Here is a 54,942-nt window from a genome sequence, read left to right as displayed (position 1 = left end):
TGGCTGGCAGCTTCTGTTGTGGCCGTGCTGGTGGTCGGCGGCACTGGTGGCGGGCGCTGGTGCACATCCGGGTGATGGCGCGTGGTCAGTCATGCCGTCGATCTGGCACCTGTTTCTGTTTCTGGTCGGCGCTATCGCCATGCGGGGTGCGGGCTGCACCTATAACGACCTTGTCGATCAGGATATTGACGATCAGGTGGATCGCACCCGGTCGCGTCCGCTGCCTGCCGGGCAAGTGACCCGCGGTCAGGCCAAGGCTTTTCTCGTCCTGCAAGCGCTGGTCGGGCTTGTGGTGGTGCTGCAATTCAACTGGTTTTCGATTGCGCTCGGCATTTTCTCGCTTTTGATCGTCGCGGCCTATCCGTTCATGAAGCGCATTACCGACTGGCCACAATTCGTGCTGGGTCTCGCCTTTTCATGGGGTGCGTTGATGGGCTGGGCTGCGGTGGAAGGATCACTCTCCTTGCCGCCGGTGCTGCTCTATATCGGCGCGATCCTGTGGACCATCGGCTATGACACGATCTACGCGCATCAGGACAAGGAAGACGATGCGCTGGTCGGCGTTCGCTCGACGGCGCGCCTGTTCGGCAAACACACCAAGACTGCGCTGATGATCCTTTATGGCGGCGCTATCGGCTTCTTTGCTGCCGCCTTTGCCGTGGCGCAGGTACCGATGCCCGCACTGGCCGGATTGCTGGCCGCTGGCGTGCATCTTTATCGCCAGATCATCGTGCTCGATATCGACAATCCCGACCAGTGCCTGAAACTGTTCAAGTCGAACAATATTGTCGGCTGGCTGATCTTCCTCGGCCTCGTTTTCGGCAGTCTCTGGGTGGCGATCAAGCCGATTGTGTAATTGAAGGGCGGGTGTAGACGCGCGACCCTCATCCTGAGCTTGTCGAAGGACCGATCCTTCGAGGCTTCGCTGCGCTCCGCACCTCAGGATGAGGGCGGAGGCGTGTAGCGGTTTTCTTTTCCCTTACGGATAAAGCCGGTCCTTGTTCCAGTCACCTTCCGGCTTGGGCCGGGTGAACAAGACGCGGTCGTGCAGGCGGAACGCACGGTCGTGCCAGAACTCGATCGAGACCGGACGAATGCGGAAACCCGACCAGTAGGGCGGGCGTGGAATGTCGCCGATTGCATATTTCGCGGTATATTCCGCGACGGATTTTTCCAGCGCAAAACGGCTTTCCAGCGGGCGCGACTGTTTTGAGGCCCAGGCACCGATGCGACTGCCGCGCGGGCGGGATGCGTAATAGGCGTCGGCTTCGGCGTCGCTGACCTTTTCGACGGGGCCGCGCACGCGCACCTGACGGCGCAGCGTTTTCCAGTGAAAGCACATTGCAGCCTTTTCAGCCGAGAGGATTTCCTGCCCCTTCTTGCTCTCATAATTGGTGTAGAAGACAAAGCCCTGCTCGTCGAAATCCTTCAGCAGCACCATGCGCACATTGGGCAGTCCGTCGGGATCGACGGTCGCAAGCGCCACGGCGTTGGGATCGTTCGGTTCGGTCTTGCCTGCATCGGCCAGCCACTCCGCAAAGAGCTTGAAAGGCTGGGAGGACAGGGTGAAGTCGTCGCTTGAGCTGGTCATTTCCACTATTCTCGAATGATTGTGGTGATAGGCATGGTCGGAACGGGAATCCCGACCTGAAAGCTGGCGCGAGCTTCGTCCATAAAACGCGTCTTGTCCACCTCCAGCGAGGATGGAGGTCGCGATGATTGCTTATGCCGCACCGCAAAAATGAAGGCGCACATTTCTGCCAGCCGGCTGCCGAAACCCACAGAGTTGCTGTTGTGCATTGGTATGGATTTGTTTACCTTGCCACCTCATCGCTTGTTAACCCACTGCCGCCATAATCGCTGCATCCATAGCGTGTAAAATTGAGGAAGTAGCGTTTGGCCGCTGGAACTGCCTGCCATCAGAAACATATTGGCTTTGCCGTTGATTATGCTGCGGCCTTGCGCAATGTCGTGCTCGGCATGACCATGTTTTCGCTCGCCGGTTGTGCGATGGGCGGCGTCAGCATCGACAAGGCCGTTCCTGATTCGACGACCATTACCGGTTCGGTCAAGCAGCCGACCGAGACGGATTCCGGCAAGCTCTCCGATCAGTCTGCGGTTCAGAACGTGGTTTCGGCGCTGAATTTCACGCAATGGGGCAAGAAGCCGGTTCCATGGGCCAATCCGAATACCGGCAGCCAGGGCACGATCACGACGATTGCCGAAAGCAACAAGAACGACCAGCTCTGCCGCGAATTCGAAACCTCGCGTGAGGCTTTTGACGGTGTTTCCATCTATCGAGGCGAAACCTGCATGCAGCGCGGCGGCCAGTGGACAGTGACGTCCTTCGCGCCAATCTGACAATAAGCGCGGCCTATAGTCTGTACAGACTGGAACTTTTCTTCCCTCATGCGCATATTAGGCTCAATGAGTCTTACCACTGACTTCACAGTCATTTTCCTGAATGAGGAACTATATGCGCGATCCCTATAGCGTGCTGGGCGTCGCCAAAACGGCGAAGCCCGAAGAAATAAAATCGGCCTTTCGCAAGCTGGCCAAAAAGCACCATCCGGATCAGAACCAGGATGATCCGAAGGCGCAGGAGCGCTTTGCGGAAATTAATCAGGCCTATGAAATTGTCGGCGACAAGGACAAACGGGGCCAGTTCGACCGCGGCGAGATCGACGCGGAAGGCAAGCCGCTGTTTCAGGGTTTCCAGGGCGGGCAGGGCTTCGGCGGCGCGCATGGCGACCCGTTTGCCGGTTTTCGTCAGGGCGGCGGCAACAGCCATTTCGAATTTCGTTCCGGCCCCGGCGGCCATCAGGGCGCAGGCTTTGGCGGCGCGGAAGATATTCTGAATGACCTGTTCGGCAGCGCCTTCGGCGGTGGCGGGCGTCCGCGTGGCCGCGCCGCTGGCAATGCCAAGGGTGAAGACCTGACCGCATCTATCGACGTGACCTTGTCGCAGGCGGCAGGTGCCGAGAAGGTCGAGGCAATTTTCCCGAATGGCAAGCACCTCAACATCAAGCTGCCGAAATATGTCGAGGATGGCCAGACCATCCGCCTGAAAGGGCAGGGCGAACCGCTGATGGGTGGAACGGCCGGCGATGCGCTGGTGACGATCCGCTTCAAGCCGCATCCGCGTTTCCGCCTCGAAGGGCGTGATGTGCATGTGGATCTGCCGGTCAATCTCAGCGATGCCGCACTGGGCGGCAAGGAAGAGGTCGAGACGCTGGACGGGCGTATCGCGGTGAAAATTCCGGCCTGGTCGAGTTCGGACCGGGTGTTGCGCCTGAAGGAAAAGGGCCTGCCGCTGAAAGCTGGCGGGCGCGGCGACCTTTATGTGCATATCCGCATCATGCTGCCGGATGGCGGCGACGCTGAACTGGAAGAGTTCCTGAAGAAGCACCGGGAAGGCTGATTCATGCCTTCCCGGAGCAGGTAGCTGCTGGGAGCGAATAGACCTGAACAACCAGGGTTGTTGCGATTCTGATCGATTGAATTGCTTTTTAATCGATCAGAACTGTTTTTCTGTGGTCACGCAGGCCAAAATGCGGGCCGGGTGTTGTAGCTTTGCGGCAGTAAGGTGACAATGCCCGGCTTTTTCGCTGCAATTGCTTGAAGGTGATGCAAGCCTGTGCGATAGGGCAACAAGTTTATTATTTTTCAATGAGGACCCTTAATGACCGCACAGTCAGGTTTGTTGCAGGGCAAGCGTGGATTGATTCTGGGCGTGGCCAACAACCGCTCCATCGCCTGGGGCATTGCCAAGGCCGCCCGCGATGCCGGCGCAGAGCTCGCATTCACCTATCAGGGCGATGCATTGAAGAAGCGCGTCGAGCCGCTGGCTGAAGAGCTTGGCGCTTTCGTTGCCGGTCATTGCGACGTGGCAGATGCCGCGAGCATCGACGCTGTTTTTGATGCGCTTGAGAAGAAGTGGGGCAAGATCGACTTTCTGGTGCACGCCATCGGTTTCTCCGACAAGGACGAACTGACTGGCCGTTACCTCGATACGTCGGAAGCCAACTTCACCAACACGATGCTGATTTCGGTTTATTCGCTGACGGCGGTTGCCCGCCGCGCGGAAAAGCTGATGGCCGATGGCGGCTCGATCCTGACGCTGACCTATTACGGCGCCGAGAAGGTCATGCCGAATTACAACGTCATGGGCGTTGCCAAGGCTGCACTCGAAGCAAGCGTGAAATATCTCGCCGTCGATCTCGGTCCGCAGAACATCCGCGTCAACGCGATTTCGGCTGGCCCGATCAAGACGCTGGCCGCTTCGGGCATTGGCGACTTCCGCTATATTCTCAAGTGGAACGAATATAATGCGCCGCTGCGCCGCACCGTGACGATCGAAGAAGTGGGCGATGTCGGCCTTTACTTCCTCTCCGACCTGTCGCGTTCGGTGACGGGTGAAGTGCACCATGCCGATAGCGGCTACCACGTCATCGGCATGAAAGCCGTCGACGCGCCGGACATTTCAGTCGTCAAGGACTGATACGACCCTTCTGAAATCCCGAAAAGTTGACACGCTTTTCGGGATTTTTCTTTGTCTTTCCCACGCCGGGAAAGTTATCCCTGTTTTAGAGAAGAACAGTCGGCACGGTTTCGACAATCGTTTTCGACTGGCAACGCTTTAGAGGTAAGGCTTTGGCCCGGGAGATCATCTACTTTTCGCGTCATGGCGAAACGGACTGGAATGTTTCGCAGCGCATTCAGGGGCAGCTCGATATCGACATCAATGCCCATGGACGCACGCAGGCTGACCGCAACGGCGATATGCTGAAAGCGCTGATCGGCGACGGTGCGGGCTTCGATTTCGTGGCAAGTCCGCTGCGCCGCACGCGCGAGACGATGGAACGCATCCGCTTGCGCATGGGCCTTGATCCTTATGATTTCCGCACCGACCCGCAGCTGATGGAAGTGAATTTCGGCGACTGGCAGGGCTTCATGATGGAAGACATCGCCAAGGACCGGAACGATCTCATCGAAGCGCGCGCCCGCGACAAATGGAATTTCGTGCCGCCGGGTACCACTGCCGAAAGCTATATGGGCCTTTCGCAGCGCATTGGCCGCTGGGTGGAAGCCGTGGAATGGCCGACCGTCTGCGTGACCCATGGCGGCTGCATCCGCACGCTATTCTATCTCTACGGCGATGTGGACGGCCATGAAGCGGCCAATCTCTCGATCCCGCAGGACAAGATTCTGAAGTTCGAAAACGGCAAGCTCGAATGGGTGTAACAAGCCGCTGATGGCGGCTATGATCGGCGGCAGAATTGCGCTCATATAGCGAAGGGTTGCTTTATGCCGTTCAAACACTTTGCCGTCATTGCAGATATTCATGGCAACAGCGATGCGCTGGCGGCGGTGCTTGCCGATATTGACGCACAGGGCATCGAAACCATCATCAATCTCGGCGATCATCTGAGCGGACCGCTCGCCGCACGCGAAACAGCCGACATGCTGATCGCCCGTGATATGATTTCCATTCGCGGTAATCATGATCGCTGGCTGGTCGAACAACCCATCGACGAGATGAGCCGTTCAGACCGTGCGGCGCGGGAGCAGATCGACGAGACGCATCTGGAATGGCTGCGCGCCTTGCCCGCAACGCGCACGCTGGCCGATGGTCGCATTTTCGCCTGCCACGCCACGCCGACGAGCGACACATGCTATTGGGTCGAGACTGTAACGGAAAACGGCGATGTCGTTTTGCAATCACGGGCGGCGATTGAAGCAGAAGCAGAGGACATTTCCGCGTCGCTGCTGCTGTGCGGGCACACGCATATGCCGCGCATTTTGCGCCTGAGCGATGGCAGCCTGCTGGTCAATCCCGGCAGTGTCGGTTGCCCAGGTTATGACGATGATCAGCCGCGCCCGCATGTCGTGCAAACCGGCAATCCGAATGCGTCCTATGCCGTGATAGAGGAAGGCCCGTCCGGCTGGCTGGTGACGATGCGCAGCATTCCTTACGACACATCGCGCATGATGGCACTTGCCGAGAAGGCGGGGCGTCCGGATTGGGCGCGTGTGGTGCGCAGCGGCTGGTTTAACCCATGAAAAGAGCGGCTTTTCAGCCGCTCTTCAAACCTGCCAATTGCCTATAGCAAGCGCTTACGGCGCTTCCTGAATGTCGGTGATGAAGCGGGTATTGTCCACCATATCGTAAATGATGAGGACCTTCATGCCCTTGTTTATGGCGCTGTAATCGAACTCGCCGGGCAATTTGTAGGTCTTGCCATCATCGAGCGAAAGCGTTTCGCTGTCCTTGTTGATGGACGTGATCTTGCCTTCGGCATCGTCCGCCATCGCGACTGTTGAAAACAGGGAGGCGAGAATGAGGATCAATCCGACCAGATACTGCATGGTTTTCCGCTCCTTTTGCCCGCTTTTTCGCCCATTTGCATTGCCGTGTACCGGTGAAGGCATCGCCTGAGCGAATCGACACGACGTCGTCATTTGTTCATTAGCGGCTTGCGCTTTGTTGCCCTCAATGTAGCGTACCGAATGTGTCAAAAAAAATACCGGATCGGGATGAACCGAAGGAAATTTCAGGTCGATGATGGCCATGATTTGACCGATCCGGAAAAGCTCAATAAAACGCCCGGTAAAGTAGCTGGTATCCTGCCCGTCAGGGTTTGCCTCCGGGGCAACCCAGGGTCATTTTAGTCAGGCGTCGCGCATGTCTCATAATAGTTTCGGTCATCTGTTCCGCGTAACCACCTGGGGCGAAAGCCACGGTCTCGCGCTGGGTTGCGTCGTGGATGGTTGCCCGCCCGGCATCACCTTTACCGAAGCCGAAATTCAATCCTATCTCGACAAGCGCAAGCCGGGTCAGTCCAAATATACCACCCAGCGCCGCGAGCCGGATCAGGTGCGCGTGCTGTCGGGCGTTCTTCTGGGCGAAGACGGCGTGACCATGACTTCCACCGGCACGCCGATTTCGATGATGATCGAAAACACGGATCAGCGTTCCAAGGATTATGGCGAGATTGCCCGCCAGTATCGTCCGGGCCATGCCGATTACACCTATGACGTCAAATACGGCATTCGCGATTATCGCGGCGGCGGCCGTTCGTCGGCGCGCGAAACAGCGGCCCGCGTGGCGGCTGGCGCCATTGCGCGGAAGATCGTGCCGGGGCTGGAAGTCAAAGGTGCGCTGGTGGCCATGGGTATTCATGGCATCGACCGTCGCCGCTGGAACTGGTCGGAAGTCGACAACAATCCTTTCTTCTCGCCGGATGCGGGTTCGGTCGAACTGTTTGCGGATTATCTCGATGGCATTCGCAAGAGCGGGTCGTCGGTCGGCGCGGTCATCGAGATCGTGGCCGAGGGCGTGCCCGCCGGTATCGGCGCGCCGATCTATGGCAAGCTCGATCAGGATATCGCCAGCCTGCTGATGTCGATCAACGCCGTGAAGGGCGTGGAAATCGGCAATGGCTTTGAAGCTGCGCGCCTGACCGGTGAGGAAAATGCCGACGAAATGCGGATGGGCAATGATGGCACGCCGCTGTTCCTGTCCAATCATGCTGGCGGTATTCTGGGCGGCATCGCCACCGGTGCGCCGGTAGTGGCGCGTTTTGCGGTCAAGCCGACCTCTTCGATTTTGACGCCGCGCCGCTCCATCGACAAGGATGGCAAGGAAGTGGACGTGATGACCAAGGGACGTCACGACCCATGCGTCGGCATCCGCGCCGTGCCGATTGGCGAAGCCATGGTCGCTTGCGCCATCGCGGATCATTATCTGCGTCACCGCGGCCAAACGGGCCGCGTCTGAAAAAGTGGCCAAACGGGACGGATTTAACAGGGGTGTATGTCGATGAGCTATAATCAGAAGCAGGTTGTGGATGCATTGCGCGCATTTGAGCGCGGCGAGATTGTCGTCGTCATGGACGATGACGGCCGCGAGAACGAAGGCGATCTGATCGTTGCTGCCGTGCATTGCACGCCGGAAAAGATGGCCTTCATCGTGCGCCACACATCGGGCATCGTCTGCACGCCCATGCCCCGCGACGAAGCCAGGCGTCTCAATCTCGCGCCGATGGTCGCCGAGAACGAATCTGCCCACACCACCGCTTTCACAGTCACGGTCGATTATCGCCATGGCACGACCACCGGCATTTCCGCAGAAGACCGCACGCTGACGGCGCGCAATCTGGCCAATCCGAATGCTGGTCCGGACGATTTCGTGCGCCCCGGCCATATTTTCCCGCTCATCGCGCGCGAAGGCGGCGTGCTGATGCGTTCGGGCCATACGGAAGCCGCCGTTGATCTCTGCAAGCTTGCCAACCTGCCGCCGATTGGCGTGATCTGCGAACTGGTCAATGATGACGGCTCGGTCATGCGCGGCCCCGATGTGAATGCCTTTGCCGAAAAGCACACGCTGCACCGCGTGACGGTGGCCGATCTCATCGCCTATCGCCAGCGCAAGGAAACGCTGGTCAAGCGCGTCGGCGATGCGCCGGTAAAGACCTGCGCAGGCAATGCCCATGCCTATACTTACGAACTGCCGTGGGAACCGATGCAGCATGTGGCCGTGGTGTTCGGTGACATTCGCGACGGCGAGGAAGTGCCCGTGCGCCTGCATCGTGAAGACGTGCTGAACGATGTTTTCGGCAAGGGCGGCAGCAATCTGGATGCGATCATGGAGCGCATGGGCAAGGAAGGCCGCGGCGTTCTGGTCTATCTGCGTGAAGGCTCAGTCGGTGTTCGTGCTGATCATCACGATGCACGCGCCCGCGATAATTTGCAGGCCGAGCATGAAAGCCATGCGGAAGCCCGCGCCCGCGAAGAGGAATGGCGTCAGATCGGCCTTGGCGCGCAGATCCTCAAGGATCTGGGCATCACCTCCATCGTGCTGCTGGCATCGCGCGAGCGTCACTATGTCGGCCTGGAAGGTTTCGGCATCGGTATTGCCCGGACTGAGATTATCTGAACCGAAATCATCTGAAGACCGCAGGCGGGATATGCACAGGACCGTCATGGTCATGTGCCCCGCTGCTGCTATAATGCGCGCATGACAACACGGCTTTACTGGCACCCGATTTATCTGGAACATTTGACGCCATCCGGGCACCCCGAGCGCCCGGATCGCATTCGCGCGCTGATGAGCGAGCTGGAAGGGCCGGACTTTTACCGGCTTGACCGTGTCGAGGCATCGAAGGCCAGCGAAGATACGATCCTCCTCGCCCATCCCGAAGAACATCTCGATGCCGTGCGCGCCAAGATCCCGGAGCCGGTCGAGGATGAGGAAGCGCCGCAGCCCGTCGTGAAACTCGACGGCGACACCTATGTCAGCCCGAAAAGCATGGAAGCAGCGCTCACCGCCATCGGCGCGACGATGGGTGCGGTGGACGACGTGTTTTCGGGCGCTGCCAGCAATGGTTTCGTCGCCGCGCGCCCGCCGGGCCATCATGCCGAGCGTGAGCGTGCCATGGGCTTCTGCCTGTTTAATTCCATTGCCATTGCGGCGCGTCATGCCCAGCGCCATCACGGTGCGGAACGCGTGGCCATCATCGACTGGGATGTGCATCACGGCAACGGAACACAGGATATTTTTCAGGATGATCCGAGCGTTCTGTTCTGCTCCACGCATCAGTTTCCGCTCTATCCGGGCACGGGCGCGAAGGATGAAATCGGCGTTGGCAATATCGTCAACGCGCCGCTTTCGCCCAATACGGGCAGCCGCGAATTTCGCGAAGCATTTAATAGTCGTGTATTGCCTGCTTTGGACAACTTCCGGCCAGATTTGATCCTTATTTCGGCTGGCTTCGATGCCCATTTTCGCGATCCGCTGGCCGAGATCAATCTCGACGAAACGGATTTCGACTGGGCAACCGGCAAACTCATGGAACGGGCGGAACGCTATTGCGATCACCGGCTCGTGAGTGTGCTGGAAGGTGGATATGATCTAGAGGGCTTGTCGCAGTCCGCATCTACGCATATTACGCGGCTGTTGAAAGGATGAATCATGGTAACCGAACCGTCCAACGCCGATATTGCGGTCATGAGCTTCGAGGATGCGCTCAAGCAGCTTGAAAAGATCGTCGACGATCTGGAGCGGGGCGACGTGCCGCTGGAAGAATCCATTCGCATCTATGAGCGCGGCGAAGCGCTGAAGAAGCATTGCGACACGCTGCTGAAGTCGGCTGAAGACAAGGTCGAGAAAATCCGCATCGGTCGCGACGGCCAGCCTGTCGGCACCGAGCCGCTCGACGCGGAATAATCAGAACCAAGCGCGCAGCTGGGCGACATAGGGCGCAAGCACGCCGCTCAGCAAATAGGGGCCAAGGCCCCAGCAGAGCGTCCATCCGGCAGCGCCAATCATATTTGCAGCCAGAAAATGCAGCGGGTTCATCTTCATGGAACCCGCAATAATGCCGTTGAGCTGCCGCAGCAGCACGACGAAACGCGCCGTTGCGACCACATAAAACCCCTTGCTGTCGAACATTTTCTCGAACTGGTCGAGCCTTTCCGGCGTCAGCTTCACCAGATGGCCATAGCGCAAGATCACCTTGCGTCCGCCGAAGCGCCCGATCAGATAGCCGGTACAATCGCCCAGCACTGCGCCGATAAACACCGCGAGCAGCACGGCTTCGATGTTCAGTGTGCCATGCAGTGCCAGAAGCGAGCTTGCAATCAGCGCACTCTCGCCGGGCAGAGGCGCGCCGAACGACTCGAAATAGACGATGACAAAGAGCGCCAATGCGCCATATGCCGTGATGTAGGGTTCGAGAAAGCTCATAAGCTCAACAACATATGTATCGGGTCGCCCGCTCTAATCTTTTACTCTAGAGCCCATCCCGAAAACCGTTTCACACTTTTCGGGATGCGCTCTAAAACAAAAATGGCTCCGGCGTAAACCGGAGCCGGCAATTTACTAAACAATATATATTAGCCGATGCTTCGTTTGCCGGTGATGGCGTGATAGGCCCAAAGCACGATGACTGCGCCGACAATGGCGATGATGAGGCTGATCGGATCGAACGCGCCGGTGACGCCTCGCCCAAAAAGTGAAGACGAAAGCACGCCGCCGACGATTGCGCCGACAATGCCCAATGCGATGTCAAAAAAGACGCCCTGACCGCTTTTATTGACGATTTTGCTGCCGATAAAGCCAGCAATCAGGCCGAGAATGATCCAGCTTATTATAGACATCTTATATCTCCTGAAGCGCGGATAAACATTTGTTTCGCGCTCACGGAAAATTTTCATATTTAGTGCGCAGAGGCAAGTTAATATGCTTGTCAAAACGAGAAATCGTTTTAACTTTAACTTACCGCGTGCACGTCAGCTGCATGGGATAACAGGGAGTATTGCGCCATGGGTAGTTACGACGATAACTCAAACGGTTCGCCGATCCCCGGCGGCAGTCTTGCCAAGCCAATCATGATTGCACTTGGCGCGTTGCTGGTCGGCAAGATGCTTGGCGGCAGCAAGGAAGAACCCGCACCGACGCAGGCGCAGCCGGTGCCTGACCAGTCGCAGGCTGGTGGCGGTTTGGGCGGACTTCTCGGCGGCCTGCTTGGCGGCGGTGCTGCTGGCAATGCTTCGCCTTCAGCGGCCAATGAGGCCGGCGGTGGATTGCTTGGCGGCATTCTCGGTGGTCTTGGTGGCCTGCTTGGTGGCGCCGCTGCGGGCAACGCTTCGGCTGCACCTTCCGCACCGGGCCCGCTCAGTGGCGGCCTCGGCGGCCTTCTGGAGCAGCTCAATCAGGCAGGTCTGGGTGACAAGGTGGAATCCTGGGTTGGCCAGGGCCAGAACCATTCCATCGAGCCGGGCCAGCTTGGCGACGCCATCGGTCAGAAGACGCTCAGCGAAATCGCACAGCATGCAGGCATCGACCAGCAGGAACTGCTGAACCAGCTTTCGCAAGTCTTGCCGGGTCTGGTGGACAAGCTGACCGCGAACGGTCAGGTGCCGGACACGAACGCGCTTTCCAAGCTGTTGCAGGGTCGCTAAAGCATTTCCAGCAAAAGTGCGTAGCGGTTTTGCGTGGGATAATGCGGCTCTGAGAAAGCGGTTCGCTTTTCGCTAGAAAAGCGTGGAGCTAGCGCCATATTGATGAGTGCGGACCGCACCGGCCTGCCGGTGCGGTTTTGTTTTGTGCTATCCGGCACCTCCCGAAGCACTGCGACGGTTTAATAAAGGAGTATGTCTCATGAGCTTTTTCCCCTGTCCCGATCCGGTACTTGGCGACAAGACGACAGTGGATGCGATTGAGACGCTGGTGATCCCGCGCACGAGCGATATTGGTGGTCTGGAAGTGCGGCGCGCGCTGCCGACTGTGCGCCGCAGACTGGTTGGACCGTTCATTTTCTTTGACCGGATGGGTCCGGCAGTCTTGCGCGACGGCGATGCGCTGGATGTGCGCCCGCATCCGCATATAGGTCTTTCGACGGTGACCTATCTGTTTGACGGTCACATCCGTCACCGCGACAGCCTCGGCACGGAGATGGTGGTGCGGCCCGGCGATGTGAACCTCATGACGGCGGGACGCGGCATCGTGCATTCGGAGCGTTCGCCGGAAGAGGAGCGCAACGGGCCGTTGTCGATTTCCGGTGTGCAGACCTGGCTGGCTCTGCCTGATGCGCTGGAAGAAATTGATCCGCATTTCTATCACACCAACGCGCCCGATCTGCCGTTGATGAGTGATCCCGAATTCGACGGCCGCCTGATTATCGGGGCGATGCATGGGTTGAAATCGCCGGTCATCCAGCACGCGGACACGCTATATGCCGATATCCGCATCAAGCCGCATGGCCGTTTTCCCATTCCGCCGACAGCGGAAGAACGCGCGATCTATACGCTGAGCGGCAATGTCGGCATTGGCGGCGAAGTGTTTCCGCCGGACAGGCTTTTGGCCTTCCGTCCCGGTGACGATATTGTCGTGCAGGCGGGGCCTGAAGGCGCGCATATCATGCTTTTCGGCGGCGCGGCGCTCGGGTCGAAACGTTATATCTGGTGGAACTTCGTCTCATCGTCAAAGGAACGCATCGAGCAGGCCAAGGAAGAATGGCGCACGGGCCGGTTCGATATCGTGCCGGGCGATGAACAGGATTTCATTCCCTTGCCTGAATAACGACGCGCTTTCGCTTTGCACAATTTGGCTTCATATCGTGTTAGATTGGCGCAGTTCAGCCGGCTCTGCTTGATCTGGCCACGATGCTGCTATACCGACGACCAATCCAGATAATCCCAAAGACAGGTTGTTTCGATGTCCCGACCCACGACCCCATTGCTCGATAAGGTGCCGACCCCGGATCGCCTGCGCGCTTTGCCGGAGCAGGACCTGCCGCAACTGGCGGAAGAACTGCGCGCCGAGCTGATCGACGCCGTGTCCACCACGGGCGGGCATCTGGGCGCGGGGCTGGGCGTGGTCGAGCTGACAGTTGCGCTGCATCATGTCTTCGACACGCCGCATGACCGTATCATCTGGGATGTCGGCCATCAGGCCTATCCGCACAAGATTCTGACCGGTCGACGCGACCGCATTCGCACGCTGCGGCAGGAAGGCGGCTTGTCCGGTTTCACCAAGCGTTCCGAAAGCGAATATGATCCGTTTGGCGCGGCGCATTCATCGACGTCGATTTCCGCCGGTCTCGGCATGGCCGTTGCAAGCGATCTTTCGGGCGAAAAGCGCAATGTCATTGCCGTCATCGGCGATGGTTCCATGTCGGCTGGCATGGCCTATGAAGCGATGAACAATGCCGGTGCGCTGGATGCGCGGCTGATCGTGATCCTCAACGATAACGACATGTCGATTGCGCCGCCGACCGGGGCGATGAGCGCCTATCTGGCGCGCCTCGTTTCGGGCCGCACCTATCGCAGCGTTCGCGAAGCCGCCAAGCAGGTGGCGCAGAAGCTGCCGAAATTCCTCCAGGACAAGGCGCGCAAGTCGGAAGAATATGCGCGTGCCTTCTTCACCGGCGGTACGCTGTTCGAGGAGCTGGGTTTCTATTATGTCGGCCCCATTGACGGGCATAATCTCGACCATCTTCTGCCTGTGCTGAAAAATGTGCGCGATACGCAAAAAGGCCCGGTGCTGATCCATGTGGTGACGCAGAAGGGCAAGGGCTATGCGCCTGCGGAAGCTGCCACCGATAAATATCATGGCGTCAACAAGTTCGATGTCATCACCGGCAAGCAGGCGAAGCCGCCTGCCAATGCGCCGAGCTATACCAAGATTTTCGGCACCAGCCTGATCGAGGAGGCGCGTCACGACGACAAGATCGTGGCGATCACCGCCGCCATGCCGACCGGCACCGGGCTTGACCTCTTCGGCGAAGTGTTCCCGCAGCGCACCTTCGATGTGGGCATTGCCGAACAGCACGCGGTCACCTTTGCGGCGGGTCTCGCCAGTGAGGGTTTCAAGCCGTTCTGCGCCATTTATTCGACCTTCCTGCAACGCGGCTACGATCAGGTCGTGCATGATGTGTCGATCCAGAACCTGCCAGTGCGTTTCCCCATCGACCGCGCCGGTCTGGTGGGTGCCGACGGCGCCACTCATGCAGGCTCCTTCGATACGGGCTTCCTTGCCGCGCTGCCGGGCTTTGTCGTCATGGCCGCGTCCGACGAGGCTGAATTGCGTCATATGGTGCGCACTGCCGCCGCATATGATGAAAGCCCGATTTCCTTCCGCTATCCGCGTGGCGATGGCGTCGGCGTCGAATTGCCGGAACGCGGCTCGGTGCTTGAAATCGGCAAGGGCCGCATCGTGCGCGAGGGTACCAAGGTGGCGCTACTGTCCTTCGGTACACGCTTGCAGGAATGCCTTGCCGCTGCCGATGAGCTGGGCGCTGCCGGTCTTTCGACGACGGTTGCCGATGCGCGCTTTGCCAAGCCGCTCGATCACGATCTGATCCGCCGTCTTGCCCGTGAACACGAAGTGCTGGTGACGGTCGAGGAGGGCGCGGTGGGCGGCTTTGCCTCGCATGTGCTGCAATTCCTCGCCACCGACGGTCTGTTGGATCGCGGCCTGAAGGTTCGTGCGCTGACGCTGCCTGATCTCTATCAGGATCACGGCAAGCCGGATGCGATGTATGCCAGCGCCGGTCTCGACCGCGCCGGTATCGTGCACACGGTTTTTTCCGCGCTCGGTCGGGAAGCCATCGCGACACCGTTCCGTGCCTGATTTCAGGGCGTGATCTCATGAGCGTACCATCTGCCGATAGTCGCCCGCGCCTTGACCAACTGCTGGTCGAACGCGGATTGTTCGCCACGCGCTCGCGTGCTCGCGATGCGATCCAGCGCGGCACCGTCAAGGTGGATGGTAAAGCCGTCACCAAGCCGGGTCAGACGGTGGCGCAGAATGCTGCAATCGCGGTGGACGATCCCGCCAGTGCCTATGTTTCGCGCGCGGCGCTGAAGCTGATCGCGGCGCTCGATCATTTCGACCTCGATGTCAAAGGGCGCACGGCGCTCGATATCGGCGCATCCACCGGCGGCTTTACGCAGGTGTTGCTGGAACGCGGCGCAAGCCATGTCATCGCCATCGATGTCGGGCACGACCAGTTGCATGAGAGCCTGCGCGCTGACGCCCGCGTCACCAACAAGGAGGGCGTCAACGCCCGCGCGCTGCAATTGGCCCATCTCGACGGGCGCGACATTGATTGCGTCGTCTCGGATGTCAGTTTCATCTCGCTGAAGCTCGCTTTGCCCCCGGCATTGGCCTTTGCGCAAAAAGATGCTATCTGCGCGCTTCTCGTGAAGCCGCAATTCGAGGCAGGACGTGAAGCCATCGGCAAGGGCGGCATTTTGCGTGATCCTACGGACGGCGAACGCATAGCAGAAGAACTCAAACTCTGGCTTGAGACGCAGCCTGGCTGGCGCGCGCTCGGCCTTTGCCCGTCGCCCATCGAAGGTGGTGATGGCAATCGTGAATATCTCTTGGCAGGAAAGAAGGACCAATGACGACGCAAATTAATATCCGCTCGATAGGTGCGGGCGGCGATGGCGTCGCCAATCTTCCCGACGGTCAGATCTATGTGCCTTTCACGCTGCCGGGCGAAGTGGCCAATGTGGCGCGCGACAAGAACCGCGCGACGCTGATCGCATTGCTGGAAACCTCGCCGGAACGGCAGGATCCGGCCTGCGAGCATTTCGAGGCCTGCGGCGGTTGTGCGCTGCAACACTGGCAGGATGAACCCTACCGTCTGTGGAAGCGCGAACTGGTTGTCTCAGCCCTGAAGGGTAGGGGCATCGATGTTGAGGTTGAACCGCTGGTGGCCTGCGCGCCGCATACGCGCCGCCGCGCCGTCTTTGCCGCGCGCAAGACGGAGAAGGGCGTTCTGCTCGGCTTCAATCGCCATCTCAGCCATGAAATCATCGACATTGTCGAATGCCCGGTCACCGTGCCGGAAATCATCTCGCGCCTCGACGATCTGCGCGATGTTGGTGCATTGCTGGCGCCGGGTTCCAAGCCGTTCAAACTGGCGGCGACACTGACGGAATCCGGCCTTGATCTCGCGGCAAGCGGTTGCGGTGTGCTGGATGACGACCAGCGCCGTGCCTTGACCGCGCTTGTCATCAAGAAGGGTTTTGCACGCCTTTCGCATGAGGGCGAAATCATCGTCGAGCCGAAAAAGCCGCTGATCCATTTCGGCAAGGTTCCGGTTCCGGTGCCGCCCGGCTGCTTCCTGCAAGCAACCGCCGAGGCTGAAGAGGCGATGACGGCGCTGGTGCTGAACCATGTCGGCAAGGCAAAGCGCGTCGCCGATCTTTTCTGCGGTGTCGGCACTTTCGCGCTCCGAATGGCGGAGAAAAGTGCGGTCCATGCGGTGGAAAATGATGCGGCTGCTCTGGCGGCCCTCGACCGCGGTGTACGCCATGTGCAGGGCCTGAAGCCGGTGAGCGTCGAACGGCGCGACCTGTTCCGCCGCCCGCTGATGCCGAAGGAATTGCTGCCATACAACGCCGTTGTTTTCGATCCGCCGCGTGCGGGCGCCGAAGAACAGGCGCAGGAACTGGCGAAGTCCAAAGTGGAAAAGGTAGTTGCCGTGTCGTGCAACCCCGTCACGCTTGCGCGCGATCTCGCCATTCTGGTGAAGGGCGGCTATCGCATCCAACGCGTCACGCCTATCGACCAGTTTTTGTGGTCTCCGCATGTGGAAGCGGTTGTGACGCTGGTGAAGAAATAGGTGGCAATCCTATCTGCTGGTATTTGACCAGTAACGGATTGACCGCCGATCGATTCCCTCAAGAATGTAATCAGTAATTTTTAGGGGGCTTCTTTATGCGACCTCTATTCTGCGACTTTCAAAATACACCGAATTTGCGTTAATTCTACGGTCTTCCCGTGGAATGCAAATCTATGCGTATTCCTTTCCCGCGAATTTTTGAGAACTGAATATTGCGATGATGAGTGTTTCCTTTTTTCTCTTCTTTGTGGGTCTGGTTGCGACCTGGTTTAGAAGGCGGACCATCGCACTCGTATTCTGGGGCAGTGGTATCGTCTGTATTTTGGCTTTGTTCAGCCTGCATGCCACGGATTCAATCAATATTGCATTGTGATACGGAAAAAATGACCAGTAAATACTTGATCTGGCTCAATACTATCGGGCTGTCAGCCGTCTGTTTCACACTCTTGTTCGCGTTTGATAATCAGATCGTCCGAGGGAATATTCCATGCCCGCTTTGCATCTTGCAGCGCGCGGGTATCATCGCGGCCGGGTTCGGTCTCGTGCTGAATCTTAAGACTGGCATGCGCCCCAGCCATTATGGCTTGATTGTCCTGGGCGCTGTAATCAGTGGATCTGTCGCAGCCCGGCATGTTCTCTTGCATATTGTTCCCGGAACGGGCGCTTATGGTAACGCCTTCCTCGATCTGCATTTTTATACTTGGGTCTTCATCATATCTGCGCTCATGATCACCGGCGCGGCGATCATGCTGCTGTTTGATCGTCAATTCGGTGAGGTGCAGCCAGCTCTCACAATGAAAACTGCAGTTTATCTGCCAATCGCATTGTTCATGGTTCTAACGGTCGCGAATGGCGTTTCCACCTTGCTGCAATGTGGCGGTGGTATCTGCCCAGCAGATCCGACAGGGTATCTGCTATTGTCGTGATGTTATCCGCACGAACAAAATGCCGGGCAGAGCGCCCGGCATTTTCATTTCTATCGGCAGGGTCAGTTGGCCAGTCCGTCGAAATTCGTCAGAATGACGCTCCAGCCTTTGATGTGGCCGTCGCGTGCTTCGGGGCTGCGGAATTTGACCTGCTTCAGCGTGATGTCCGTGGTGTTTGGGTCCACTTCCTTCAGGTCGATCGTTACCACGCTGTCATCCAGCGAATGGGGCGAATTCCAGGTGAATGCCAGACGCGAATGCGGATCGATTTCCAGATAGGTGCCCGAATGCGGCACGTCGCGATCGACCATATGCATCAAAATGGAAAAGCGGCCGCCTTTCACCGCATCCGTGCTGACATCGGACGGACCGGTGCTATCGCTTGATGCGCGCATGAATTTCGCCAGCGTCACTGGCGAGAGCCATGCGTTGAAAACCTTCTCCCGTGGAGCGGCAATCCTGCGATTAACTGTCAGTTCAAGCTCACTCATTTTCCTGTTCCTTTGAAACGAGTACATCCTCCAGCGCCGTCAGGCGCAGTTCCCAGACAGACTTCAGTTCCGCGAACCAGTTTTCCACTTCCCGTACCGGTTCCAGTTCGGCGGCAATGAAATGCTCGCGGCCCAAAGTCTTGCGGGTGACCAACCCCGCCTCCTCAAGCACCTTGATGTGCTTGGAGACAGAGTTGAGCGACATGTCGAAATGAGCGGCGAGTGCAGTCACTCTTGAAGCGCCCTCCTGTACGAGCAGCGTCAAGATATGCCGTCGCGTAGCGTCTCCGACGGCTTTGAGAATATGTGACAGAGCATCATCGTTCATTATTCACCCGTAAGGTTGAATATACGTCATTCATGGGAATAGTCAACCATATGGTTGAACGTTTTTCAATGTGGCATGGCCAGCCGCTTATCGCAAGGGCAGCGGTGGAGAGACAGCGGCGTGCAAACAACAAAAAACCACCTGTACGGCGGTACAGATGGTTCAGTGCGTAACGAATAAGAAAGCTGCTCTCGCGAGGGCAGGGCTTACATCTTCTCGATGATTTCCGGGTTGCCTTCGCGCGGCTTGCCATTGGCGGCGAGGATGGCGGGCACGATATCTTCCGCTTTGTCGATCACCAGCGGCTGCACCTGATGAGCGGTATGAAGAAAGCCTTCCGCGCGCATATGGTCGAGCAGCGACAGCATGGGCTGCCAGAACTGATTGATATTGGCGAAGACCATCGGCTTGCGATGCTTGCCGAGCTGCGCCCAGGTCATCATCTCCACGATTTCCTCGACCGTGCCGATGCCGCCGGGCAGGGTGACGAACGCATCCGATTTCTGGAACATCAGATGCTTGCGCTCGTGCATATCGCCAACGACGACCAGCTCCGTCAACTGTTCCGCCTTTTCGAGGCTGGCTTCCTTGTCGAGCAGGAAGGTCGGGATGATGCCGGTGACTTCGCCGCCAGCTTCCATCACGCCTTGCGACACCGCGCCCATGATGCCTCTCGTGCCGCCGCCATAGACAAGGCGCAGGCCATGCTCGGCGATGGAGCGGCCAAGGGCAAGGCCAGCTTCGCGATAGATGGGGTTCTGGCCCATGGAAGAGCCGCAATAAACGCAAATGGATCGAATCTCAGACATAGTGCTTTTTTGGGCTTTTGATGCGTGAGCGTCAAGTCGGGCGTCACGCCGCAGGGCCGTAAAATCCGTTCATGTCCTGTACATTCAGGGCCAGTATTCTAGGTCTTATTTTGCAAATCAAATTGGAGTGAATTTGAAAATGTTGTCTTCAGTAAAACTGTCCGTTGCGCTTTTTGCGCTGTCCCTGACCGCTTCGGCGGCGTCGGCTGCTGAAATCACCATCAAGCTACCGGAGGATACGGCGGTAACGACCAATTCCGTCCTCTATAAATGCGGCGAAAAGGACGTGTCCGTAACCTATTACAATGCCGGTGACATTTCGCTTGCAGAGCTTGAACTGGACGATGAAACTGTCATCGCTTCCAATGTGTTGTCCGGTTCCGGCGCAAAATATGCGGGCGGCGTTTATGTCTGGTGGACAAAGGGCCAGGAGGCCAGTCTTTACAACCTCATGGACGACCCGGAACAGGAAAAGCCCACAAGCTGTGCAGAACAATAAGCAAGCTAAGAAAAAACCTCGTACCTTTTGCTAATTCAGTGCAGATTTGTTGTGGGGGGAAGCCAAAAGCTATAAACCCATTCTAATGAGCATTTCCAGCAAAAGTGCGAAGCGGTTTTGCGTTGGGTAATGCGACAGAGGAAGAGTTTGCATTTCCAGCAAAAGTGCGAAGCCGTTTTGCGTTCGGAAATGCGCAGAAAAAATAGATAGCGCGGTTTCAACGTCTTCGTTTTAACTGGAAACGCGCTAATCTCTGGCGTGGGTCTCGGAACGAAATGCAGAAGAATAGCTTTGGATTGCTCGGCGCTGGCCTGCTGGCCGTGATTGTCGGGCTTGGCCTTTACTGGAATGCAAAGAAGGCAGAGCCGGAAACACCAAAGGCTGGTGTTTCCGCGCCCGCTGCTTCCGGCGGCGAACAGCAGGCTGCACAGCCGCAAGCACCTCAGACAGAGGCACCAAAGCCCGCGCAATCTGCCGAGGCTGCGCCGAAGGCCGACAAGCCGACGGCCCCTGCCGATCAGGCCGCCGCTGAGCCGGAACAGCAGCACCAGACGCCGATCTTCGACGTGCTGCGCGTAGAGCCGGATGGTTCCGTGGTGATTGCCGGCAAGGCCATGCCGAATGCGGATGTGGAAGTCGTGGCTGGTGCGAGTGTCGTGGGCAAAGCCAAGGCAGGCGCCAATGGCGATTTCGTCGTGGTGCTGGACCAGCCGTTGAAGCCGGGCGATCATCAGCTTGTGCTGCGCGCCTCGGGGCAGGACAAGGTTGCCACATCGGCCCAGACGGCCATCGTCTCCGTGCCGGATTCAAAAGGCGGGCAGGTTCTGGCGCTGGTTGAAGAACCGGGCGAAGCAAGCCGTCTGATCACCAGGCCGGAAACTGCACCGGCGCAGCCGACGGACAGTGCGACGGGTGCTGCAACAGCGCCGACTGAAGGTGAGGCCTCGCAGGCCAAGCCTGCCGAAGAACTGCCGATTGCCATCGAAGCGGTCGAAATCGAAGGTGACGCCATCTTCGTGGCCGGCAATGCCAAGGGTGGAAACCGCGTGATCGTCCATGCCAATGATATTCTGATCGGCTCCAGCACTGTTACGCCGGAAGGCCGTTTCCTCGTGCAGAGCAAACAGCCGCTTGCTGTGGCCGATTACATCATTCGCGCCGATCTTCTCGACAATGCAAACCGTGTCATCGCCACGGCGCGCGTGCCGTTCCGTCGCGAGGCTGGCGCCAATATTTCGGCAGTCGCTCCCACAAGCAGCGGTACGGCAGAGGCAGGCGCCGAGGACAAGGCCGCGCTGCAAAAGGTTGACGGTTCGGTGATCATCCGCCGGGGCGACAATCTGTGGACGATCTCCAAGCGCGCCTATGGCAAGGGCACCCGCTACACGACCATCTATCTTGCCAATCGTGAGCAGATTAAAAACCCTGACCTTATCTGGCCGGGACAGGTGTTCCACATGCCGAAGGAGCCGCTGGGCGACGAGGAAGTGCAGCGCCAGACGCAGTAACCGCAGAACTGATCAGGTTCCGCTCTACCACTACAGTTGCATTCTTCGTGATGCCGGTCTGCAACGCGCAATTTCCTGTGCTCCGGTGCTCGAAAATCACTCGTTTCGCCACGGCCTGACGAATTTGCAATTGTGGTGCTACTCAATAATCACGATAGCTTGTTTTTACTTTCGCGGCGTTTTTTGGAAAAGACGCCGCGAAATCTTGTGCTTTAAGGTATAATCGTATATCGTCGATATACGATGAAGATTTCCATGAATGATCAGGCCGCAGCCGATCTTGGCTCGATGGCGAAAGGCGACGAGGATGCCGCGCGGATTTATGCTGCGCTGGGCCATCCCGTGCGTATCGCCATTTTACGGCAGCTGATCCTTGAGGACGCCTGCTGCTGCAAGGATATTGTCGGCAGGCTTGATCTCGCCCAATCCACCGTTTCCCAGCATTTGAAGGTTCTCGTGACCGCAAGGCTGATCGACTATCGACCCGAACGCCAGTCTTCGCGCTACAGCGTCAACTGGCAGCAAATCAATGCCATTCGCACCCACCTTGCCGCATTCGCCGGTGGTTGTTGCACGTTATGATCTGACCCGAAAGAACGCCTGATGAGTTCCTCCAAAACGGTTTCTGCCGAATCCGGCGAAACATTCAAGACACTGCGCAATCTCTGGCCCTATATGTGGCCGGAGGACAGGCCGGACCTGCGCATGCGCGTGGTGTGGGCGACGTTCTATCTGGTTATTTCGAAGATCGTTCTCATTCTCGTTCCCTATTTCTTCAAATGGGCGACGAATGCGCTGAACGGACAGTTGCATGCGCCGGGCTATGTGCCGCTTTTCCTGACCGGTGCGGTCATGCTCGTGGTGGCCTATAACGGATCGAGGATCGTGCAGGCCGGTCTCAACCAGCTGCGCGACGCCTTGTTCGCCAGTGTCGGCCAATATGCGGTGCGTCAGCTCGCCTATCGCACATTCGTGCATATGCACCAGCTTTCGCTGCGCTTTCATCTTGAGCGGCGCACGGGCGGTCTTTCACGCGTGATCGAGCGCGGCACGAAGGGCATCGAAACCATCGTCCGCTTCACTATTCTCAACACGCTGCCGACCATTCTGGAATTTGCGATGACGGCGGTGATCTTCGCGGTCTCCTACGGCATTTCCTATCTGGTGGTCGTGGCGGCGACGGTCTGGTTCTATACGTGGTTCACCATCAAGGCGAGCGACTGGCGCATCAACATCCGTCGCGAGATGAACGATTCCGATACGGATGCCAATACCAAGGCCATCGACTCCCTGCTGAACTTCGAAACGGTGAAGTATTTCGGCAATGAGACGATGGAAGCCAAGCGCTTCGATGCTTCCATGGCGCGTTATGAAAAAGCTGCGACCCAGACCTGGACCTCGCTCGGCTGGCTGAACTTCGGTCAGGCAGTGATCTTCGGCGTGGGCATGGCGATTGTCATGGTGATGTCGGCACTGGAAGTGCGCGCCGGAACGCAATCCATCGGCGACTTCGTGTTCATCAATGCGCTGTTGATGCAGCTTTCCATTCCGCTCAACTTCATTGGTTTCATCTATCGCGAAATCCGTCAGGGTCTGACCGATATCGAACAGATGTTCGACCTGCTCGATGTGAAGCAGGAAGTGAGCGACAAGCCGGGCGCCAAGCCGCTGCAGGTTGACAAGGGCGCGATCCGCTTTGATGACGTGCACTTTGCCTATGATTCCAACCGTCCGATCCTCAAGGGCATCAGCTTCGAGGTTCCGGCAGGCAAGACGGTGGCGATTGTCGGGCCTTCGGGCGCAGGCAAGTCCACGATCTCGCGGCTGCTGTTCCGCTTTTACGATATCCAGTCGGGTTCGGTGACCATCGACGGGCAGGATGTGCGCGACGTGACGCAGGAAAGCCTGCGCAAGGTCATCGGCATGGTCCCGCAGGATACGGTGCTGTTCAACGACACCATCGCCTATAATATCCGCTATGGCCGCACGGATGCGACCGAGGAAGAGGTGGAGAAGGCGGCTGAAATGGCGCAGATCTCCCGTTTCATCCAGCATCTGCCGGATGGCTACAAGGCCATGGTCGGCGAGCGCGGGCTGAAACTTTCGGGCGGTGAAAAGCAGCGCGTTGCGATCGCACGCACGATCCTGAAAGCGCCGCCGATCCTGATCCTTGACGAAGCGACCTCGGCGCTGGATACGGCGACGGAGCAGGAAATCCAGTCAGCGCTGGATATTGTCAGCCGTGGCCGCACGACACTGGTTATCGCGCACCGTCTTTCGACGGTCATTGGTGCGGATGAAATCATCGTGCTCAAGGACGGTTTGATCGCCGAGCGCGGCACGCATCGCCAGCTTCTGAAGCACAAGGGCCTGTATGCCTCGATGTGGGATCGTCAGCGCGAGGCCGACGAGGCCGAAGAGCGCCTGCGTCAGGTTCGCGAGAGCGACGATATGGGCGTGGTCGTGCGCGGTACGCCTGCGGCGGAGTGATCACGCCACCTGACAGTCGTGCATAAATTGCGAAATGCATTTTGAGATTCCGGGAGTCATGCGCTACATACGGCTAAAGCATCTTGCGGCCAAATGGGAACATTTGGCGTCGCATAAATGCGGCCCGAGCAACGATTTAGAGCGCCGGTCTGGTGAAGCCAGATCGGATGCGCTCTAAATACGAGGAACAAGCGATGAGCCTGACTGACACTATCCGCAACACTTTTGTGCCGATTCACCGGGAAGGCTATCCGTTCATAGCGGGCTTCTTCGTGGTTTCGCTGATCCTTGGCTGGTTGTGGAACCCGCTGTTCTGGATCGGTATGGTGCTCACAGTCTGGTGCATCTATTTCTACCGCGATCCCGAACGCGTGACGCCGATGGACGACGAGCTCGTCATCAGCCCGGCTGACGGCAAGGTCTCTTTCGTCGGTCCGGCTATTCCGCCTGCGGAGCTTGATCTGGGCCTCGAGCCGCTGATGCGCGTTTCCGTGTTCATGAATGTCTTTTCCGTGCACATCAACCGTTCGCCGGTTCGTGGTCAGATCGTCAAGGTCGAGCATCGCCCGGGCAAGTTCCTCAATGCGGAACTGGACAAAGCCAGCACCGAAAATGAACGCAACAGTGTTCTGATCGAGAGCCCGCATGGCAAGGTCGGCGTGGTGCAGATCGCCGGTCTGGTGGCGCGCCGCATCGTGTGCTGGTCGAGCCAGGATGACGATCTGTCGGTTGGCGAGCGTTTCGGCCTTATTCGCTTCGGTTCCCGCGTTGACGTTTATCTGCCTGCCGATGCGACGGTTCGCGTTGCCGTGGGCCAGACGGCTGTTGCCGGTGAAACGGTGCTTGCCGATTACGGCAGCAACCGCAGCGAACCCGTTGTCCGGATTGCATAGACCATGGGAACACCCTTTCCGCCTTTTGAGCCCAATGGCCGCGTGGATTCATCCCGCGGCCCAAAGCTGTCGCAGATACCACTGCGTATCGTTATTCCGAACCTCATCACGGTTCTGGCCATCTGTGCCGGTCTGACCGGCATTCGTCTTGCCTTTGAAAACCGCTTTGAACTGGCCGTCGCCATGGTGCTGGTCGCCGCATTTCTAGACGGCATCGACGGACGTGTCGCGCGCATGATGAAAGGCTCGTCGAAATTCGGCGAGCAGATGGATTCACTCGCCGATATCGTCAATTTCGGCGTTGCGCCCGCGCTGGTGCTCTACGCATTCATGCTGGATCAGGCGCGTTCCTTCGGCTGGATTGCCGGTCTTCTCTATGCGATTGCCTGCTGCCTTCGTCTGGCGCGCTTCAATGTGATGCTGGAAGACCCGAACCGGCCTGCCTGGCAGAGCAATTATTTCATCGGCGTGCCTGCGCCCGCTGGCGCCATGCTGGTGCTGCTGCCGGTTTATCTCGGTTTCCTCGGCCTGACGCCTTCGCGCGGGCTGGCCTTCGGCGTTGCCATTTATACAGTGGCTATCGCGTTCCTGCTGGTCAGCCGCCTGCCGGTCTATAATGGCAAATCGGCGGGCAGCCTCGTGCGCCGCGATATCGTCATGCCGCTGATCCTCTGCGTGGTCGTCTACGTGGCGTTCCTGATGAGCTTCACATGGCAGACGCTCAGCCTGACGGCTCTGGTCTATCTGGCTTTCCTGCCGTTCAGCCTTGCTGCTTGGAACCGCCGCGAGGCTGCGGATCGTAAAGCGGCAGAAGAACCGGCGGCCGATAGCGAAGAAGAAAAGCCGTCTGCGTCAGAAGACAACTGACGGCATTTTTGTCAGAATGAACTCAACGCGCTCCTCGACCGAAGCTTTCGGCAGGAGCGCGATTTCATATCCGAACCGGCGATAGGTTGTTTCCATCGCTGTGAATGTTCGCACAGCCTCATCGAAATCCTGTTTGCGCTCGGCATCCTGCCCGAAAATCTCCGGCCATGGCGGGGCGAGAAACACTGTTTTGTTATAACGAATCTGCTGCGCAGCCGCTTCCATATGCGAAGGCACGGGCAAGCTGCAGAGCGAAAGATAACCGATCACATCCGGCACGCCGCGATCGAAGAAGACCGGCCCAGAGTGGCGCTGTGCCAAGCGATGTGACCGCATTTCCCACGACAACATGAGCTCGGCAAAGAGCGCGCGGTCGTCCCAGGGCAGAGCCGTGCCACCGATGGCAACCTGATCCTGAATGATGGCGCGCCCGGCTTCCACGGTACGCGCAAAACCTCGCTGTTCGAGCGCATCGATCAGCGTGCTCTTGCCCGATCCGGGGCCGCCGCTGATGACGAGGTAACGTGCTTGGTTGTCAGCCATTCTGTTCTCCAGACAATGAATTGCGTTGCGGCGTGCGAAAGCGCATGCCGGTGACGATGGATTTCTTTGGGAGGGGAGAGGGGAAAAGCCCGCTAAAAAAGCCGAAGACAAGGCGGCGAGGGGGCAAGTATTTATAAAATAACGCTGGCCTTGCGATTGACAAGGCCAGCCTAAGAGCCTGTTCCAAAAGTCGCCCTGTGTGGCTGCAAATGGCAATTTTCTACATTCCGGTGCTCACGTACTAATAGTACGCTCCGCTCCGGTACTCGAAAATCACCATTTTCGCACACACATGCCGCTTTTTGATTCAGGCTCTAAGAGCATTACGACGGCATAGGATAATCGAGGAAGCGGTCCTGACGGACGTCGAACAGCTTGCCTGTGACGTCGAGCGCCGGATCGGCAAGCTTGACGATCTTTTCGGCCACTTCCTGCGGTGTCGGCAGAGTGTCCGGGTCTTCGCCGGGCATGGCCTGCGCGCGCATGGCGGTGCGGGTTGCGCCGGGATTGACCGAATTGATGTTGAGGGCCATCTGCTTGGTCTCTTCAGCCCAGCTGCGGGCCATGACCTCGACAGCCGCCTTGGAGGCAGCATAGGGACCCCAGAAGGCGCGGCAGCTATGCGCAACGCCGGATGAAAGCAGAATGGCGCGTCCGGCATCGGAAAGACGCAGCAGCGGGTCTGTCGAGCGGATCAGACGCCAGACGCTCGTCACGTTGACATTCATGACTTTTTCGAAGGTCTTTGCTTCAACATGGCCGATCGGCGAGATGGTGCCCAGCACGCCCGCATTGGCGACCATGATATCCAGCTTGCCCCAGCGCTCGTGGATCGAGCCGCCAAGGCGGTCGATGGCTTCCATATCGGTGATGTCGAGCGGCACCAAAGTCGCGCTGCCGCCGAGCTTGCGAATATCGTCGTCCAGCTCTTCAAGACCGCCGACAGTACGCGCAACGGCGATCACATGCGCGCCGCGTTTTGCCAGTTCCAGTGAAAGAAAATACCCAATGCCGCGCGATGCGCCCGTTACCAAGGCCAGCCGGCCCGTAAGGTCGATTGTCATTCCGTCCCCAATGACTTTTTATGTGAAGGATTGGAGCGGCCCGCAGGCCGCCCAGTTCGCGAATTTGCGTTAGCCGTTGCTGGCCAGCAGCGACAGCGTGTGGATGTTGCTTTCGCCTTCCTGATCGAGAAGGCGGGTCGGGTAATCGCCCGTGAAATAGTGATCCGTGAAGGCAGGCGCGTTCGGGTCACGCGGCTTGCCGCCGACTGCCTTGTAGAGACCGTCGATAGACAGGAAGGCCAGCGAATCCGCGCCGATGTAACGGCACATGGATTCCAGATCTTCATGCTGGTTGGCGAGAAGCTTGTCGGCATGCGGCGTGTCGATACCGTAGAAATCCGGATGATAGATCATCGGGCTTGCCACGCGCATATGCACTTCCTTTGCGCCGGCATCGCGCATCATCTGCACGATCTTGACCGAAGTGGTACCGCGCACGATGGAATCATCCACCAGCACAACACGCTTGCCTTCAATCATGGCGCGATTGGCCGAATGCTTCAGCTTCACACCCAAGGCGCGAATCTGCTGGGTCGGCTCGATGAAGGTGCGCCCGACATAATGGTTGCGGATGATGCCATATTCGAATGGAATGCCGCTTGCCTGCGCAAAGCCAAGCGCCGCAGGCGTGCCGCCATCGGGCACCGGCACGATGACATCGGCTTCGACACCGGCTTCACCAGCCAGTTCGATGCCCATATTCTTGCGTGCGACATAGACGCTGCGTCCGCCGACAACCGAATCCGGACGGGCGAAATAGACATATTCGAACAGGCACAGACGTTCCGGCTGCGGGTTTTCCGCCTTGATGGACTGGGTCGTGATCGAGCCGTCCTGCTGGATTTCGCAGACGATTACTTCGCCATTTTCGACATCGCGAATGTATTTCGCGCCGATGATTTCGAGGGCACAGGTTTCCGAGCAGAAAATCGGCTTGCCATCCAGTTCGCCCATGACGAGCGGACGAATGCCGATCCGATCGCGTGCGGCGATCAGCTTGGTGCGGGTCAGGGCCAGCATGGCGTAGCCGCCTTCGACCTGACGGATCGCATCCACAAAACGGTCGGAAGACGAGGCGAAACGCGAACGGGCGATCAAATGCAAAACGACTTCCGTATCGGAAGTCGCCTGAAAGATCGCGCCAGAGGCGATGAGCTGTTTGCGCAGCGAAATGCCGTTGGTGAAATTGCCGTTATGGGCAATGGCAATGCCGCCGACTTCCAGTTCAGCGAAAAGCGGCTGCACATTGCGCAGGATCGTTTCGCCGGTCGTGGAGTAGCGCACATGGCCCATGGCGCGGTCGCCGGGCAGGCGGTTCAGCGTGGCGGCGTCGGTGAAATGATCCCCGACGAGGCCCATATGGCGTTCGGAGTGGAAGCGGCGATTGTGATAGGACACAATACCGGCGGCTTCCTGCCCGCGATGCTGGAGGGCGTGCAGACCGAGCGCTGTCAGCGCTGCGGCGTCCTCATGACCCAAAATGCCGAATACACCACACTCTTCATGCAGGGTGTCGTCATCCAGCATAAAGGAAGTCTCATCATGCGATTGTTGGAACATTGTCCGCAAGGCCTTTCGATTGCGGGTTGTTAAAAACAACATTTACATGAAAGGACGCCGTTTTGAAAGCGATCCCTTGAACCCGCGTCAGTTAAGCTGATCATATAGGCCTTCATTGGGGCCAAAAACAGATGAAACCGGCACAAGCCGGTTTCAATTTTTTAAATCAGGTGCTGATTATTGCTGTGCTGGCGCGTCATCCGGAACAGGCGCTTCTTCCTGTTCGCCAGTGGCTGGTGCGTTGCGCTGCGGCTTGAACTTGTCGACCATCGATTCCGGGTCGGCAGGCAGAAGATTGCGCAGCTGTTCGCCGAAGGAATCGAGCATCGGCTTCGATTTCGCATTGGTGATCCAGGCAGGCTGGTTATCCGGCACCGCCCAGTTGAAGAACAGCATGGCGACGACCATCAGCAGAACACCGCGTGCCGCGCCGAACAGGAAGCCCAGCGTGCGGTCGAGCGCGCCGATGCGGCTGTCGATGATGAAGTCCGCGATCTTCATGGTGATCAGCGAAACGACGATCAGCACCACGAGGAAAACCGCAGCCATGGCGGCGATCATCGCAAGGGTTTCGTTGTTGATATAGGGCTTTATATAGGGCAGCACCGGCTTATAGAATAGGAAAGCGGCAGCTGCGGCCGCAGCCCAGGATACGAGCGACAGTACTTCGCGGGAAAAACCGCGCACCATCGCCAGAACCGCTGATACCAGCGTTATCCCGAGTAGAATTCCATCAAGCATGGTTATGGGCATTCTGGCCTGTCCTTAGTTTTTCGCGCAAGCGTTCCGGTGCGCAGGGCAGTCAAAGACGCGGAAGCTTACCACTGGAAGGTTGACAGAATCTTCCAGCTTCACATTCCCGATTTCTACTTCTTTCCGGCACCCGCCGCGGCAATGCGTGCAACGAGGTCGGGCAGGGCGGCTGTTTCCATAAGACGGAAGCTGCGATCTTTCCAGAGTTCGCCGCTGCCGCTTGGTACTTCCGCCTGCCGGAAGCCGAGTTTCTCTGCTTCCTTCAATCTCTGTACTGCATGCGTCACCGCACGAACAGCACCGGAAAGGCTGATTTCGCCGAAATAAACACAATCTGGCGGAAGGGCAATACCGGCCATCGAGGAAACAAGCGCCGAGGCAACCGCAATATCGGCCGCCGGTTCGCTGATCCGATAGCCGCCCGCAACATTCAGATAGACGTCATGCTGGCCAAAACGCACCCCGCAATGCGATTCCAGCACGGCGAGGATCATTGCGAGACGCCCGCCATCCCAGCCCACGACAGCACGGCGCGGCGTGCCGAGAGAGGAGGGGGCGACAAGGGCCTGAATTTCCACCAAAACCGGGCGCGTGCCTTCCATGCCAGCGAAAACCGCAGCTCCCGGTGCTTTTTCGTTGCGTTCGCCGAGAAAAAGCTCGGACGGATTGGACACTTCGCGCAAGCCGCCATCGGACATTTCAAAAACGCCGATTTCATCGGTGGGGCCGAAGCGGTTCTTCACCGTGCGCAGGATGCGGTAATGATGCCCGCCTTCGCCTTCGAAATAGAGAACGCCATCGACCATGTGCTCGACCACGCGCGGACCGGCAATCTGGCCGTCCTTGGTGACATGGCCGACCAGCACCACCGCAGCGCCTGTCTGCTTGGCGTAACGGATCATCGCCTGCGCGGAGGAACGCACCTGCGTGACCGTGCCGGGCGCCGAATCCGCCATATCGGTCCACAAGGTCTGGATCGAATCGATAATCACCAGATCGGGGCGTTTGCCGTCGGAAATGGTGGCGATGATGTCTTCGACATTGGTTTCGGCGGCAAGCTCCACCGCCGATGTGGCGACGCCGAGACGCTGCGCGCGCAGGCGGATCTGCGCGACGGCTTCTTCGCCCGAAACATAGACGATGCGGTGGCCGCGATTGGCAAGGGCTGCCGCCGCCTGCGTCAGAAGCGTGGATTTGCCGATGCCGGGATCGCCACCGATCAGCAGTGCCGAACCACGCACGAAACCGCCGCCGGTCACCCGATCGAGTTCGCTGATGCCGGAAATAATGCGCGGGGCATCTTCAATGTCGCCAGAAAGCGAGGTCAGCGCGACGGCGCGACCCTTGCGCTTCGACAACATGGCGCCCGGACCGGAACCGATGCCGCTATTGGTGCCTTCCTCGACGAGCGTGTTCCACTCGCCACAGGAATCGCACTTGCCCGCCCAGCGCGTATGCACTGTGCCGCAATTCTGGCAGATGAACTGAATGCGCGCCTTGGCCATCAGAGACGCGCCTTTTTCGAAGAAAGACTATTCATACTGCTCCGGGAGATAGGAACCCTCGGCCAGATCTGCAAATCGCGTGAATTCGGACTGGAAGGCGAGCTTGACCGTTCCGGTCGGTCCGTGACGCTGCTTGGCGATGATGACATCGGCAGTGCCGCGCACTTTTTCGAAATGCTGCTTCCATTCTTCGTATTTCGGGTCGAATTCGTCGCGCGGTTCAAGGTTCTTGACGTAATATTCCTCACGGAACACGAACAGCACCACGTCGGCGTCCTGCTCGATCGAGCCCGATTCACGAAGATCGGAGAGCTGCGGGCGCTTGTCGTCGCGGCTTTCCACCTGACGCGAGAGCTGTGAAAGCGCAATGATCGGAACGTTCAGTTCCTTGCCGAGCGCCTTCAGGCCGGTGGTGATCTCGGTGATTTCCTGCACGCGGTTCTGTGCCGAGGCCTTCGACGAGCCGGTCATCAGCTGAACGTAGTCGATCACCAGAACATCAAGGCCGCGCTGACGCTTGAGACGACGGGCGCGGGCGGCCAGCTGCGCGATGGAAATACCACCGGTCTGGTCAATATAGAGCGGGATTTTCTGCATCACCTGCGAGCAGGCGACCAGCTTTTCGAAGTCGGTTTCGGTGATATCACCACGGCGGATTTTCGAGGACGACACTTCCGTCTGCTCGGAAATGATACGGGTTGCGAGCTGTTCCGCCGACATTTCGAGCGAGAAGAAGCCGACGACGCCGCCATTCTTGGCTTTTACCGTTCCATCGGCCTGCTGGTCCGGCTCATAGGAATTGGCGATGTTGAAGGCAATATTGGTGGCGAGCGAGGTTTTACCCATGCCTGGACGTCCGGCGAGGATGATCAAGTCGGAAGGCTGCAAGCCACCCATCTTGCCGTCCAGCGTATGAATGCCGGTCGAAACGCCCGACAGGTGGCCATCGCGCATGAAAGCAGCATTGGCCATGTCCACAGCGGTGGTCACGGCATCCTTGAACGGCAGGAAGCCGCCATCGTAACGGCCGGTTTCGGCCAGTTCGAACAGGCGGCGTTCGGCGTCCTCGATCTGCTCCTGCGGTGCGTTGTCGACCGCTGCGTCATAGGCGACATTGACCATGTCCTCGCCGATCCCGATCAGCGCGCGGCGGGTCGCCAGATCGTAGATCGCGCGGCCATAATCCGCAGCATTGATGACGGTCACGGCCTCGACGGCCAGACGCTGCACATATTGGAATATGGTCATATCGCCGACCTTGCCCTCGGGCAGAAAGGTCTTCATCGTAATCGGATTGGCCACTTTGCCGACGCGGATGAGATCGGTGCTGATCTCGTAGATACGGCGGTGCAGCGGCTCGAAGAAATGGGTCGGCTTCAGAAAGTCCGATATGCGGTAAAAGGCATCGTTGTTGATCAGGATTGCGCCCAGCAATGCCTGTTCCGCTTCGATATTGTGTGGTGCTTCCCGATAGAGTGCGTCCTTCTGATCGCGCACATCCTCGAGTTTGCGTACCGCCGCTTCCGCCATGATTCTTGATCCTGTCCCTGATGCTGCCAGCTAACCGTCATGTGATGCCAAACGCAACGCGGCTTCGGATGATTCCTGCTGGAAGGGATAAGCTATACCATGATTCACACTGATTCACAGTTTGCGCCTGCGCATGGACGCTATGTTCTTGACGGGCGTTGCCGTGATTAACGGTGGATATTACTCTGCCTCGATCTCTGAAATTCATCTGCCCCGGATCATGCGTGATTCCGGCGGCAGGCCCTTCATGCAAAGGTTGATTCATGCGGCATCGTCTGATCGCAGCCGGGCTTTTTTCCTGCCTGGCTTATCTCGCATCGTTTACGGCACAGGCTTCCGCTGCCGAACCGATCAAGGTCAAGGTCTTCATCGCGGCCATGTTCGAGATCGGGCAGAACAGCGGCGATCGCGCTGGCGAGTTTCAATGGTGGTATGAGCGCTATTGGAAAGACGCCAAGCCCATCGAAGTGAAAGGCGCGCTGAAGCCGGTTTATTGCAATGATGACGGTGTCTGCGGCTCGGTGCTGGGCATGGGCAAGGTCAATTCATCGGCCAGCATGCAGGCCATTCTGCTCGATCCGGCCTTCGATTTCTCGAAGAGCTATTACATTCTATCGGGCGTTGCCGGTACGCCGCCATCACGCGGCACCATCGGTGATGTGAGCTGGGCGACCTGGCTGGTCGATTACGATCTCGGCCATCGCTGGGCCCCGGAAGAAGGCAAAGCCGGTGAGCCGGTTTTCATGCCGCGCAAGGGCTATGAGGATTATCGCGTCTTCAAGCTCAATCCCGATCTGGTTGCCGCTGCCATGCACCTTGGCTCGAAGGTGGAGCTGCGCGATTCGCAGGAAGCCCAGAACTACCGCATGCGGTATCCGGACAAGGCCGCGCAGGCCAAGCCATCCCTGAAGACCGGCACGCATATGACCGGCGATACGTTCTTTCATGGCCCGGGCCTGTCGAAAGAAGCGCAGTACATCGCGCATCTCTACGGTGCCGATGATTATCTCGTGACCGAAATGGAAGCGGCTGCGAGCACGCTGGTCATCAAGCGCCAGTTCGGCACGGATCGTATTGCCAGCCTGCGTGGCGCGGTGAATTTCGATCAGGGTAACCCGAATGAAACCACCTTGCAGCATCTCGACCCGGCTCCGGGTCAGACGGCAGGCGGTTTCGCCGAGACGGTGCAGAATATCTATCTCGTCGGTTCGCCGCTGGTCGATGACATTGTCGCCCATTGGGACAAATGGGAGGCCGGAGTGCCGAAGGCCGACTGAAAATAGACACGTGCCGAATAAAGAATGCAAAAGGGCTGCCGTCGCCGGCAGCCCTTTTTAATGGCGTGAACCGGGACTGCCGGATCAGGCATTCATGCTTTTCTTGACGGCGCGGGCCTCGCTATTGGCCCCCTTTGGTGCGCTGTCGAGCCGCTTTAGGCGTTTTTCTTCCGCTTCGATATAGTTGCGCGTCAGCGGAACCGATTCCTGCCGGTGCGCAATCTGGATGTGGAACACCATCATGTTCTGCCAGCGGAAAGCGCTTTCCGATGCGGCAAGATAAAACTCCCACATGCGGCAGAAGCGTTCGTCATAAAGCGCCTTGGCCTGCGCGCGATTGGCCATGAAGGCCTCACGCCAGGCCTTGAGCGTTTCCGCATAATGCAGCCGCAGGATTTCGATGTCGGTGACATAGAGCCCGGCCTTTTCGATATGCGGCAGCACTTCAGACAAAGCGGGTATATAGCCGCCCGGGAAGATATATTTGCGGATGAACGGATTGGTCGCGCCCGGCCCGTCGGCACGCCCGATGGCATGCAGCAGGAACACGCCGTCCGGCTTCATCAGTCGCGCCACATGCTGGAAATATTCCGCAAAATGGCCGACACCGACATGCTCGAACATGCCGACCGAAACCAGCCGGTCGAACTTGTCGTCAATGTTGCGATAGTCGGTCAGCTCGAACTTGGCGCGATCCGAAAGTCCTTCATCCACGGCGCGCTGATTGGCGATGCCGTGCTGTTCTTCCGACAAGGTCACGCCGGTCACATTGGCCTTGAGGTGGCGGGCGAGATACAGGCCCATGCCGCCCCAGCCGCAGCCGATATCCAGCACCTTTTGGCCTTCCTTCACCAGCAGCTTCGCCGCGATATGGCGCTTCTTGGCGAGCTGCGCCTCGGCGAGCGTTGCATTTGGTGTTTCGAAATAGGCGCAGGAATACTGCTTGTCCGGATCGAGAAACAGGTCGTAAAGCTCGCCGGACAGGTCATAATGGCTTTTGATATTGTCGGACGAACGCGCAATCGTGTTCATCTGCTGGAAGCGGCGGAACAGAATGCGCAGCTTTGCCAGCGCCTTCATCCAAGGCTCAGTCGCGGCGGTCGGCCCGGTATTTTCGAATACGATCTGGAGCAGCGTGTAAATATCACCGTCCAGAAAGTCGATCTCGCCGTCCATGAAGCATTCGGCGAGTTTCAGTTCGGGGTCGAGCGCTACGGCGCGCTCGGCGTGCTTCGTCTTGAAGTGTATATGAACCGGCACACCGGTCTTGTCGCCATACTGTGAACGCGCACCACTAGAATCGGTGACCGTCAGGTCTCCGGTTTTAATCATATGCGAAAGAACAGTACGCATCATTCCATACATCGGCCCCATCTCCTTTTATGGATGAGGCAGGCGTAGCATCCATGCGGTTGCATGGCAGGCGGCTTGTGTATCCTCTTGTCGAGCCACACTGTCATTAGATTTTCAGGCAGTGGTCCATCAGGTCTACCGGCCTTGGGAACGCTGTCTTAAGCAACGCGGACGTTTCCGTCTGCACCCTCTCCAATTCATTACCAAGGAGAAGAATAGGCAGTTTTCCCGTTCTGGAAAGAGAAAATGCCCGGCGGAGGCCGCCGGGCATGATCATTTAAAGTTTACCACCATTGGAACGCCTATTACGAAAACAGGCTTTCTGGAGATAATAGGTGGCTAATTAAGCCTGGTCTTCAGCTTCTTCGTCTTCGTCGAAGACTTCTTCCGAAAGCGGGGCTTCTTCGATGCCGTAGATGGCTTCGATCGAGGTGAGGTCTTCACCCTTTGCCTGACGTTCAGCTTCTTCGTTCGAACGAGCGATGTTGACGGTCACTTCAACCTGAACTTCCGGATGCAGCGAAATCGAAACTTCGTGCAGGCCGATCGTCTTGATCGGATGGTTCAGTTCAACCTGGTTGCGGTGCAGGGTGAAGCCGTTTGCGGTGATGATGTCGGCGATGTCGCGGGTCGAAACCGAACCGTAGAGCTGGCCGGTTTCACCAGCCGAACGCACAACGATGAAGCTCTGGCCGCTGAGCTTTTCAGCAACGGCGCTTGCTTCGTTCTTGCGCTCCAGGTTCTGGGCTTCGAGCTGAGCGCGCTGGCCTTCGAACTTCTTCTTGTTGGCTTCGTTGGCACGAAGAGCCTTGCCCTGCGGGAGCAGGAAGTTACGGGCATAGCCGTCCTTGACCTTGACGGTTTCGCCCATCTGGCCGAGGCGGCCAATGCGTTCCAGAAGAATGACTTCCATTGGAGTTTCCTTTCGAGTGTTTGATTCGGGTTACTGTTGTTTATCGGTGCTCTTGTCGCTGCCCGGAATTTTCGAGATCGGCGCGCCACGCGACGTATCGAAAAGGCCGACAACCATGAAGACGAAGAGCAGGAATGCGAAGAGAATGATCGCAAGATAGGCAAACCACAGCGCCACCGGGCGCCATACCTTGCCGCGTGTGCGCATATGCATGATGGCAAGACCTGCCATCATGAAGCCTGCGCCGAGTGCGCCCACCACGACGGTTGCCACCAGACCGGCGGCGCCCGAGAAGAAGGCGACAGCAAGCGCGATTGCGAAAACGATCAGCGCCGGGCGCGGCATGCGCAGCGTTGCGGGCCAATCGTCACGCGGACGGCGCAGACGGCCCGACATGGCGGTCAGGCGCAGCGCCAGATAGAGATTACCGACCAGAATGGCGAGGCAGGTGGCGGGCTGGATCGCCGGAAGGGCGAACATCAACAGCGCCGACATCGTGTCGCGCATTTCATCGCTGGCGGTGAATTGTGGGTCAGCTTCCGCAACGCGGTCGATAACCGTATTGGCCAGTTCCCGCGCCATATCCGGGCCGAAGCCGAGAATTGCACCGATGACGACGAAGGAGACCGCAACCATCAAGGCGAGGCGGAAAACGATATCCGACAGCGGATACCAGACCATCACGTCCTTCGGTCCGCCCAGTTCTTCGGCGGGACGCGCAAGACCGGACAGATAGGCGCCGACGGCGGCAGGGACATAACTCGTCAGCGCCATCAGCAGGGCAGCCATCGGAACGGCAAAAACGCCGACAGCGACGGTTGCGACGGCTGCTGCAACGATACCGGCGGTGGAACCCCAGCCGAGTGCCGCAACGAAAATGGGAAGCGGTGTCAGGAAATACAGAACCATCGCCATGCCCGACTGGACAATGACGCCGGACGACATCAATGCCGAGGCAAGCCCCGCCAATATGCCGACACCAACTATGGTTCCGTTGAATTTCATCAGTCTCGCTGTCCTGCTCCGGCTATTCCGGTTTTGCAGTTAGAGACGGCACGAGGGCTGCGTCTCAACTTGGGTTTTTAGTACACTCCGTCGCGCCCATCGCAATGGAGGAAAGGGGGTCCGGGAGGCAAACTCTGAAGAGAATGCCTCCCGAAGAAGTCTTACTTCACCCGATCTTACTTCACAACGTAAGGCAGCAGGCCGAGGAAACGAGCGCGCTTGATCGCCTTGGCGAGTTCACGCTGCTTCTTCTGGCTGACAGCCGTAATACGGGAAGGAACGATCTTGCCGCGTTCGGAAATGTAACGCTGCAGAAGCTTGATGTCCTTGTAGTCGATCTTCGGTGCGTTTGCGCCGGAGAACGGGCACGTCTTGCGACGGCGATGGAAAGGACGGCGGGTCGGGATCTGATTGATATCAACCATGATTATGCTCCTTCACCAGCTTCGTTGTCGCGTGGGCGACGTGGGCCGCGATCACCGCGATCACCGCGATCGCCACGATCACCGCGGTCGAAACCACCTTCACGGCGGCGCGGACGGTCATCACCATCACGCTCGCGACGGTCGTCACGGCGGGTCAGCATAGCCGACTGGCCTTCTTCGTGTTCTTCAACGCGAATGGTCATGAAGCGCAGGACGTCTTCATTGATACGCATCTGACGTTCCATTTCAGCAACGGCAGCAGCCGGAGCGTCGATGTTCAGAAGCGTATAATACGCCTTACGGTTCTTGTTGATACGGTAGGTGAGGGGACGCAGACCCCATGCTTCGACCTTACCGACCTTGCCGCCATTAGCTTCGAGGACACCCTTGTACTGTTCGACGAGAGCGTCGACCTGCTGCTGGGAAATGTCCTGGCGGGCAAGAAGCACATGTTCATAAAGAGCCATTGGCTTTGCCTTTCTTCGTTATATCACGCCGACACCAGCGGCTAAGCCCCTGCGACTTCTCTTTTGCCGGAAAACCGGTGAAGAAAGGACGCGTACTTGAGACGGTCGAGAGCGGAGACACGGGAGGCAGAAGCGCTTATGACTTCCAACGTATTTCTAACTAAATCATTAGTTAGGGACACGGCCCTCCGTTCAGCCCCCAGCTGGTGCCGAGCAATGAACGGGCGGCTATTACGTGTTTTTCCCCTTGTTTGCAAGCGCGATATCCCCGAAAAACCGACAAATGCTTGACTTTTCGCCCAAGGCTAAGGCACATCGCGCCAAATTGTGCATTAATTGCAGGGCATGTCGGCGAAAACGGATACCGGTTTCGACATTATCATATGCTTAAAACCAGAATGAGGCATCAATGGCGGTAGCATTTACCTTTCCCGGACAGGGCAGCCAGGCGGTAGGCATGGGCAAGACCCTGGCCGAACAGTTCGCGGAAGCGCGCGCCGTCTTTGACGAAGTGGACGCAGCGCTCGGCGAAAAGCTGTCCGCCACCATGTTCGAAGGCCCGGAAGATGTTCTGACGCTCACCGCCAATGCACAGCCTGCGCTGATGGCCGTGTCGATGGCCGTCCTGCGCGTCATGGAAGCACGTGGCTTCTCGCTGAAGGAAAAGGTTTCCTACGTGGCCGGTCACTCGCTGGGCGAATATTCGGCGCTTTGCGCTGCCGGCACATTCTCGCTTGCCGACACGGCGCGTCTCCTGCGCATTCGCGGCAATGCGATGCAGAAGGCTGTTCCGGTTGGTGAAGGCGCGATGGCTGCCATCATTGGTCTGGAACATGGCGACGTTGAAGCGATCTGCACGGAAGCCAAGGCTTCCGGTTCTGTTCAGATTGCCAATGACAATGGCGGCGGCCAGCTGGTGATTTCCGGTTCCAAGGCTGCGGTCGAGCTGGCGGCTTCGCTTGCGTCCGAGAAGGGCGCGAAGCGCGCCATCATGCTGCCGGTGTCCGCACCCTTCCATTCGACCCTGATGGCGCCTGCCGCCGAAGCGATGCGCGAAGCGCTGGCCAGTGTCGAAAAGCACAATCCGGTTGTGCCCCTTATCGCCAATGTGCGCGCAGCGCCGGTGACCGACGCCAACGAAATTGCCGATCTGCTGGTTGAGCAGGTGACGGGTCAGGTGCGCTGGCGCGAAACCGTGGAATGGTTTGCCGCCAATGGCGTGACTTCGCTTTATGAAGTAGGTTCGGGCAAGGTTCTGACCGGTCTGGCGCGTCGCATCTCCAAGGATGTGTCTGGCGCTGCCGTTGGTTCGGCTGAAGAAATCGAAGCAGCGCTTGCTGCTCTCAACGCTTAAAAGGGATTTCGCATGTTTGATCTGACTGGCCGCAAGGCTCTCGTAACCGGTGCGACCGGCGGTCTGGGTGAAGCGATTGCTCGCGCGCTCCATGCACAGGGCGCTATTGTCGGCCTGCATGGCACGCGCGAAGAAAAGCTGAAGGAACTGGCCGCCGAACTTGGCGATCGTACTTTCATCTTCCCGGCCAATCTGTCGGACCGCGAAGCCGTCAAGGCGCTCGGCCAGAAGGCGGAAGAAGAGCTGGGCGGCGTTGATATTCTGGTCAACAATGCCGGTATCACCCGCGACGGCCTGTTCGTGCGCATGAGCGATGAAGACTGGGATGCCGTTCTCAACGTCAATCTCACCTCGGTTTTCAACCTGACGCGTGAGCTGACCCATCCGATGATGCGCCGCCGCAATGGCCGCATTATCAACATCACCTCCATCGTCGGCGTGACCGGAAATCCGGGTCAGGCAAATTATTGCGCATCGAAGGCGGGTCTTATCGGCTTCTCCAAGTCGCTGGCGCAGGAAATCGCGAGCCGCAATGTGACGGTGAACTGCATTGCGCCGGGCTTCATCGAATCGGCCATGACCGACAAGCTGAACGACAAGCAGAAAGAAGCGATCATGGCCAATATTCCCATGAAGCGCATGGGCGTGGGCGCTGATATCGCTGCTGCTGTGGTCTATCTGGCCAGCGATCAGGCCGGTTACGTGACGGGCCAGACGCTGCACATCAATGGCGGCATGGCCATGATCTGATCCCCTTCACCCCCCTGAATTATGGTATAAAATACCTTAATAGCGGGGGCGTGACAGGAAAAGGCGCTTTGCCTCGCCCAAGAAGCGTGGTAATGCGCCCATCGAGAGTTGCGGTGTTTCTAATGGAAATGCCGCGATCCTGTTCCGAAAGGAATATCCACAGGATGGCTGTCCGGGCGACATCGCTTGAAGCTGACAGGCATCTTATAACTTGATTACAATCCTGCATGCCGCTAACCAAGGCAGAGCAACAAACACACAGGTCGAGGTTCCGACATGAGCGATACCGCAGAGCGCGTCAAGAAAATCGTTGTTGAACATCTGGGCGTAGATGCCGACAAGGTCACGGAAGGCGCAAGCTTCATTGATGATCTCGGCGCAGACAGCCTCGACACCGTCGAGCTGGTCATGGCTTTCGAAGAAGAATTCGGCGTTGAAATTCCTGACGACGCTGCAGAAACGATCCTCACGGTCGGCGACGCCGTGAAGTTCATCGACAAGGCTTCTGCCTAATCAGAACCAGAGTTGAGGGCTGGGCTCTTCGGATCCCGGCCCTGCCTGTATTCTGAGCTATAGTCTGACATTGCCGGATGCGGCGCCTTTGCAAAGAAGCCGCTCGCGTTCGGGAATGCCAGCAGCTACAACGTACAGAACAGTCTTGTGGATGTCTGTGCGTGCCGTTTTCGGCATTCAAGTGAATTTGCCGGGATGCCAAGTGTCGTCCAAGTTTCGACTGGCTCCTGCGGCAGACTCCGATTTAACGATTGGAGCATCATCCCTTATAACAGGCCCGGACGTTGCATCTGCCGGTGAAAGCCTGCGGGTCGATGCTCGTGACATAACAGTTTTAAGGGGTGGATATGAGGCGTGTCGTCATCACCGGTCTCGGTCTGGTGTCACCGCTTGCAAGCGGTGTGGAAGAGTCCTGGAAGCGGCTTCTGGCTGGCGAAAGCGGGGCTCGCCGCATCACGGAATTCGAGGTTGACGATCTGGCCTGCCAGATTGCCTGCCGCATTCCGGTAGGCGATGGTACCAACGGCACGTTCAATGCCGACCTCCATATGGAGCCCAAGGAACAGCGCAAGGTCGATCCGTTCATCGTCTATGCCGTCGGCGCTGCCGATCAGGCACTGGATGACGCGAACTGGCATCCCGAGAGCGACGAAGATCAGGTGCGCACCGGCGTTCTGATCGGTTCCGGCATTGGCGGCATCGAAGGCATCGTCGAAGCGGGCTACACGCTGCGCGACAAGGGCCCACGCCGTATTTCCCCGTTCTTCATTCCTGGCCGCCTGATCAACCTGGCTTCCGGCCATGTGTCGATCAAGCACAATCTGCGCGGCCCGAACCATTCGGTCGTTACCGCCTGCGCAACGGGCACGCACGCCATTGGCGATGCCGCACGTCTGATCGCTTTTGGCGATGCCGACGTGATGGTTGCCGGTGGTACGGAATCGCCGGTGAGCCGCATTTCGCTGGCGGGCTTTGCAGCCTGCAAGGCGCTTTCCACCAAGCGCAACGAGGATCCGACCGCCGCGTCGCGTCCTTATGACGACGACCGTGACGGCTTCGTCATGGGCGAAGGTGCTGGCGTTGTGGTTCTGGAAGAACTCGAACACGCGCTGGCGCGTGGCGCGAAGATCTATGCCGAAGTGATCGGGTACGGCCTGTCGGGCGATGCCTATCACATCACGGCTCCGACCGAGAGCGGCGAAGGCGCCGAGCGCTGCATGGTTGCAGCTCTCAAGCGCGCTGAAATCACGCCGGACCAGATCGACTACATCAATGCCCATGGCACATCGACCATGGCTGATACAATCGAGCTCGGCGCTGTTGAGCGTGTGGTCGGCGATGCGGCTTCGAAGATTTCCATGTCCTCGACCAAGTCGTCCATAGGCCATCTTCTGGGTGCTGCCGGTGCTGCCGAAGCGATTTTTTCGACGCTGGCCATTCGCGACAATGTTGCGCCTGCGACGCTCAATCTCGAAAACCCGGCAGTTCAGACCAAGATCGATCTGGTGCCGCACAAGGCGCGTGAACGCAAGATCGACGTGGCCCTGTCGAACTCCTTCGGATTCGGCGGAACCAACGCTTCGCTGGTATTGCGCCGCTATTCCTGACCGGCTTTTCCGGTTGGAAAGTCAAAATCTAATAGGAATAAATAAAAACGCGGGGATTTCTCCGCGTTTTTGCCAAAATATAACCGGAAGCGATATTTAAAATCTGCAACAGCGGTTAGGGTAAGCCTGCTTCGGCTGCTTTAGAGCGTCGAAGGCATGAATTGCGGAGAGCCGCTCGGGACGGACAGGTCACGCATTGTTGCGGCGCCGTCTGTCAAGGCCACAGGACCGAGGTGATGGAGTGAATTCAGAGGTAAAGCCCGGGGAACAACCCGGAAACAACTCTGCCGAAGAGCAAGCGAAGGCTGCAAAGCCCGAAACGCCGTCGGAAACGACAGCGGCGGCAAAGCCGTTTGTTCCCAAATCCGCGTCCGAAGCCCTGCGCCCTGAACCTGGCACGCCGCCGCCGCGCAAGCGTTCGCGCCATGCGCGCAGCCAGATCGTCGTGTTCATGAATTTCATGCTGTCGCTGGTCGTGCTGGCTTTGCTCGGCGCATCGGCGCTGTTCTATTTCGGCAAGATGCAGTTCGACGGTCCGGGACCGCTGACTGACGCCACCACTTTCCTGGTCAAGCGCGGCGCTGGCATTTCCGAAGTGACGAACAGCCTCGAAGCCCGCGACATCATCAGCGATGGACGTATTTTCCGGTTCGGCATGCGCGCCTATGGTCACGAAAACGACCTCAAGGCCGGTGAATATGCCATTCCGGCTGGCGCAACCATGCGTGACGTGATGAATATTCTCATCAGCGGCAAGTCGATCATGTATCCGCTGACGGTTCCTGAAGGGCTGACCGTCAAGCAGATTTTCGACCGTATTTCCGCCGATCCGATCCTTGTGGGCGATATGCCGAAGGATTTCCCGCCGGAAGGGTCGCTGTTCACTGACACGCTGCACTTCACGCGCGGCACCTCGCGTACCGAAATCATTGACCGCATGGTCGCTTCGCAAAAGAAGCTGGTTGACGATATTTGGGCGAAGCGCGGCCCGGACCTGCCGGTCAAGGATCGCAATCAATTCGTAACGCTGGCTTCCATCGTCGAGAAGGAAACGGGCATCGCTTCCGAGCGTCCGCATGTGGCCTCGGTGTTCGTCAATCGTCTGAACAAGAATATGCGCCTGCAATCGGACCCGACGATCATCTACGGCCTGTTCGGCGGCGCGGGCAAACCGTCCGACCGTCCGATTTTCAAGTCGGATATCGAAAAACCAACACCTTACAACACCTATGTCATCAATGGCTTGCCGCCGACGCCGATTGCCAATCCGGGCAAGGCGGCACTTGAGGCGGTCGCCAATCCGCTCGACACGCAAGACCTGTATTTCGTAGCGGATGGTACTGGTGGGCATGTCTTCTCGAAGACCTTGCAGGAACACAACGCCAATGTTCGCAAGTGGCGCAATGTGGAACAGCAGAACAGCACTGGTAGTGCCGCTGGTGGTCAGAATACAAATCAGAGCAACGGCCAGAGCGCAGGGCAGTAAAAGCTGCTGAAACGTATCTGTGCGAATTTTTCAGAGCCGGTTGCTGAATAGCGCCGGCTCTGTATGTTTGATTGAATACAGTGTTTTCGCGTGTTGAGGCGAGGCGCTTTGAGTGAGTTTCGATGCACAGGCCGGCCAGTCGCCTCTGTGCACAGTTGAGGGGAACGGACGCATGGCGCTCCAGAGCATGACCGGATTTGCGCGCTATGCAGCGCAGCACGACGGCGCCAATGGCGAGGCGCGCATCGTTTGGGAAGTGCGCTCGGTCAATGGCAAGGGGCTTGATCTGCGCCTGCGTCTGCCACAGGGGCTTGAAGCCGCCGAGCACCCGGTGCGGTCCATGCTGGCGCGCCATTTCTCCCGCGGTAATTTTCAGGCGAGCCTCAGTGTCGAGCGTGCCGACGAGCAGGCCAATTTCGTCATCAACCATGCCATGCTGGCCGAGGTGCTAAAACTTGGCGCGGAATTGCAGGAAAAGCACGGTCTGGCGCCTGCGAGTGTCGATGGTGTTCTGTCGCTGCGTGGGATGATCGATCAGGCGCAGGTTGCGGAAGATGACGATGCCCGCACCGGGCTGGAGGCGGCCATCGTGGCAGCCTTCGAAGGCGCGTTGAAAGCCATTGCCGAGGCGCGGGCGCAGGAAGGCAAGGCGCTTTTCACGATCCTGTCCGGCCATGTCGATACGATCGGCCGTCTGACGGAAGCGGCGCGTCAGGACCCGTCACGGAGCACGGACGCCATCAAGGCGCGGCTGGCCGCGCAGGTTGCGCTGTTGCTCGACGGCCCGCGCGATCTGGATGAAGCCCGGCTCTATCAGGAAGCGGCCTTCCTTGCGACCAAGGCGGACATTCAGGAAGAGCTGGATCGGCTCGACACCCATGTCGCCTCCGCACACAAATTGCTCGCCGATGGCGGGCCGGTCGGGCGCAAGCTCGATTTTCTTTCACAGGAATTTAATCGTGAAGCGAATACACTGTGTTCCAAATCGAACGCGGCGTCGATCACGGCCATCGGGCTGGAACTGAAAGCGGTCGTTGATCAGTTTCGCGAACAAGTACAGAATCTGGAGTAACAGTACATGGCCATCTCTTCAGTTGAAAATGGCGTCGCGCGCAGAGGCTTGATGGTGGTGATCTCGTCGCCGTCGGGCGCTGGAAAATCCACCATTGCCCGGCTGTTGCTGGAAGACAAGAAGATGGACCTTTCGCTGTCGATCAGCGTGACGACGCGCCAGCGCCGTCCAAGCGAGATCGAAGGGGTGCATTATCACTTCAAGACAATTCGCGAGTTCGAGCGCTTGCGCGACAATGACGAACTGATCGAATGGGCAGAAGTGCACGGCAATTTCTACGGCACTTTGCGCGAAACCGCCGAGATTGCGCTGGCCGACGGTCAGGACATGCTGTTCGACATCGACTGGCAGGGCGCTGATCAGCTTCAGGCCAAGATGCCCGCCGATGTGGTGTCGATCTTCATCCTGCCGCCGACGATGCGCGAATTGCAGCAGCGTCTCAACCGCCGTGCGGAAGACACGCCGGAAGTGATCGAGACGCGCTTGCAGAACGCCCGTTTTGAAATCCAGAAATGGGTGAAATACGATTATATCGTCATCAATGAAGACCTCGACCGCTCCTTTGCGGCGATCAAGTCGATCATCGAGGCCGAGCGCCTGCGTCGTGACCGCCGCCCCGGCCTGTTCGATTTCGTGACCGGCCTGCTCGAAGAAGAGCCGGGTATCTGAGCCAGAGCATTAGAGCATTTCCAGCAAAAGTGCGTAGCGCCTACGCAGGGAAATCAGTCCACTGGACTGATTTCTGATCCTGCTTCGATGCGTAGGATAATGCGTAAAAACAAATAGATAGAGCGGTTCCACGATTCCGTTTTAACCGGAACCGCTCTGGCAATAAAACCGCCCTTGAGGCGGTTTTATTTTATGCGATTGCAGACTGCATCAGGCGAGAGCGGCTATGGCGTCCAGACGGGCCTTGTGTTCGGCGCTGATCGTCAAGGCAGCCGCGGCGATATTCTGGCGCAGATGGGTTCTGCGCGATGTGCCGGGGATCAGCAGAATATTCGGGCTGCGTTGCAGCAGCCAGGCAAGAGCCACACTTTGCGGGCTTTCACCCATCTCTTCCGCGACCCGGTTCAGTTCGTCCGTCTGCAACGGGTTGAAGCCGCCCAGCGGGAAGAAGGGAACGTAAGGGATGCCGTCTTCAGCCAGATGGTCGATCATGGCCTCATCGGTTCGGTTCACCAGATTATAGAGGTTCTGCACACAGACGATCGGGGCGATATCGCGCGCTGTCTGGAGTTGCTTTGCGTCGATATTGCTGATGCCGATATGGCCAAGCAGGCCTTCATCCTGCATCTGCCGCATGGCCCGCATGGGCGCGGCAACGTCATCGGCAGGTTCGCCCATCCGCAGATTGACGATGGCGATCTGGTCAAGATCGAGGCGTTCGAGATTGTCATCGACAGAGCGGCGCAGGAAATCCGCATCGCGCTGCAAGATCCAGTTGCCTTTGTCGTCGCGCCGCGCACCAATCTTGGTCACCAGCGTCAGCTCGGCGGGGTAGGGGTAAAGTGCCTCGCGAATGAGGCGGTTGGTCACATAGGGGCCATAGAAGTCGCTGGTGTCGATATGGTCGATACCGAGCGTCAAGGCTTCGCGCAGCACGGCGCGGGCTTCATCAGGGTCGCGCGGTTCACCAAACACATGCGGCCCAGCAAGTTGCATGGCGCCATAGCCCATCCTGTTGACGGAAATCGAGGTGCCGGGAAAGGTGAAGCGACCGGCCGCGGCTGCCGGGCTGCTTTGAATATCCGTTACAGGGGCGGGGGAAGAATGATTGCTCATCTGAAGTCTCCTTTTCCCGAACTATGACTGATCGCATAAGCATTGATAACCGGGCTTGAAGCGGATAGCTTGTTCGCTATGGCGAACAATAGACAGCTTCTTCCCCTCGATGACGTATCGGTCTTTCTGGCGGTGGCCCGTTCCGGCGGCTTTCGCAATGCAGCGCGATGGCTCGGCGTTTCGGCCTCCATGGTCAGCGAGACGGTCTCGCGACTGGAGGCGCGGCTGGGCGTACCGCTGTTGATCCGCACCACGCGCAGCGTTCACCTGACGGAGGCGGGCAGCGCCCTTGTGGAACGGCTTGGCCCGGTGATGGCCGAAGCGCGCGCCGCCCTTGATGAAGCTGCCAGTTCGCAGAACGAGGTGCGGGGCAGGCTGAAACTGAATGTGCCCGGCGCCGTGATGTATGACATTCTGCCGCCGCTGATCGACGGCTTTCTTGCCAAACATCCGGACGTGCAGATCGAGGTCATGGTGGATGATCGGTTCGTCGATTTCAATGCCATTGGCTGCGATGCTGGTATCCGTTATGGCGAGCATCTGGCGCAGGATATGATCGCAGTGCCCATCGGGCCGCGTCAGCAATGGGGTGCGTTGATGGCCGCGCCAAGCTACATAGAAAAACGAGGGATGCCGCAGCATCCAGCCGATGTGCTGGAGCATGATTGTATCCGCATGCGTTTTATCAGCGGCGCGCTGACCGATTGGGAATTCGAGAAGGACGGCGAGATTGTCACGGTCGATCCGCCGGGGCGGCTGATCATCGGCACGACTGGCGTTTGGGGCGCTTTCAATCTGGCGGTGGCGGGACATGGCCTGATCTACAGTTTCCGCAACTGGCTGGAACCCTATCAGCAGCGCGGCGAACTTGTGCCGGTGCTGCCCGACTGGTGGCCAGCTTTTGACGGGCCGCATCTCTATTTTTCGAGCCGTGTCATGCCGAAGCCATTGCGCGCTTTCATCGATTATGTGCGGGCCTTGCCGGAAGACTAACCCCTTATCGCGCCCGCATTTCTCGGGGCGGGGTGCCGTAGGCGCGGCGATAATCGCGGCTGAACTGCGTCGGGCTTTCATAGCCGACAGCAAAAGCAACCGATGAAACCGGCACGGCGGTCTCGCTCAACTGGCGGCGCGCTTCCAGAAGCCGCAGCGCCTTTTGATATTGCAGCGGCGTGGTGGCCATGACGGATTTGAAATGTTCGTGGAAGCTGGAAGGGCTCATTCCGGCAATATCCGCCAGTTCTTCTGTGCGGATCGGGTCGTTCCAGTGCTGCTTGATATGGGTGATCGCTTTTGCGATGCGGCTTGCCGGACTGCCCGGCTGGGCCAGCTGGCGCAACATCGCACCGTTGCGGGTCAGAAGCACACGGAAATGCAGTTCCTTGCGGATCATCGGTTCGAGAACGCGGCGTTCGAGCGGCTTGTCGCGCAGATCGAGCAGCCGTGTCATGGCATCGGTCACACCCGTATCGGCCCTGCCAGTGGCCACGGCTTCACTGCGCGCTGCCGCAATCATATCCGGCTCAATCTCGCCCTGAAGCGCGCGCAAAATCTCCAGATCGATCCGGCAGGCAAGAGCCACATAGGGCCTATTGGCGCTGGCTTCGACAATTCGCGCGCCTGTGATCAATTCGTGCGAGACTATCGCCGTCATGCCCGCATCGAAACGAACGGCGCGTTCGCCATGCAGAATTTCTTTGGCCCCCTGGAGGACCAGGCAAATCATCGGCTGATACATATCGGGCCGGATCTCTGATACGGCCGGTGAACATACCACCGTAACACCTTCGATACCTGTCGGCGCAGGATAAGGCCCCGCCGCAGTTTCCTGGGCGATTTTGATGCAGCGGGCTGCGAGATTTGAAGCATGTTCGGACATGGGAAAAGCATAGCAAGCCTTTATTTCCCGCGACACAGAAATCGGAGCCTTCGGAGGATTAGGCATGTTTCGCGGAGAATGAGGCAGGCCGAATGAACGGGAAAGCGCCAATATAGGAACCAGAGTTCGTTGAACGAAAGGAAACTGACATGACGATTGCACTCATCACGGGCGGTAGCCGAGGGCTTGGCCGCAACGCAGCACTTCATCTGGCCAAGCAGGGCGTCGGCATCGTTCTGACCTATCAGAGCAATGCGAAAGCAGCAGAAGAGACAGTTTCCGAAATCGCAGCCGAGGGCGGCACCGCCATTGCCTTGCCGCTGGATACGGCGAAGGTCGCGAGTTTTGCGGATTTTGCAGAAAAGCTGCGGCAGGCGCTTCAGGATAAATGGCAGCGGACGCGCTTCGACTATCTGGTGAACAATGCTGGCTATGGCGTTCACAAGCCTTTTGCCGAAACCACGGAAGAAGATTTCGACGGTCTGGTCAATGTGCATCTGAAAGGCGTCTTCTTCCTGACGCAGACCCTGCTGCCGCTGATCGAGGATGGCGGCAAAATCCTCAACGTCTCGACCGGGCTCGCCCGCTTTGCACTGCCGGGCTATTCGGCCTATGCGACCATGAAAGGTGGGATCGAGGTTCTGACACGCTATCTGGCCCGCGAACTTGGCCCGCGCGGCATTGCGGTGAACGCGATTGCGCCCGGCGCCATCGAAACGGATTTCGGCGGCGGCTTGGTACGCGACATGCCGGAAGTCAACAAGATGATCGCGAGCACCACGGCCATGGGTCGCGTCGGGCGCCCGGACGACATTGGCGGGGCAGTGGCTGCCATTTTGTCGGGTGGTACGGGCTGGATCACCGGCCAGCGCATTGAAGTGTCCGGCGGGCAAAATATCTGACGATCTAACACTGCAGTCGCATTCTTCGTGATGCCGGTCTGCAACGAGCAATTTCCTGTGCTCCGGTGCTCACGTACCCAAAAGTACGCTCCGCTCCGGTGCTCGAAAATCACTCGTTTCGCCGCGGCCTGACGAATTTGCAACTGTAGTGCTAAGCTAGCCTTATCGAAATGCGGCTGGTGTCATGCACCAGCCGCCTGAAGGCTTCCAGAAAAGGCTTGCCTCCGAGCGTGCGCAATTCGCTCAATGCTTCTGTGTTTTTAAACACAAGCTCGCATTCGCCGGGCCAGCCCGGCCCCTGCCATTGCACCGCATCCCAGAAAGAATCTAGCGTATAGCCGAAGGATTGCGCATCCTGCGCCGGGACCACGGCAAGATAGCGTCGCCAGAGTTCGTCTGGCGTTGTCACACCTGCACAGTCGATTTCGTAAACGGGCACCATTAACCGAGCAGGATCAAAAGCCCGTCCACAAGCCCCAACAGCAGAATGAGCGCGCCCATCGTGATCGCCGTGATGATGAGCATGCGCTTCTGCCGGTTGCGCTTGTCGGGTTGCTTTCCTGTCCAGTCGTATGAAGAACCAGGCATATGCATCTCCAGATCAGCCTATATTTTCTATAAGCCTTCAGAGAGCTTTATAAACGCCTTCGGTGCAGATTTTCAAATGCGCTGAATTTCCGTTGCGAAACGGCGATCTATCAGACCGCCGTGCCGCCCACAGTGACCTGATCCATGCGCAGATGCGGCTGGCCAACCCCGACTGGAACCCACTGGCCGCCCTTGCCGCAATTGCCGCTGCCGGTATCGAGTTTCATGTCGTTGCCGATCATCGAAATGCGCTGCATGGCGTCCGGGCCATTGCCGATCAACATGGCGCCCTTGATCGGCGCGGCGACCTTGCCGTCCTCGATCATATAGGCTTCCGTGCAGCCGAACACGAACTTGCCGGAGGTGATGTCCACCTGTCCGCCGCCGAACGAAACGGCATAGATGCCTTTCTTCATGGAGGCGATGATTTCTTCCGGCGTCTTGTCGCCCGAAAGCATATAGGTGTTGGTCATGCGCGGCATCGGCGCATGGGCATAGGATTCACGGCGTCCGTTGCCGGTTGCCTCCATGCCCATCAGGCGCGCATTCTGGCGGTCCTGCATGTAATTGACCAGCTTGCCGTCGTCGATCAGCACCGTGCGATTGGTCGGCGTGCCTTCATCGTCGATGGTCAGCGAGCCGCGACGCTCGGCAATCGTGCCGTCATCGACGACCGTGACACCCTTGGACGCCACTTGCTGGCCGAGAAGTCCGGCAAAGGCCGAGGTCTTCTTGCGGTTGAAATCGCCTTCGAGGCCATGGCCGACCGCCTCATGCAGCATGACGCCCGGCCAGCCATTGGCGAGAACAATGTCGAACGTGCCTGCCGGGGCAGGGATCGCTTCCAGATTGACCAGCGCCTGTCGCAAAGCTTCGTCGGCTGCGTGCTGCCAGCTTTCAACGGTGATGAATTCGCCAAAGCCCTTGCGGCCGCCCAGCGTATGCGAGCCGGATTCCTGACGGTCGCCGCTGCCTGCTACGACTGATACGGTGAGCCGCACCATAGGGCGGATATCGCGCACGAAATGGCCGTCAGCGCGCAGGATTTCAACCTGCTGCCACGAACCGGCGAGCGAGACGGATACCTGACGAACCTTTGGGTCCTTGGCGCGCAGATAGCCATCGATCTGCTGCAAAAGCTGCACTTTCGCATCGAAGGTCGGCGAGCCGATCGGGTTTTCGTCGGTATAGAGGTGGCGATTGGTTCCCGCAGGCGCTGCGGCATAGGTGCCGCCATAGCCCTTGATGGTCGCGGAAACCGCATCGGAGGCGCGTTTCAGCGCGGCCATCGAAAGATCGCCCGCATGGGCGTAGCCGATGGCTTCTCCGGCAACCGAGCGCAGGCCGAAACCCTGATCCTGATTGAAGGAACCGGTCTTGAGGCGGCCATTGTCGAAAACAAGCGCTTCAGCTTCGCGATATTCGATGAAGAGTTCGCCGTCGTCGCTGCCCTTGAGGCTCGCGGCGACGAGGCGTTCGATATCGTCACGTCCGGTATCGAAACTGTCGATCAGGCTTTTCATAAAACAAATCCCGCAGCATGTGTCTGCTGCAGGATGTAAGCCTTAAAACGGTTGAGAACAACCACGCGATGAAGAACTGTTGAGATTCTGGTGATGGCGCGGCGAAAACCGTGGGCCGCGAGAACCGGAGCGGAGTGTACTTTAGGGTACATGAGCACCGGAAGCGCAGCGGGATGCGGTTTGCAGCCCGCCAGCGCCGGAATATCGATAGTTCTTAGGGGAGGGCGTCGAAGCCTTCACCAAATCCTTTCAAGTCGACGGGAATGCCGACACCTTCTTCCGGCGTCTGGAAGACGATGAAGGTTGCGGCTTTGCCGGAACGCAGCGTCTTCAGGAGTTCGTCTTCGAGAATGACTTCCGCATAGCAGCCGTCTTCGAAGCAGCGCACGAAATAGGCGCGACCAATATCCTTGCCGTCGACATTGAGGCCAAGGCCGTTCGGCAGCAGAACGCCGAGCGGGGCCAGCACGCGAAGAATGCGCGCCTTGTTATCGGCGGTCTTCAGAACCACAACCGAAAGGCCGAGTTCCGGGCGCTTCGCGGCAACCACGTTCTGGATCAGCGCGCATTGCTCGGTCTTGGCACCGGCAGGCGTATCGCAGAGCACAGCCCATGCGCCGTGCTGCGACTTCAGCTTGCCGCTCTGCTGCGGGTTGGTTGGGGCGGCCTGCGACTGGGCAGCCGGGGCCTGATCCGGTGTCTGCAACGGCGCGGGCGTGTCCTGCGCGGCAGACGGCAAGGTCGCGGCGGCAAGCGACAGGCTAACACCAGCGGCAAGAGCCATCAGGCGCTGAAGAATCGGGCGGTTGGCAAGCATGCGGACAGTCATGAAATCTCCAGATCGAATCCCTGATCGAATCAGTGGGACGTTAACGCGCAGCATCAGCCATGAAAAGCAATCAGAGACGCGATTATCAGTCATCGTCAATTAAAGCCGTCATCGCAACGGTGATATCGCCTGTTGGATCGATTGTCACGTAGCACGTGCGGCAAAACCTCTTTTCAAATCATGGCTTCATTATGAGATTTGTAGGTTTTTCCCAAGTTTTTGCCGGTTTACGGATGCGCTGTCATAAGGTTAGGAATCCGGGCGGAATTGGGAGCGGTTCTGTCTGCGGGCAAAAGCTGCGCGCAAAAATGCCGCACAGGAACATATTCGCCTTCCTTGCGGTGTGCGTTAAGGTGTGATTTGAACGCCGACGGGGGATGCGGCCGTCATTTGCGTCCGGCGTCCAGCCTGAAAGGGCGAAAAGGGAGAGAGTTCTGGTGGATAAGATTGTTGCCACAACGAAGGGCGCCGTCGTTGGTGCTCTTGCAGTGCTGTGGATGACCGGTGCCGCTTTGGCGGATCAGCCGCGTCCATGGGAATGGAGATTTCAGGACGCTGCAACGGGTATTGCCGAGCAGATTCATTGGTTTGAGCGCTATACGCTCTGGTTCATTATTCCGGTTACGTTGCTGGTTCTGGCGTTGCTGGTGATCGTTGTGCTTCGCTTCCGGGCGAGCGTTAATCCGGAACCGTCGAAGACCAGCCACAATACGATGATCGAAGTGATCTGGACCATCGGTCCCGTGATCATTCTATTGTTCCTGGCTGTGCCGTCGTTCCAGCTTTTGACCGCGCAATATTCGCCGGAAGACCCGTCCCTGACGATCAAGGCGACCGGTTACCAGTGGTACTGGGGTTATGAATATCAGGTCGACAATCCGGTCAGCTTCGATGCCCTTCTGTTGAAGGATGGCGATCGCGCCGCTGCGGGCAAAGAGGATAAGTCCCGCTATCCGCGCCTTCTGGCCGTCGACAATGAAGTGGTTGTTCCGGTCGGTGAAAGCGTTCGCCTTCTGGTGACTGCCGCCGACGTGATCCATTCATGGACCATTCCTGCCTTCGGCGTAAAGATGGACGCCGTTCCTGGCCGTATCAACGAAATCTGGTTCAAGGCTGAAAAAGAAGGCCTTTATTACGGTCAGTGCTCCGAGCTTTGCGGCAAGGATCACGGGTTCATGCCAATCGCCGTGCGCGTTGTCTCGAAAGACCAGTATCAGACCTGGCTCGCCGCTGCGGGTTCGGATCTGAACGGTGCGAACAAGGCGCTGCAAGCTGCCGTCGAAGGTGGCGAAAACAATAAAGTGGCTGCGGCGGGTCTCTGATCCCGAACGCCAAACTGTTGAAAAACGGGAGCGAATTCCATGGCTGGCACAGCAGCTCACGAGCATGGTGCCCACGACGACCACAAGCCGCACGGCTGGGTTCGTTGGGTATACTCGACCAATCATAAAGACATCGGTACCCTGTACCTGATCTTCGCAATCATTGCCGGTATCATCGGCGGCGCACTGTCTATCGCGATGCGCGCCGAGCTTCAGGAACCGGGCATTCAGATTTTCCATGGCCTTGCGTCCATGGTCTACGGTGTTGAGGGCGATGCTGCGCTTGATGCCGGCAAGCAGATGTTCAACGTGTTCACCTCGGCGCACGCGCTGGTCATGATCTTCTTCATGGTCATGCCTGCGCTGATCGGTGGTTTCGCCAACTGGATGGTGCCGCTGATGATCGGCGCGCCGGACATGGCGTTCCCGCGCATGAACAACATTTCGTTCTGGCTTCTGCCGCCTGCGCTGACGCTGCTTCTGATCTCGCTGTTCATGCCTTCGGCACCTGGCGGCTGGGGTCCTGGTGGCGGCTGGACGCTGTATCCGCCGCTTTCGACAAGCGGTCAGCCTGGCCCGGCAATCGATTTCGCCATTCTGGCGCTGCACATTTCCGGTGCGTCGTCGATCCTCGGTGCGATCAACTTCATCACCACGATCCTGAACATGCGTGCTCCGGGGATGACGCTGCACAAGATGCCGCTCTTCGCCTGGGCTGTTCTGGTGACGGCGTTCCTGCTTCTGCTTTCGCTGCCGGTTCTGGCAGGCGGCATCACCATGCTGCTGACCGATCGCAACTTCGGCACGACCTTCTTCGCGCCGGATGGCGGTGGTGATCCGATCCTCTACCAGCATCTGTTCTGGTTCTTCGGTCACCCGGAAGTGTACATCCTGATTCTGCCGGGCTTCGGTATCGTCAGCCACATCGTGTCGACCTTCTCACGCAAGCCGATCTTCGGTTATCTCGGCATGGCCTATGCCATGG

59 protein-coding genes (2 of these 59 running past the window's edge) are annotated in these 54,942 nt (G+C 58.4%); 35 read left to right on the top strand and 24 right to left on the bottom strand.

Going from position 1 to position 54,942, the window contains the following annotated elements:
- On the top strand, positions 1-856 hold the 3' portion of the coding sequence (gene ubiA, locus FHW00_RS10295; protein WP_078338123.1) for a 4-hydroxybenzoate octaprenyltransferase. 146 nt of this gene lie to the left of the window's left edge; 856 of the gene's 1,002 nt are visible here — the last part of the coding sequence; its start codon lies beyond the left edge, outside the window; the stop codon is at positions 854-856.
- Between the two features lie 123 nt (positions 857-979).
- On the opposite strand, the gene pdxH is transcribed toward ubiA, so the two are convergent.
- Complete coding sequence (gene pdxH / locus FHW00_RS10290) at positions 980-1,591, bottom strand: pyridoxamine 5'-phosphate oxidase (protein WP_078338124.1); 612 nt, start codon at positions 1,589-1,591, stop codon at positions 980-982.
- A gap of 338 nt (positions 1,592-1,929) precedes the next feature.
- On the opposite strand from pdxH, the gene FHW00_RS10285 reads away from it, so the two are divergent.
- The 5 genes from FHW00_RS10285 (at position 1,930) to FHW00_RS10265 (ending at position 6,063) form a co-directional block, all read left to right on the top strand.
- Positions 1,930-2,361: an RT0821/Lpp0805 family surface protein gene (locus FHW00_RS10285; protein ID WP_440630320.1), complete on the top strand. Its 432-nt coding sequence runs from the start codon at positions 1,930-1,932 to the stop codon at positions 2,359-2,361.
- 115 nt (positions 2,362-2,476) lie between these two features.
- Entirely contained in the window at positions 2,477-3,421 is a 945-nt protein-coding gene (locus FHW00_RS10280; RefSeq protein ID WP_078338026.1) for a DnaJ C-terminal domain-containing protein, read from the top strand.
- 261 nt (positions 3,422-3,682) lie between these two features.
- Positions 3,683-4,501, top strand: a complete 819-nt coding sequence (gene fabI / locus FHW00_RS10275) for an enoyl-ACP reductase FabI (RefSeq protein WP_109368447.1) — start codon at positions 3,683-3,685, stop codon at positions 4,499-4,501.
- A 152-nt stretch (positions 4,502-4,653) separates the two neighbouring features.
- Positions 4,654-5,244, top strand: a complete 591-nt coding sequence (locus tag FHW00_RS10270; protein ID WP_078338027.1) for a histidine phosphatase family protein — start codon at positions 4,654-4,656, stop codon at positions 5,242-5,244.
- Positions 5,245-5,307: 63 nt separating this feature from the next.
- Entirely contained in the window at positions 5,308-6,063 is a 756-nt protein-coding gene (locus FHW00_RS10265; protein ID WP_078338028.1) for a metallophosphoesterase family protein, read from the top strand.
- A gap of 54 nt (positions 6,064-6,117) precedes the next feature.
- Here the strand turns inward: FHW00_RS10265 and FHW00_RS10260 are convergent, their stop codons facing one another.
- Positions 6,118-6,369 carry a DUF1344 domain-containing protein gene (locus FHW00_RS10260; protein ID WP_078338126.1) on the bottom strand — a complete coding sequence of 84 codons (252 nt, stop codon included), beginning with the start codon at positions 6,367-6,369 and terminating at the stop codon, positions 6,118-6,120.
- A gap of 316 nt (positions 6,370-6,685) precedes the next feature.
- Between FHW00_RS10260 and aroC the strand changes: the two genes are divergently transcribed.
- The 4 genes from aroC (at position 6,686) to FHW00_RS10240 (ending at position 10,228) form a co-directional block, all read left to right on the top strand.
- Complete coding sequence (gene aroC / locus FHW00_RS10255) at positions 6,686-7,780, top strand: chorismate synthase (RefSeq protein ID WP_113534698.1); 1,095 nt, start codon at positions 6,686-6,688, stop codon at positions 7,778-7,780.
- A gap of 42 nt (positions 7,781-7,822) precedes the next feature.
- On the top strand, positions 7,823-8,938 hold the full coding sequence (gene ribB / locus FHW00_RS10250) for a 3,4-dihydroxy-2-butanone-4-phosphate synthase (RefSeq protein ID WP_078338127.1): 1,116 nt from the start codon (positions 7,823-7,825) through the stop codon (positions 8,936-8,938).
- A gap of 81 nt (positions 8,939-9,019) precedes the next feature.
- Positions 9,020-9,970 carry a histone deacetylase family protein gene (locus FHW00_RS10245; protein ID WP_078338029.1) on the top strand — a complete coding sequence of 317 codons (951 nt, stop codon included), beginning with the start codon at positions 9,020-9,022 and terminating at the stop codon, positions 9,968-9,970.
- A 3-nt stretch (positions 9,971-9,973) separates the two neighbouring features.
- Positions 9,974-10,228 carry an exodeoxyribonuclease VII small subunit gene (locus FHW00_RS10240; RefSeq protein ID WP_078338030.1) on the top strand — a complete coding sequence of 85 codons (255 nt, stop codon included), beginning with the start codon at positions 9,974-9,976 and terminating at the stop codon, positions 10,226-10,228.
- Here the strand turns inward: FHW00_RS10240 and FHW00_RS10235 are convergent, their stop codons facing one another.
- The gene (locus FHW00_RS10235; protein WP_078338031.1) at positions 10,229-10,747 is read right to left on the bottom strand and encodes a DedA family protein; all 519 of its coding nucleotides are present in this window, start codon (positions 10,745-10,747) and stop codon (positions 10,229-10,231) included. It abuts the gene before it with no gap.
- A 149-nt stretch (positions 10,748-10,896) separates the two neighbouring features.
- On the bottom strand, positions 10,897-11,160 hold the full coding sequence (locus tag FHW00_RS10230) for a GlsB/YeaQ/YmgE family stress response membrane protein (RefSeq protein ID WP_078338128.1): 264 nt from the start codon (positions 11,158-11,160) through the stop codon (positions 10,897-10,899).
- Positions 11,161-11,325: 165 nt separating this feature from the next.
- On the opposite strand from FHW00_RS10230, the gene FHW00_RS10225 reads away from it, so the two are divergent.
- The 7 genes from FHW00_RS10225 to FHW00_RS10200 all read left to right on the top strand — a co-directional run bounded on the left by FHW00_RS10225 (position 11,326) and on the right by FHW00_RS10200 (position 18,067).
- Positions 11,326-11,964 carry a YidB family protein gene (locus FHW00_RS10225; RefSeq protein ID WP_078338032.1) on the top strand — a complete coding sequence of 213 codons (639 nt, stop codon included), beginning with the start codon at positions 11,326-11,328 and terminating at the stop codon, positions 11,962-11,964.
- A gap of 199 nt (positions 11,965-12,163) precedes the next feature.
- The gene (locus FHW00_RS10220; RefSeq protein WP_078338033.1) at positions 12,164-13,084 is read left to right on the top strand and encodes a pirin family protein; all 921 of its coding nucleotides are present in this window, start codon (positions 12,164-12,166) and stop codon (positions 13,082-13,084) included.
- A 135-nt stretch (positions 13,085-13,219) separates the two neighbouring features.
- A complete protein-coding gene (dxs, locus tag FHW00_RS10215) occupies positions 13,220-15,136 on the top strand; it encodes a 1-deoxy-D-xylulose-5-phosphate synthase (RefSeq protein WP_078338034.1) in 1,917 nt (638 codons plus the stop codon).
- Between the two features lie 17 nt (positions 15,137-15,153).
- On the top strand, positions 15,154-15,915 hold the full coding sequence (locus FHW00_RS10210; protein WP_078338035.1) for a TlyA family RNA methyltransferase: 762 nt from the start codon (positions 15,154-15,156) through the stop codon (positions 15,913-15,915).
- Complete coding sequence (locus FHW00_RS10205; protein ID WP_078338036.1) at positions 15,912-17,141, top strand: class I SAM-dependent RNA methyltransferase; 1,230 nt, start codon at positions 15,912-15,914, stop codon at positions 17,139-17,141. Before FHW00_RS10210 ends, FHW00_RS10205 begins: the two co-directional genes overlap by 4 nt.
- 217 nt (positions 17,142-17,358) lie before the next feature.
- Entirely contained in the window at positions 17,359-17,514 is a 156-nt protein-coding gene (locus FHW00_RS24535; protein WP_445558202.1) for a DUF5993 family protein, read from the top strand.
- A 10-nt stretch (positions 17,515-17,524) separates the two neighbouring features.
- Positions 17,525-18,067 carry a disulfide bond formation protein B gene (locus tag FHW00_RS10200; RefSeq protein ID WP_078338037.1) on the top strand — a complete coding sequence of 181 codons (543 nt, stop codon included), beginning with the start codon at positions 17,525-17,527 and terminating at the stop codon, positions 18,065-18,067.
- Between the two features lie 62 nt (positions 18,068-18,129).
- Here the strand turns inward: FHW00_RS10200 and FHW00_RS10195 are convergent, their stop codons facing one another.
- The 3 genes from FHW00_RS10195 to FHW00_RS10185 form a co-directional block, all read right to left on the bottom strand.
- Positions 18,130-18,558, bottom strand: coding sequence for an SRPBCC family protein (locus FHW00_RS10195; RefSeq protein WP_078338038.1), 429 nt, complete (start codon positions 18,556-18,558; stop codon positions 18,130-18,132).
- A complete protein-coding gene (locus FHW00_RS10190) occupies positions 18,551-18,886 on the bottom strand; it encodes an ArsR/SmtB family transcription factor (protein WP_078338039.1) in 336 nt (111 codons plus the stop codon). The genes FHW00_RS10195 and FHW00_RS10190 overlap by 8 nt, the downstream gene beginning before the upstream one ends.
- Before the next feature lie 206 nt (positions 18,887-19,092).
- Positions 19,093-19,695 carry an LOG family protein gene (locus FHW00_RS10185; RefSeq protein WP_078338040.1) on the bottom strand — a complete coding sequence of 201 codons (603 nt, stop codon included), beginning with the start codon at positions 19,693-19,695 and terminating at the stop codon, positions 19,093-19,095.
- Positions 19,696-19,834: 139 nt separating this feature from the next.
- On the opposite strand from FHW00_RS10185, the gene FHW00_RS10180 reads away from it, so the two are divergent.
- The 6 genes from FHW00_RS10180 (at position 19,835) to pssA (ending at position 25,952) form a co-directional block, all read left to right on the top strand.
- The gene (locus FHW00_RS10180; protein WP_445557895.1) at positions 19,835-20,194 is read left to right on the top strand and encodes an MliC family protein; all 360 of its coding nucleotides are present in this window, start codon (positions 19,835-19,837) and stop codon (positions 20,192-20,194) included.
- 275 nt (positions 20,195-20,469) lie between these two features.
- Complete coding sequence (locus FHW00_RS10175; RefSeq protein ID WP_078338042.1) at positions 20,470-21,702, top strand: Ig-like domain-containing protein; 1,233 nt, start codon at positions 20,470-20,472, stop codon at positions 21,700-21,702.
- Positions 21,703-21,957: 255 nt separating this feature from the next.
- Entirely contained in the window at positions 21,958-22,284 is a 327-nt protein-coding gene (locus FHW00_RS10170) for an ArsR/SmtB family transcription factor (protein WP_445557896.1), read from the top strand.
- 21 nt (positions 22,285-22,305) lie between these two features.
- The gene (locus FHW00_RS10165; RefSeq protein WP_078338044.1) at positions 22,306-24,192 is read left to right on the top strand and encodes an ABCB family ABC transporter ATP-binding protein/permease; all 1,887 of its coding nucleotides are present in this window, start codon (positions 22,306-22,308) and stop codon (positions 24,190-24,192) included.
- Positions 24,193-24,359: 167 nt separating this feature from the next.
- A complete protein-coding gene (locus tag FHW00_RS10160; RefSeq protein WP_078338045.1) occupies positions 24,360-25,085 on the top strand; it encodes a phosphatidylserine decarboxylase in 726 nt (241 codons plus the stop codon).
- 3 nt (positions 25,086-25,088) lie between these two features.
- Positions 25,089-25,952, top strand: a complete 864-nt coding sequence (pssA, locus tag FHW00_RS10155) for a CDP-diacylglycerol--serine O-phosphatidyltransferase (protein WP_078338046.1) — start codon at positions 25,089-25,091, stop codon at positions 25,950-25,952.
- Here the strand turns inward: pssA and FHW00_RS10150 are convergent.
- The 6 genes from FHW00_RS10150 to FHW00_RS10125 all read right to left on the bottom strand — a co-directional run bounded on the left by FHW00_RS10150 (position 25,938) and on the right by FHW00_RS10125 (position 32,907).
- Positions 25,938-26,495 carry an AAA family ATPase gene (locus tag FHW00_RS10150; protein WP_078338047.1) on the bottom strand — a complete coding sequence of 186 codons (558 nt, stop codon included), beginning with the start codon at positions 26,493-26,495 and terminating at the stop codon, positions 25,938-25,940. The two genes, pssA and FHW00_RS10150, sit on opposite strands and share 15 nt — an antisense overlap.
- A gap of 323 nt (positions 26,496-26,818) precedes the next feature.
- Entirely contained in the window at positions 26,819-27,559 is a 741-nt protein-coding gene (locus tag FHW00_RS10145; RefSeq protein WP_078338048.1) for an SDR family NAD(P)-dependent oxidoreductase, read from the bottom strand.
- A gap of 69 nt (positions 27,560-27,628) precedes the next feature.
- Complete coding sequence (gene purF / locus FHW00_RS10140; protein WP_078338049.1) at positions 27,629-29,119, bottom strand: amidophosphoribosyltransferase; 1,491 nt, start codon at positions 29,117-29,119, stop codon at positions 27,629-27,631.
- Positions 29,120-29,296: 177 nt separating this feature from the next.
- Positions 29,297-29,872 (bottom strand): CvpA family protein, encoded by a 576-nt coding sequence (locus FHW00_RS10135; protein ID WP_078338050.1) that lies wholly within the window; start codon positions 29,870-29,872, stop codon positions 29,297-29,299.
- A 113-nt stretch (positions 29,873-29,985) separates the two neighbouring features.
- Positions 29,986-31,377 (bottom strand): DNA repair protein RadA, encoded by a 1,392-nt coding sequence (gene radA, locus FHW00_RS10130; RefSeq protein ID WP_078338051.1) that lies wholly within the window; start codon positions 31,375-31,377, stop codon positions 29,986-29,988.
- A gap of 27 nt (positions 31,378-31,404) precedes the next feature.
- Positions 31,405-32,907: a replicative DNA helicase gene (locus FHW00_RS10125; RefSeq protein WP_078338052.1), complete on the bottom strand. Its 1,503-nt coding sequence runs from the start codon at positions 32,905-32,907 to the stop codon at positions 31,405-31,407.
- A gap of 263 nt (positions 32,908-33,170) precedes the next feature.
- On the opposite strand from FHW00_RS10125, the gene FHW00_RS10120 reads away from it, so the two are divergent.
- On the top strand, positions 33,171-34,184 hold the full coding sequence (locus tag FHW00_RS10120; protein ID WP_078338053.1) for a purine-nucleoside phosphorylase: 1,014 nt from the start codon (positions 33,171-33,173) through the stop codon (positions 34,182-34,184).
- A gap of 84 nt (positions 34,185-34,268) precedes the next feature.
- Here FHW00_RS10120 and FHW00_RS10115 read toward each other — a convergent pair whose 3' ends face one another.
- The 5 genes from FHW00_RS10115 to rpsF all read right to left on the bottom strand — a co-directional run bounded on the left by FHW00_RS10115 (position 34,269) and on the right by rpsF (position 38,347).
- Positions 34,269-35,549, bottom strand: coding sequence for an SAM-dependent methyltransferase (locus FHW00_RS10115; RefSeq protein ID WP_078338054.1), 1,281 nt, complete (start codon positions 35,547-35,549; stop codon positions 34,269-34,271).
- Between the two features lie 331 nt (positions 35,550-35,880).
- Positions 35,881-36,450 (bottom strand): 50S ribosomal protein L9, encoded by a 570-nt coding sequence (gene rplI / locus FHW00_RS10110; RefSeq protein ID WP_078338055.1) that lies wholly within the window; start codon positions 36,448-36,450, stop codon positions 35,881-35,883.
- A gap of 30 nt (positions 36,451-36,480) precedes the next feature.
- The gene (locus FHW00_RS10105) at positions 36,481-37,455 is read right to left on the bottom strand and encodes a DUF2232 domain-containing protein (RefSeq protein ID WP_113534703.1); all 975 of its coding nucleotides are present in this window, start codon (positions 37,453-37,455) and stop codon (positions 36,481-36,483) included.
- 176 nt (positions 37,456-37,631) lie between these two features.
- Positions 37,632-37,880, bottom strand: coding sequence for a 30S ribosomal protein S18 (rpsR, locus tag FHW00_RS10100; RefSeq protein ID WP_006466219.1), 249 nt, complete (start codon positions 37,878-37,880; stop codon positions 37,632-37,634).
- A gap of 2 nt (positions 37,881-37,882) precedes the next feature.
- On the bottom strand, positions 37,883-38,347 hold the full coding sequence (gene rpsF, locus FHW00_RS10095) for a 30S ribosomal protein S6 (RefSeq protein ID WP_078338056.1): 465 nt from the start codon (positions 38,345-38,347) through the stop codon (positions 37,883-37,885).
- Positions 38,348-38,756: 409 nt separating this feature from the next.
- On the opposite strand from rpsF, the gene fabD reads away from it, so the two are divergent.
- From fabD to gmk, 7 genes are all read left to right on the top strand, one after another.
- Entirely contained in the window at positions 38,757-39,701 is a 945-nt protein-coding gene (gene fabD, locus FHW00_RS10090) for an ACP S-malonyltransferase (protein WP_078338057.1), read from the top strand.
- A gap of 12 nt (positions 39,702-39,713) precedes the next feature.
- Positions 39,714-40,451, top strand: coding sequence for a 3-oxoacyl-[acyl-carrier-protein] reductase (gene fabG / locus FHW00_RS10085; RefSeq protein WP_078338058.1), 738 nt, complete (start codon positions 39,714-39,716; stop codon positions 40,449-40,451).
- A 276-nt stretch (positions 40,452-40,727) separates the two neighbouring features.
- Complete coding sequence (locus tag FHW00_RS10080) at positions 40,728-40,964, top strand: acyl carrier protein (protein WP_002963616.1); 237 nt, start codon at positions 40,728-40,730, stop codon at positions 40,962-40,964.
- A gap of 347 nt (positions 40,965-41,311) precedes the next feature.
- On the top strand, positions 41,312-42,571 hold the full coding sequence (fabF, locus tag FHW00_RS10075; protein ID WP_078338059.1) for a beta-ketoacyl-ACP synthase II: 1,260 nt from the start codon (positions 41,312-41,314) through the stop codon (positions 42,569-42,571).
- Positions 42,572-42,812: 241 nt separating this feature from the next.
- Positions 42,813-44,057 (top strand): endolytic transglycosylase MltG, encoded by a 1,245-nt coding sequence (mltG, locus tag FHW00_RS10070; protein ID WP_078338060.1) that lies wholly within the window; start codon positions 42,813-42,815, stop codon positions 44,055-44,057.
- 172 nt (positions 44,058-44,229) lie between these two features.
- Entirely contained in the window at positions 44,230-45,129 is a 900-nt protein-coding gene (locus FHW00_RS10065) for a YicC/YloC family endoribonuclease (RefSeq protein ID WP_078338061.1), read from the top strand.
- Positions 45,130-45,135: 6 nt separating this feature from the next.
- Positions 45,136-45,798 (top strand): guanylate kinase, encoded by a 663-nt coding sequence (gene gmk / locus FHW00_RS10060; RefSeq protein ID WP_078338062.1) that lies wholly within the window; start codon positions 45,136-45,138, stop codon positions 45,796-45,798.
- A 210-nt stretch (positions 45,799-46,008) separates the two neighbouring features.
- On the opposite strand, the gene FHW00_RS10055 is transcribed toward gmk, so the two are convergent.
- A complete protein-coding gene (locus tag FHW00_RS10055; RefSeq protein ID WP_078338063.1) occupies positions 46,009-46,914 on the bottom strand; it encodes an oxidoreductase in 906 nt (301 codons plus the stop codon).
- Between the two features lie 78 nt (positions 46,915-46,992).
- Between FHW00_RS10055 and FHW00_RS10050 the strand changes: the two genes are divergently transcribed.
- The gene (locus FHW00_RS10050) at positions 46,993-47,907 is read left to right on the top strand and encodes a LysR family transcriptional regulator (RefSeq protein ID WP_078338064.1); all 915 of its coding nucleotides are present in this window, start codon (positions 46,993-46,995) and stop codon (positions 47,905-47,907) included.
- A 4-nt stretch (positions 47,908-47,911) separates the two neighbouring features.
- Here the strand turns inward: FHW00_RS10050 and FHW00_RS10045 are convergent, their stop codons facing one another.
- Positions 47,912-48,793 carry an AraC family transcriptional regulator gene (locus FHW00_RS10045; protein ID WP_162762697.1) on the bottom strand — a complete coding sequence of 294 codons (882 nt, stop codon included), beginning with the start codon at positions 48,791-48,793 and terminating at the stop codon, positions 47,912-47,914.
- A 149-nt stretch (positions 48,794-48,942) separates the two neighbouring features.
- Here FHW00_RS10045 and FHW00_RS10040 point away from each other — a divergent pair, with 149 nt between their 5' ends.
- Entirely contained in the window at positions 48,943-49,695 is a 753-nt protein-coding gene (locus FHW00_RS10040) for an SDR family NAD(P)-dependent oxidoreductase (RefSeq protein WP_078338066.1), read from the top strand.
- A 151-nt stretch (positions 49,696-49,846) separates the two neighbouring features.
- On the opposite strand, the gene FHW00_RS10035 is transcribed toward FHW00_RS10040, so the two are convergent.
- From FHW00_RS10035 to FHW00_RS10020, 4 genes are all read right to left on the bottom strand, one after another.
- Complete coding sequence (locus FHW00_RS10035; RefSeq protein WP_078338067.1) at positions 49,847-50,137, bottom strand: hypothetical protein; 291 nt, start codon at positions 50,135-50,137, stop codon at positions 49,847-49,849.
- Positions 50,137-50,283, bottom strand: coding sequence for a hypothetical protein (locus tag FHW00_RS10030; protein ID WP_162762698.1), 147 nt, complete (start codon positions 50,281-50,283; stop codon positions 50,137-50,139). The genes FHW00_RS10035 and FHW00_RS10030 overlap by 1 nt, the downstream gene beginning before the upstream one ends.
- Before the next feature lie 110 nt (positions 50,284-50,393).
- A complete protein-coding gene (tldD, locus tag FHW00_RS10025; protein ID WP_078338068.1) occupies positions 50,394-51,806 on the bottom strand; it encodes a metalloprotease TldD in 1,413 nt (470 codons plus the stop codon).
- Between the two features lie 214 nt (positions 51,807-52,020).
- Entirely contained in the window at positions 52,021-52,635 is a 615-nt protein-coding gene (locus FHW00_RS10020) for an invasion associated locus B family protein (protein WP_078338069.1), read from the bottom strand.
- Between the two features lie 437 nt (positions 52,636-53,072).
- Here FHW00_RS10020 and coxB point away from each other — a divergent pair, with 437 nt between their 5' ends.
- Both coxB and ctaD read left to right on the top strand, forming a co-directional pair.
- Complete coding sequence (coxB, locus tag FHW00_RS10015; protein ID WP_078338070.1) at positions 53,073-53,957, top strand: cytochrome c oxidase subunit II; 885 nt, start codon at positions 53,073-53,075, stop codon at positions 53,955-53,957.
- A 39-nt stretch (positions 53,958-53,996) separates the two neighbouring features.
- Positions 53,997-54,942: the 5' portion of a cytochrome c oxidase subunit I gene (gene ctaD / locus FHW00_RS10010; protein WP_078338071.1), read on the top strand. It continues 713 nt past the right edge of the window; 946 of the gene's 1,659 nt are visible here — the first part of the coding sequence; its start codon is at positions 53,997-53,999; its stop codon lies off the right edge, out of view.

Source organism: Ochrobactrum sp. P6BSIII (assembly GCF_014138065.1).
In the GTDB taxonomy this organism is placed as follows: domain Bacteria; phylum Pseudomonadota; class Alphaproteobacteria; order Rhizobiales; family Rhizobiaceae; genus Brucella.
The sequence above is the reverse complement of the archived record's forward strand: the minus strand, read 5'-3'. Positions and strand labels throughout refer to the sequence as shown.

What these genes read in the sequence shown, in the direction of transcription:
- pdxH (WP_078338124.1), bottom strand. Translation starts at nt 1,591, where the DNA reads ATGACCAGCTCAAGCGACGACTTCACCCTGTCCTCCCAGCCTTTCAAG.
- FHW00_RS10280 (WP_078338026.1), top strand. Translation starts at nt 2,477, where the DNA reads ATGCGCGATCCCTATAGCGTGCTGGGCGTCGCCAAAACGGCGAAGCCC.
- fabI (WP_109368447.1), top strand. Translation starts at nt 3,683, where the DNA reads ATGACCGCACAGTCAGGTTTGTTGCAGGGCAAGCGTGGATTGATTCTG.
- FHW00_RS10265 (WP_078338028.1), top strand. Translation starts at nt 5,308, where the DNA reads ATGCCGTTCAAACACTTTGCCGTCATTGCAGATATTCATGGCAACAGC.
- FHW00_RS10260 (WP_078338126.1), bottom strand. Translation starts at nt 6,369, where the DNA reads ATGCAGTATCTGGTCGGATTGATCCTCATTCTCGCCTCCCTGTTTTCA.
- aroC (WP_113534698.1), top strand. Translation starts at nt 6,686, where the DNA reads ATGTCTCATAATAGTTTCGGTCATCTGTTCCGCGTAACCACCTGGGGC.
- ribB (WP_078338127.1), top strand. Translation starts at nt 7,823, where the DNA reads ATGAGCTATAATCAGAAGCAGGTTGTGGATGCATTGCGCGCATTTGAG.
- FHW00_RS10245 (WP_078338029.1), top strand. Translation starts at nt 9,020, where the DNA reads ATGACAACACGGCTTTACTGGCACCCGATTTATCTGGAACATTTGACG.
- FHW00_RS10240 (WP_078338030.1), top strand. Translation starts at nt 9,974, where the DNA reads ATGGTAACCGAACCGTCCAACGCCGATATTGCGGTCATGAGCTTCGAG.
- FHW00_RS10235 (WP_078338031.1), bottom strand. Translation starts at nt 10,747, where the DNA reads ATGAGCTTTCTCGAACCCTACATCACGGCATATGGCGCATTGGCGCTC.
- FHW00_RS10230 (WP_078338128.1), bottom strand. Translation starts at nt 11,160, where the DNA reads ATGTCTATAATAAGCTGGATCATTCTCGGCCTGATTGCTGGCTTTATC.
- FHW00_RS10225 (WP_078338032.1), top strand. Translation starts at nt 11,326, where the DNA reads ATGGGTAGTTACGACGATAACTCAAACGGTTCGCCGATCCCCGGCGGC.
- FHW00_RS10220 (WP_078338033.1), top strand. Translation starts at nt 12,164, where the DNA reads ATGAGCTTTTTCCCCTGTCCCGATCCGGTACTTGGCGACAAGACGACA.
- dxs (WP_078338034.1), top strand. Translation starts at nt 13,220, where the DNA reads ATGTCCCGACCCACGACCCCATTGCTCGATAAGGTGCCGACCCCGGAT.
- FHW00_RS10210 (WP_078338035.1), top strand. Translation starts at nt 15,154, where the DNA reads ATGAGCGTACCATCTGCCGATAGTCGCCCGCGCCTTGACCAACTGCTG.
- FHW00_RS10205 (WP_078338036.1), top strand. Translation starts at nt 15,912, where the DNA reads ATGACGACGCAAATTAATATCCGCTCGATAGGTGCGGGCGGCGATGGC.
- FHW00_RS24535 (WP_445558202.1), top strand. Translation starts at nt 17,359, where the DNA reads ATGATGAGTGTTTCCTTTTTTCTCTTCTTTGTGGGTCTGGTTGCGACC.
- FHW00_RS10200 (WP_078338037.1), top strand. Translation starts at nt 17,525, where the DNA reads ATGACCAGTAAATACTTGATCTGGCTCAATACTATCGGGCTGTCAGCC.
- FHW00_RS10195 (WP_078338038.1), bottom strand. Translation starts at nt 18,558, where the DNA reads ATGAGTGAGCTTGAACTGACAGTTAATCGCAGGATTGCCGCTCCACGG.
- FHW00_RS10190 (WP_078338039.1), bottom strand. Translation starts at nt 18,886, where the DNA reads ATGAACGATGATGCTCTGTCACATATTCTCAAAGCCGTCGGAGACGCT.
- FHW00_RS10185 (WP_078338040.1), bottom strand. Translation starts at nt 19,695, where the DNA reads ATGTCTGAGATTCGATCCATTTGCGTTTATTGCGGCTCTTCCATGGGC.
- FHW00_RS10180 (WP_445557895.1), top strand. Translation starts at nt 19,835, where the DNA reads ATGTTGTCTTCAGTAAAACTGTCCGTTGCGCTTTTTGCGCTGTCCCTG.
- FHW00_RS10175 (WP_078338042.1), top strand. Translation starts at nt 20,470, where the DNA reads ATGCAGAAGAATAGCTTTGGATTGCTCGGCGCTGGCCTGCTGGCCGTG.
- FHW00_RS10170 (WP_445557896.1), top strand. Translation starts at nt 21,958, where the DNA reads ATGAATGATCAGGCCGCAGCCGATCTTGGCTCGATGGCGAAAGGCGAC.
- FHW00_RS10165 (WP_078338044.1), top strand. Translation starts at nt 22,306, where the DNA reads ATGAGTTCCTCCAAAACGGTTTCTGCCGAATCCGGCGAAACATTCAAG.
- FHW00_RS10160 (WP_078338045.1), top strand. Translation starts at nt 24,360, where the DNA reads ATGCGCTCTAAATACGAGGAACAAGCGATGAGCCTGACTGACACTATC.
- pssA (WP_078338046.1), top strand. Translation starts at nt 25,089, where the DNA reads ATGGGAACACCCTTTCCGCCTTTTGAGCCCAATGGCCGCGTGGATTCA.
- FHW00_RS10150 (WP_078338047.1), bottom strand. Translation starts at nt 26,495, where the DNA reads ATGGCTGACAACCAAGCACGTTACCTCGTCATCAGCGGCGGCCCCGGA.
- FHW00_RS10145 (WP_078338048.1), bottom strand. Translation starts at nt 27,559, where the DNA reads ATGACAATCGACCTTACGGGCCGGCTGGCCTTGGTAACGGGCGCATCG.
- purF (WP_078338049.1), bottom strand. Translation starts at nt 29,119, where the DNA reads ATGTTCCAACAATCGCATGATGAGACTTCCTTTATGCTGGATGACGAC.
- FHW00_RS10135 (WP_078338050.1), bottom strand. Translation starts at nt 29,872, where the DNA reads ATGCCCATAACCATGCTTGATGGAATTCTACTCGGGATAACGCTGGTA.
- radA (WP_078338051.1), bottom strand. Translation starts at nt 31,377, where the DNA reads ATGGCCAAGGCGCGCATTCAGTTCATCTGCCAGAATTGCGGCACAGTG.
- FHW00_RS10125 (WP_078338052.1), bottom strand. Translation starts at nt 32,907, where the DNA reads ATGGCGGAAGCGGCGGTACGCAAACTCGAGGATGTGCGCGATCAGAAG.
- FHW00_RS10120 (WP_078338053.1), top strand. Translation starts at nt 33,171, where the DNA reads ATGCGGCATCGTCTGATCGCAGCCGGGCTTTTTTCCTGCCTGGCTTAT.
- FHW00_RS10115 (WP_078338054.1), bottom strand. Translation starts at nt 35,549, where the DNA reads ATGTATGGAATGATGCGTACTGTTCTTTCGCATATGATTAAAACCGGA.
- rplI (WP_078338055.1), bottom strand. Translation starts at nt 36,450, where the DNA reads ATGGAAGTCATTCTTCTGGAACGCATTGGCCGCCTCGGCCAGATGGGC.
- FHW00_RS10105 (WP_113534703.1), bottom strand. Translation starts at nt 37,455, where the DNA reads ATGAAATTCAACGGAACCATAGTTGGTGTCGGCATATTGGCGGGGCTT.
- rpsR (WP_006466219.1), bottom strand. Translation starts at nt 37,880, where the DNA reads ATGGTTGATATCAATCAGATCCCGACCCGCCGTCCTTTCCATCGCCGT.
- rpsF (WP_078338056.1), bottom strand. Translation starts at nt 38,347, where the DNA reads ATGGCTCTTTATGAACATGTGCTTCTTGCCCGCCAGGACATTTCCCAG.
- fabD (WP_078338057.1), top strand. Translation starts at nt 38,757, where the DNA reads ATGGCGGTAGCATTTACCTTTCCCGGACAGGGCAGCCAGGCGGTAGGC.
- fabG (WP_078338058.1), top strand. Translation starts at nt 39,714, where the DNA reads ATGTTTGATCTGACTGGCCGCAAGGCTCTCGTAACCGGTGCGACCGGC.
- FHW00_RS10080 (WP_002963616.1), top strand. Translation starts at nt 40,728, where the DNA reads ATGAGCGATACCGCAGAGCGCGTCAAGAAAATCGTTGTTGAACATCTG.
- fabF (WP_078338059.1), top strand. Translation starts at nt 41,312, where the DNA reads ATGAGGCGTGTCGTCATCACCGGTCTCGGTCTGGTGTCACCGCTTGCA.
- FHW00_RS10065 (WP_078338061.1), top strand. Translation starts at nt 44,230, where the DNA reads ATGGCGCTCCAGAGCATGACCGGATTTGCGCGCTATGCAGCGCAGCAC.
- gmk (WP_078338062.1), top strand. Translation starts at nt 45,136, where the DNA reads ATGGCCATCTCTTCAGTTGAAAATGGCGTCGCGCGCAGAGGCTTGATG.
- FHW00_RS10055 (WP_078338063.1), bottom strand. Translation starts at nt 46,914, where the DNA reads ATGAGCAATCATTCTTCCCCCGCCCCTGTAACGGATATTCAAAGCAGC.
- FHW00_RS10050 (WP_078338064.1), top strand. Translation starts at nt 46,993, where the DNA reads ATGGCGAACAATAGACAGCTTCTTCCCCTCGATGACGTATCGGTCTTT.
- FHW00_RS10045 (WP_162762697.1), bottom strand. Translation starts at nt 48,793, where the DNA reads ATGTCCGAACATGCTTCAAATCTCGCAGCCCGCTGCATCAAAATCGCC.
- FHW00_RS10040 (WP_078338066.1), top strand. Translation starts at nt 48,943, where the DNA reads ATGACGATTGCACTCATCACGGGCGGTAGCCGAGGGCTTGGCCGCAAC.
- FHW00_RS10035 (WP_078338067.1), bottom strand. Translation starts at nt 50,137, where the DNA reads ATGGTGCCCGTTTACGAAATCGACTGTGCAGGTGTGACAACGCCAGAC.
- FHW00_RS10030 (WP_162762698.1), bottom strand. Translation starts at nt 50,283, where the DNA reads ATGCCTGGTTCTTCATACGACTGGACAGGAAAGCAACCCGACAAGCGC.
- tldD (WP_078338068.1), bottom strand. Translation starts at nt 51,806, where the DNA reads ATGAAAAGCCTGATCGACAGTTTCGATACCGGACGTGACGATATCGAA.
- FHW00_RS10020 (WP_078338069.1), bottom strand. Translation starts at nt 52,635, where the DNA reads ATGACTGTCCGCATGCTTGCCAACCGCCCGATTCTTCAGCGCCTGATG.